This is a genomic window from Cupriavidus sp. CER-90, from assembly GCF_057652055.1.
The window spans coordinates 1,363,170-1,418,962 of the sequence record NZ_JBYGYM010000001.1; the positions used below are offsets into that span (position 1 = coordinate 1,363,170).

Below are 55,793 nucleotides of genomic sequence, written 5' to 3' on the forward strand. Positions count from 1 at the left end.
CACCGTGGCCAGCACGCCCGGCGTCATGCCGGAATCCAGCGCCAGCAGGTAGCAGATCGAATAGCCGCCGATCATCAGCGCGCCCGCCAGCGCGACGCGGCCACGGGTACCGGCGGCCGGCAGCAGGCGGCGGCGCAGCAGCCCGATCGACGCGAGCACGCCAAGCGCGATCACGAAGCGCAGCGTCAGGAAGGCAAAGGGCGAGGCGTGCGCCAGGCCCCAGCGGCTGAAGATCGCGCCGCCGCTCCACAGCAGCACGAACAACGGGGTGGCGCCATGTGCGGCCAGCAGGCGCGCACGCGTTTGCGTGGCAGCCCCTGCCGCCACGGCATCTTTCTGGAAAGTCATGATGGGGTCCTGTCGAAACCACGCAGGCCCCGGCGCGTGCTGACGCGGCAGGCGTCGGCACGTGATCCATCAGGAAAGCCGGGGACAAAAAGCGGCGGAAATCAGCCGCGAGGGGGCGCCGTCGGAGGCGCCATGGGCGGCGCGAACGGGGGAGGCGCGACAGGTCCGGCACCAAGCAGCCCGCGCTCGCGCGCTGGCAGGCCGCACGGTTCGGCGGCAGCGGCAGCAACAGCGATGGTGGCGATGGCTCGGGGCGTCATGGGATGATCGGCAGATCGGGGGAGTTCGGGGGGCAGCCTTGCAGCAGCAAGGGCAAGGCAAAGGCGCCGGCAACGGTCAGATGCTAGCCGTGCCGGCGCGCGCGGTCAATCGGCTTCGAGCCCCAGCGTCGCGGCCAGCGCGGCCAGGGCCGGCCCGATCGGGGCGGAAATCTTGCAGGACAGTATCGGATCGGCCCGCGTGGTGCCCAGGTTCAGCGCCGCGATCGGCAGCCCGCGCTCGGCGGCCCACAGGCAGAAGCGGTAGCCCGAGAACACCGTCAGCGACGAACCGATCACCAGCATGCCATCGGCCATATCCAGCGCCTGGCGGCCCGCGTCCACGCGGTCGCGCGGCACCGATTCGCCGAAGAACACCACGTCCGGCTTGAGCACCCCGCCGCAACGCTCGCAGTCCGGCACCGCGAAATTGTCGAACAGCGGCGACTCCAGATGCGCGTCGCCATCGGCCGCCGGCAGCGCCGACACATCGCGGAAATCGGGATTGTGCAGCCACAGCCAGCGTTGGATATCGGCGCGCGAATACCGGGTGGCGCACGACAGGCACACCACGTGGCCAATGCTGCCGTGCAGTTCGGTCACATCGCGGCTGCCCGCGCGCTGGTGCAGGCCGTCCACGTTCTGGGTGACCAGGCCCGCCACGCGCCCGGCATCGCCCAGGCGCGCCACCACCCGGTGGCTGACGTTCGGCTGCGCGGCATCCGCCACGGGCCAGCCCACCATGCTGCGGGCCCAGTAACGCTGGCGCGCCGGGTGCCCGCTCAGGAACGCCGTGATCGTCATCGGCGCCGAACGCTGCCAACGCCCCTGTGCGTCGCGGTAGCCCGGAATGCCCGAATCGGTGCTGATACCGGCGCCCGTCAGCACGAACAGCCGCGGATGGCGTTCGACAAAGTCGCGCAGCGCCGCGCCCCGGTCGCCGCCGTCGCCACCGCCGTCGTCGCGGTCTGCGGCGTGGCTCACCGATCCACCTTGACGCGCCCGACCTGGCGCGCTTCCCAGGCCTTCAGTTCCTGCCGGTAGCGGTCCATCTCATCGTTGTAGAAGTCGAACACGCACGGATCGCAGCCGCTCTGGCAGCACTCGTTGTCGCCGGGGCGTTCGGGCGGCAGCGGCTTGGGATCATCGGGCGGGGGGAAGGAATCGGCGGCAGATTCGGCGGCGGACACGGCAAGACATTGGAAGAACAGAACCGCGCCAGTATATGACGGCCGACCGATCAGGGTCTTTGGTCCAATGCACGCCGAGGCAATCCCTGATATGCAGGAAACCGGGGCGATATTGAATTGTTTCGACAAGGCTGTGCCGGGCTGGGCGCTGCTGATAGTGTGGTGCGCCGAACCGGTACACGGCGGACTGCCTATTGCCATGGTCACTGCCACGCGCGTCACTTCCGCATTGCATCGGTCCGCCGCAGGTCTGGCGGCCATGCTGGCCTGCGCCGCCGCCATCGCGGCCGACGCGGGCCGCGCGCTATTGCCGCCGCCCAATCCGGCCCCCACCGCCCCGCCGGTACTGACACCCGCCACGCCCGGCCAACCTGTCACCCGCCCCGCGCTGCCGCCACATCCGGACGGACGGCCCCGCATCTGCCTGGTGCTGTCCGGCGGCGGCGCACGCGGCGCGGCGCATATCGGGGTGCTGAAGGTGCTGGAGTCGCTACGCGTGCCGGTGGACTGCATCGCCGGTACCAGCATGGGATCGCTGGTCGGCGGCGCTTACGCCACGGGGATGAGCACCGCCGATATGGAAAAGCTCGTCGGCGGCCTGTCGACCGATGCGCTGTTCAAGGAGCGCCCGCCGCGCCAGGACCTGGCCATCCGGCGCAAGATCGAGGATCACACCAACCTGGTGACGCCCGAGATCGGGGTACGGTCGGACGGCCTGCTGCTGCCGAAGGGGGTGGTATCGGGCGTGCAGCTCGAAACCGTGCTGCGCCAGCTGGCCAATGCGCCCGGCTATCGCGATTTCGACTCGCTGCCGATTCCCTACCGCGCCGTGGCCACCGACCTGGTGGCCGGCACGCCGGTGGTCTTCAGCGAGGGCGAACTGGCCAATGTCATGCGCGCCAGCATGTCGGTGCCCGGCGCGGTGGCGCCCACCGAGTACGAGGGCAAGCTGCTGGTCGATGGCGGGCTCACCGACAACCTGCCCGTGGACGTGGCGCGGGCCATGGGCGCCGACATCGTCATCGCCGTGAACCTGGGCACGCCGCTGATGAAGCGCGAGGAACTGACCTCGCTGATCGGCGTGACCGGGCAGATGCTCAATATCCTGACCGAGCAGAACGTGCGCACGTCGCTGGCGTCGCTGAAGCCGACCGACATCCTGATCGAGCCGGCCCTCGGCGATTTCTCGGCGGGCGACTTCAACCACCTGCCCAAGACCATCCCCATTGGCGAAGCGGCCGCCCAGCGCGTGGCCGACCGGCTGTCGGCGCTGGCGCTGCCGGAAGACAAATACGCGGCCCTGCGCGTCGCGCAGCGCGCCCTGCCGCCGCCCGACCTGCGCCCGGTCGACGAGATCCGCTTCGCCCCGCTGGATCGCGTCAACCCGGCCTTTGCGGCCGCCACCATGGAAACCCGGCCCGGCGAGCCGATCACGCAGGCCACGCTGGACCGCGACATGCGGCGCCTGTTCGGCACCGGCGATTTCGAGCATGTGAACTACCGCTTCCTGGAGGAACCGGGCAAGCGGGTGCTGAACGTGGATGCCATCGAAAAGAGCTACGGTCCCGACTACCTGCGCTTCGGGCTGGGCCTGAGTTCGGACTTCCGTGGCAACGCCTTCTTCAACCTGCTGGCCAGCTATCGCCGCACCTGGCTCAATTCGCTCGGCGCCGAATGGCGCAACGACGTGCAGGTGGGGCAGACATCGAGCCTGGTCAGCGAGTTCTACCAGCCGCTCGATACGCGCCAGCTGTTCTTCGTGGCGCCGCGCATCGAACTGGAACGCCGGCCGGTCAACGTGTTCAGCGGCGACAGCAAGATCGCCGAATACGACCTGCGCCGCACCGATTTCGCGTTCGATGTGGGCAGCCAGTTCACCAAGTACGGCGAAGCCCGGCTGGGCGTGGTGATCGGGCATCAGAACGTGTCGCTGTCCACCGGCCCGGAGTCGCTGGCGCCGGCCGCCGGCAGCGACGTGCAGCGGCGCGCCATCACGGGCCGGCTGCTGTTCGATCAGCTGGACAGCATCAACTTTCCGCGTTTTGGCTATGGCGGATCGATCAACGTGTTCTCGTCGCAGGCCAGCATGGGCGCCACCGATACCTACACGAAGGGCGAGCTGACGGCGACCGGCGCGTATTCGTTTGGCAGCAGCACCGTGAACCTGGGCATCCGCGCCGGCAGCAATATCGGCGGTCCGGGGCTGCCCCGCTACGACCTGTTCCAGTGGGGCGGCTTCCTGCAGCAGTCCGGCTACAGCACGGGGCAGCTGATCGGCGGCAATATCCAGTTCGCCCGGCTGGTCTACTACAACAAGCTCGTCAAGCAAACGCTGCTGGAAGGCGTCTACGCCGGGGCGTCCGCGGAAATCGGGCGGGTCGGTGCGCCGCTGGTGGCGGGCAGTCCCACCGGGGCGCTGAAATCGGGGTCGCTGTTCCTGGGCGTGGACAGCCCGATCGGCCCGCTTTACCTCGCCTACGGGCGGGCGGCCGGGGGCCACTACGCGTTCTACCTGTTCCTGGGCAAGCCGTAGCCCGCCTGGAGCGGGGCCTCAAGGGTGGCGACTGCGCCATAGACTGCGCCACAAAGTGCGGCATACCGAACCCCCACCTTAGTTGTATGTAATGTCTCTGCGCGGTTCTCTATACTCGACGATGTCGGTGGGACCCCCGTCCTCTTGACACCCCCTTCCCCGGTCGCCGCCCCAATCGGCGACATTTTTTTGTCCGGAATTCGGCAATCTACGTGCCGGAGCGTTAAGATGCGCGATTATCGAACAGCGCATCGCCCCCGCCATGGACGCCCCCAATCCCATCCATCTCAAGCCAGCCCAGGCCGACACCGTCCGCGCCGCCCATCCGCCGGCCGATATCCTCAACAGCTTTGCCGGCGATCCGAACTTCATGCTGTCGCTGGCGCGCGGCCTGACGGTGCTGGAGGCGTTCTCCGAGCGCAAGCGGCCGCTGACGATCTCGCAGGTGGCCCAGCGCACGCAACTGTCGCGCGCCTCGGTGCGACGCTGTCTCTATACGCTGGAGCAGCTGGGATACGTGAGCCAGCAGGACGGACACTTTGCGCTGCGGCCGCGCGTGCTGCACCTGGGACATGCCTATTTCTCATCGACATCGCTGGTGTCGTCGGCGCAGCCCATCCTCGACACGCTGAGCGCGCGCGTCCACGAGACGTCGGCGCTGGCCATCCTGGACGGCATCGACATCCTGTACCTGGTGCGCTCCGAAGTGCATCGCGTGCTGACCCATGCGCTGGGCATGGGCAGCCGGTTGCCGGCCTATTGCACGTCCACGGGCCGCCTGCTGCTGGCCCACCAGCCCGACGCCGTGCTCGAAGCGTTCTTCGAACATGCCGAGCTGCGCCCGCGCACGCTGCTGACCAAGGTGTCGCGGCCGGAGCTGGAAGCCGCGTTCCAGCGCGCGCGCGAACTGGACTATGTGCTGATCGACGAGGAACTGGAACCGGGCCTGCGGGCGATTGCCGTGCCGGTGCGCGCCCAGACGGGCATGGTGGTGGCGGCCATCAGCGTGAGCGTGAAGGCCAACAAGGTGTCGGAATCCGAAATGATCGCGCGGCTGCTCGGCCCCATGCGCGAGGCGGCAGCCGCGATCGGCAAGCTGGTCGGAAGCTGACGGACCCGCCGGGGCTCAGCCCCGGTGCGCCAGTTCCAGCTGGAACACCAGGCGCTGCAGGAAGTTTTCCATGCGGCCGTCCGGATTCAGGAACGCGCAGCCGTAGTGGTGGACGGTGTTGTCGTCAAACCCGACCAGCCAGTGGCCGACCACCTGCATGTCCAGCTCCAGGCGGCCCAACTCGGCAAAATCGAGGCGGCACTTCTTGATGACCGTGCCCACCGGCAGCTGGTCGGCGCCCACCTGGCGCGAACGCAGGCCCACGCCGGACAGCGAAAGATCGGCGATATCGAGCTGCAGCGTGGACTTGTCGGCCGACGCCGGCAGCACGACCTCGCAGCGATAGCCCTTGGTCAGCAGCGTGCGCGCACGGAAATGGCGGCGGCGCTGGAAGTGGTAGAGCTTTTCGGGGAAGTCGGCGATAAAGGCCGGGCCGCCCTCGAAGCGCGTGGCACCGGGCGTGCCCACCACGAAGTTCACCGGTACACCCCGCAGCAGGCCGGAAAAGGCATTCTGTTCCGACCCCATCAACGCCTGGCGTTCGCCATCGGCGCGGCACCAGTCGAAAATAAACGTCTTGTTGGCCGGATCGACGTGCAGGATCGACGTCACGATCTCGGAGCCATTGCGCGAGCGCACGTTCAGCAGGCATTTCTGCCACGCCATGTCGCGCAGCACCGTGCCGATCTGCGAACTGTGCGTCAGCCGGTAGCGTTCATCCGACTGCGCAGCGTCCCGCTCGTCGGACTCGCCCTCGAACTGAGACAAGGATTGGCCTGCCTGCGGCCCGCGGGGATCTTGAAGACTCATGGAATACGCTACGTCTAATAGTGGTTGCGCCGCGGATCGCCGGGGCGGGCGGGCAATGGATCTGTCAGCGCGCGGCGCGCCAGCCGCCGCATGGTAAGCGCGCCACCCTGGCGGCGCAAGCATATGCCATGGCCTTCGGCAAAATACGACGTAACTTTAGGAACCGACTTCGGTGGGGTAGCTTCCGCTACGCTTTCGGCGCCGCAAACCCACGGCGGGTGCAGCATTGTTCATTGCCGGACCGGCGCGTCCGATTGCCCCACGGGCGCCCGCGCCAGCTCGGCACGCAGCCAGTGCAACAGCGCCTCGCGGCGCGGGTCCCTGGCAAACGGCACGGGAGATATCAGGTGGTACGCGGACCCGTCGGGCACGAATCCCTGGGGCGCGGTCAGCCGGCCATCGGCCAGTTCGTCGGCGGCCATCCATTCCGATGCCACGGCCCATCCCAACCCGGCAGCCGCGGCCTGCAGGCTCAGGTAGAAGTGTTCATACCAGGCGTCGCGCTGGCTGCCGGCCCCGTCGGGCACGCCCGGCAGCGCCACCCCGGCGCTGCGGGCCCATCGCTGCCAGGCATCGGGACGCGTACGGGTATGCAGTCTGACCGCGTCGGCCAGCCCCGACGCTGCCTGATCCGGACGGCAGACCGGACCGACGCGTTCGGGCGCCAGTTCGCGGGTGTGCCAGCGCGGATCGAACGCAAAATCGTTACGCCGCAGTGCAACATCAATGCCTTGCGCGGCAAAGTCCACGGGGCCACCGGCCGTCATCAGGTGTAGCGGAACGCCCGGATGGGCCGCCGAAAAACGGCCAAGCCGGGGGATCAGCCAGCGCATGGCGATGGTGGGCTCGCACGACAGCACCAGCGCCGCGGGCGGCGTCGGCGCACGGATGCGCTCGGCTGCGGCCGCCAGCAGATCCATCGACTGCGTGGCCGCCGCATGCAGCGTCTGGCCGGCCTCGGTCAGGAATACCGCCGGGTTGCGCCGCTCGAACAGGGGCACGCCCAGCGCGTCTTCCAGCTGCCGGATCTGGCGGCTGATCGCGCCGTGCGTCAGGTGCAGCTCTTCGGCCGCGCGGGCGAAATTCTGGTGCCGGGCCGCCGCCTCGAAAAAGCGGACCCAGCCCAGCCAGTGCATCGAAGCCATGCGATCAGTCAGTTTTGCTCACGGAATTGCGCCAGTATAAATCGCTTTGCGTACCCATTTCTGCGAGACAGAATCGTGCCTGCCACGCCTCCCCCGGCCACCGCTTTCCACAACGAAAACTGACCAGAACATGACACCGCTCGCCGAACTTGCCGCCGTCGCCACCATCACCGTCCTTGCCGTGATCAGCCCTGGGCCGGACTTCGCCATGGTCACCCGCAACAGCTATCTTTTCGGCCGGCGCACCGGCCTGCTGTGCGCGCTGGGCATCGCGCTGGGCGTGCAGGTGCATGTGGCCTATACGATGTTCGGCGTGTCGCTGCTGATGGCCCACGCCCATGGCGTGCTGTCGGTCATCAAGCTGCTGGGCGCCGGCTATCTGGTATGGATCGGCATCCAGACGCTGCGCAATCGCAAGGCAATCACGGTGGACACCACGGCCGCGCCAGCCATTTCCGGCGCCGCGGCATGCCGCATGGGCTTCCTGACCAATGCGCTGAACCCGAAGACCACCCTGTTCGTGGTCAGCACCTATACGCAGGTGGTCAGCCCCCATACCCCGCTGGCGGCGCAGTTCGGCTACGGCCTGTTCATGTCGCTGGCGCACCTGGTCTGGTTCGGCATCGTCGCGTGGTGCTTCGGCTCGCCGGCACTGCGCGCGGCCATGCTGCAGCGCCAGCGGCTGCTGGACCGGGTCATCGGCACCACGCTATGCGGGCTGGGGGTGGCGCTGGGCGTCAGCAACCTGGGCTGACCGCCCGATACGTGTCGCGCACGACATGCCGCGCGCCGTCCTTGCCAAGAAAGCTCTCGTAGAGCAGGAATCGATCGACGTGCCACGGCGGCGCCGCGAGGTCGCGGAATGCGCCGAGCCAATCGCGCAGCAGCGGCTCGGGCACGCCCGGACGGCAGCGCGCCAGGGTCAGATGCGGGCGGAAGCGACGCGGATCAGGCGCGATGCCGTGGGCTTCCAGCACCGCACTGATCTGATCGACCAGACCCTGCAATGGCGCCGATTCGGCCAGCCCGGCCCAGAGGATCGACCCCTGCCTGCCCCGAAATCGGCCGACGCCAACGATGTGCAGCACCATGGGCTCGAGGGCCACGCCCCGCAGCCCCTGCGCGATGGCCGTCGTGACCGCTGCGTCGCAGTCGCCCAGAAAGCGCAGCGTCAGATGCAACTGCGCGGCTGGCGTGGGCCGGATATCGCGATGGGCCGGCAGGGTTTGCAGCAGCGCGTGCGCCAGCGCGGCCGGTGTGTCGATCGCGATGAAAAGCCGCGGCACCGTTCAATAGAGCGCCAACACAGCCTGGCCCGCCCGCGCGTGGCCGGCCTCGCCCAGACCATTGCCCACCTCGCCCGCTTGCAGCACGCCCTCCAGGCCCAGCAGCGCGCGTTTGCGATCGACGCCGCCGGCGTAGCCGGTCAGCGCCCCGGATGCGCCCAGCACGCGGTGGCACGGCACGATGACCGACAGCGGATTGCGCCCCACCGCCCCGCCCACCGCACGTGAATGGCTCGGCGGCAGACCAAGGCCGGCAGCCAGTTGTCCGTACGTAGACGTTTCGCCAAATTCGATGTCACACAGCGCTTGCCAGATCCGTTGCTGGAACGCACTGCCGGCAAACCGGATCGGCACGGTAAACGTATGCAGCCGGCCGTCGAAGTAGGCGTCGAGTTCTACCGCCGCCTGCGCCAGCACGCGGGCGTCGGCGTCGGATGCCGGCGCCGTGGCGCTGGCCTGGCCGGGGTGGTACTTCTGCCCCGCGAAGAACACGCCTGTCAGCAGGCCGTCTTGCGCGCGCAGCAGGATATTGCCCAGCGGGCTGTCGATGATCTGATAACTGTTCATGCTGCGGCTTCCTCGCTGTCCTTGATGTTGCGGTCCAGAATGTCGATGCGGTCGGCGCCGGTGCCCGGCGTCTGCGCAGCGTCCTTGATCTGCTCGTAGCGATGCCACAGGTGGATCGCCGCATAGGCGCGCCACGGCGCCCATTGCGCGGTCCTGGCCTGCATCGCCCGCACGGTGCTGACGTCCAGCACCTTGCGCAACGCGTAGTCGGTGCCCGGAAACGCATCGGGCCAGCCCAGCGCCCGCATGGCCACGTACTGCGCCGTCCAGTCGCCGATCCCGTCGATCGCGCACAGCCGCGCCACGGTGTCCTCAGGGGCCGCGTGCGGATCGAGCCGGATTGCCCCGGCCGCCACCTGCCGCGCCAGGGCCCGGATCGCGCGGATCTTCGGCACCGACACGCCGGCCGCCTGGTAATCGGCATCGGGCAGCGTGGCCAGCGCCTGGGGGGTCGGAAAGGCGTGGGTCACGGGCGCCGCCTCGGCGGCATCGGCCGGATTCACCAGGCCGGCCAGCGCCTGCGGCGGCAACGGCTCGCCCGCGATGCGCACCAGCCGCGCCAGGATACGGCGCGCCTGGACCACTGAAATCACCTGTCCGACGATGGCCCGCACCGCAATCTCCAGCCCGTCGAACGTGCCCGGCAGCCGCATGCCCGGCGTGCCGGCCGCCAGCTCGCCCAGGTGCGCGTCAACGATATCGGGCCGGCATCCCAGATCGCAGAGGCGGCGCACCTTGCCCAGCGCCTGCGGAATCACGTGCGCCAGCGAACCGGACAGCGTCACGCGCACCACCGTGCGCTTCGGCACGTGTTCCAGCCGCACCCAGCCAAGGTGCCGGTGGCCGCCCGCGTCGATGGCCATCGAGCGCGTGTAGACGCCGGCGTGGCATTGGTCGATGCCGTCAACGGCCCGCACGGCCAGGAACCGGAGCCATTCGGCCCAGGCCAGCGGCGGACGATAGCCGAGTTCGAAAACCAGGCGATCCGCCATGCCATCGGCCGCGCGCTTGCGCATCGCCAGGGGCGTCAGGCCATACCGTTCCTTGAGCACATCATTGAAGCGGCGCACGCTGCCAAACCCGGCCGCCAGCGCCACTTCGGTCACGGGCAGCACGGTATCGGTCAGCAGGCGCTTGGCCAGCAGCAGCTTCTGCGTCTGCGCATATTCATGCACCGACACGCCGAACTCGGCATCGAACAGCCGGCGCAGATGGCGCTCGGTCACGCCGATGCGCGCGGCCAGCTGGGCCACGCCGGCACCGGCCATGAAGCCCTCGTCGATCAGCGTGGCAGCGGCCTGCGCCAGCCGTCCGGAGATATCGGCGAGCCCATGGCCCGGTGCCAGTTCCGGCCGGCAGCGCAGGCACGGCCGGAAGCCATGCTTTTCCGCGGCCGCCGCGGACTCGTAGAACGTGCAGTTTTCGCGCTTCGGCGTGCGCACCGCGCAGATCGGCCGGCAATACACGCCCGTGGACGACACGCCTACGAAGAAGCGTCCGTCGAAGCGGCGGTCGTGTGATGCAACGGCCTTGTAGCAGGTGTCGGGATCGAGTTCCATGGCATGCATCCTACGCCAGAGCGACGCGTTGAATGCGCTGGAATCGGACATTCCCCTGAAGCCGTTCTGAAGAAAGGACGACGTCACTTTGCGCCCGATTCTGAAAGTGCGGTCGGCCGCGTTGCACGGCACGCCGCTGAGGCTAGAATCTGCTCACCTGCGGCGTTGCATGCCGCCTCTGGAGTCTGCATGAACCGTCGTCGTCCCGCTGCCGGCATGACCCGAATCGCCGGCATTGCCATGGCCATCGTCTGCGGCCTGAGCGTCCCCGTCGTCCACGCGGCGCGGACGGGTCCGCTGCCTGCGCCCCCGGCCGCCGCGCCGGTGGCACGCGCCACGCCCGTCACGACCGTCGAAGGCATCACCGAATACCGGCTGCCCAACGGACTGCGCATCCTGCTGGCGCCCGACGACGCGCAGCCCACCACCACGGTCAACATGACCTATCTGGTCGGCAGCCGCCATGAAAACTACGGCGAAACGGGCATGGCGCACCTGCTCGAACATCTGCTGTTCAAGGGCACGCCGTCACTGCCGGGCAAGACCATTCCGACCGAATTCGCGCGGCGCGGCATGCAGTACAACGGCACCACGAACCAGGACCGTACCAATTTCTTCGAGACCTTCGCGGCCAGCGAGGACAACCTCGACTGGGCCCTGCGCATGGAGGCCGACCGCATGGTCAACAGCTTCGTGGCGCGCAAGGACCTGGACAGCGAGATGACCGTGGTGCGCAATGAAATGGAGATTGGCGAGAACAATCCCATGCGCATGCTGCAGCAGCAGATGTACGCGGCCGCCTACCGCTGGCACAACTACAGCAAGGCGGTGATCGGCGCGCGCAGCGACGTGGAGCGCGTGGGCATCGACAACCTCCAGGCGTTCTATCGCCGCTACTACCAGCCCGACAACGCGGTGCTGGTGGTCACGGGGCAGTTCGACCCGGCGCGCACGCTCGCCCGGATCGAACAGGCCTTTGGCGCGATTCCGCGTCCGACGCGCGTGCTGCCGTCCGAGTACACGGTCGAGCCGGCCCAGGAAGGCGCGCGCGAGCTGACCCTGGTGCGACCGGGCGACAGCAGCATCGTGTCGGCGATGTATCACGTGGCACCGGGCGCGCACCCCGACATCACCGCGCTGGACATGCTGGCGGTCATCCTGGCGGACACGCCGGGCGGCCGGCTCGAACGCAGCCTGGTGGACACCCGCAAGGCCGCGTGGCAGGGGTCGTTCTTCACGTCGATGAAGGACCCGGGGGTGATCCAGTTTGCGGCGGGCACCAGCAAGGACCGTCCGATCGAGCCGGTGCGCGATGCGCTGATCGCCACGGTGGAGGGCGTCGCGACGCATCCCGTCACTGACGAGGAAATCGAGCGCGCCCGGGTGCGGCTGCGCAATGCCTACGAGAAGACGCTGAACGATCCGGCCGCCTACGGCGTGGCGCTGTCCGGCGCCATCGCCAAGGGCGACTGGCGGCTGTTCTTCATCAACCGCGACCGCGTGGAGACCACCACCCGGGCCGACGTGCAGCGCGTGGCCGAAAACTACTTCCGCCCGGCCAACCGCACGGTGGGCGAATTCGTGCCGGGAGACAAGCCACAGCTGGCCGCCATCCCCGCCGCGCCCGACCTGGCCGCGCTGACCCAGCACTACACGGGCAAGCCGGCGGCGCAGGCCGTGGCCGCCTTCGATCCAACCCCGGCCAATATCGACGCCCATACCGTGCGCCAGACGCTGCCCAACGGCATGCAGCTTGCCTTGCTGCCCAAGCCCACGCGGGGCGGCGCAGTCAACGGCACGCTGGTCCTGCACATCGGCAACCTGCAGGCGCTGCAGGGCAAGAACGCGGTAGGGTCCATGACGGGCGCCATGCTGGACCGCGGCGCCGGTGCGTTCACACGGCAGCAGATCGCCGACCGCTTCGAGGCGCTGAAAGCCAACGTGTCGATATCGGGCAGCGACGAACGCGTCACCGTACGCTTCGACACGCGGCGCGAATACCTGCCCGACCTGCTGGCGCTGCTGCGCACCGTGCTGCGCATGCCGACCTTCCCCGGCAATGAACTGGAGACATTGCGGGCCAGCAGCGTCGCGGGCATCGAAAGCCAGCGCAAGCAGCCCAACGCACTGGCGCCGAATGCCCTGGGACGCCACGGCAATCCGTACCCGCCCGGCGACCCGCGCTACACGCCAACGTTTGACGAAAGCGTGGCCGACCTGCGCGCCGTATCGGTCGCGGACCTGCGCGATTTCCATGCGCGCTTTTATGGCGCGGAGCATGCACAGCTGGCGATCGTTGGCGATTTCGATGCCGATGACGCTATCCGGCAAGCTGCATTCCTGTTCGGCGACTGGCGCGCCCAGGTACCGTTCGAGCGGGTGGACCGGCCGTTCGTGGCGATTCCCCCTACCGACTTCACGCTCGACACGCCGGGCAAGGCCAATGCGGTCTACCTGGCCTCGCAGCCGGTGGACCTGGTCAGCGATTCGCCCGACTACCCGCTGATGCTGATCGCGAGCCGTGTGTTCGGCGGCACCGGCATGCGCAGCCGCCTGGCCGACCGCCTGCGCCAGCTTGACGGCATCAGCTATGGCGTATCCAGCTCGCTGACGGTCGGCGCGTTGGACCGCGCGGGCCGGTTCGGGCTGTGGGCGGCCTATGCCCCGCAGAACCTGCCCCGCCTGCGCAAGGCCGTTGACGAAGAAATGGCGCGCTTCGTCCGCGACGGCGTCACGGCCAGCGAAGTGGCCGAGGCCGCCAGCGGCCTGTTGCAGCAGGGCATGGTCAGCCGCACGCGCGACGGCGCACTGGCCGGCGCGCTGGCCAACCAGGCGTACCTGGGCCGGACCATGGCGCACACGGCGGCCATCGAGGAAGGCATCCGCACGGCCACGCCCGCAGCCGTCAACGCCGCGATCCGCCGCTACCTGGGCCCGGCCATGCTGACGCAAGCATTCGCCGGGGATTTCGGCGCGAGTGCGACGGCGCCGACGGCGGTTCCTGCCGAGGCCGGGGCACCGGCGGCCGCCGCGCCGCCCGACGCCAGCAAGCCTTGAACCCCACAAGCCCCCAAGTCCCTTTGGCCGCGGGCTGCGGGGGCCGTGTGAGCCGCTGGCGCCTCACGACCCTTGAGACAAGCGACCGAACACTGTATATTTATACAGTCTTTCTTGAGACTTGAGGTGTGGATGTCAATTGTGCGAGCTGGCAGCAAGGCGGAAGCCCTCAGGCTTCTGGCCTCGGAGCAGGCGCTTGGGCTTGAGCTGGACTATGAGACGGGATGGCAGGACGCCATCGAACTCGGCCGGCTTGGCGAGAAGCGCGGCATCAAGGTGCAATACCGCGGACAGGAAAGTGTCGCCGTCCGCACACCTGAAGCCCTGCAAGCGGGGCTGGGCAGGCCCAAGACCACGTTCCGGCAGCGCAACCTGTACTGCCAGTTCGACCTTGGCCTGCTGGCCGACCGCGACTTGCTGGATCTGGAAGCCAAGGCAACGCGCCTTGGAGACTACATCCTGGCGGGCCATCTGCTACGCGACGTCGACGCGGTCTGGGCCTGAGCCCGGATCTTGCGGGTAGCGTCACCGTCGCGCTCAATGCCGGGACGACCGTCCGGCTAACTGTTGGACTTATTGCCAGCCGCGCCTTATTGCCAGACGCGCGTGGCGCCGGCCCAGCGCGCGGCGGCCGACACGTGCATCAGCGCACAGTCGGCTTCCGTGGCAGGCATGGGAGCCTCGGCAGCAGTCGTCACGTTGGAGCAAAGCACCGCCGTGACCAGCGTCTTGATATGGCCGCGCCCGCTATCGGCCAGTTCGACCAGGCGGTCGTAGCCATCGAGCACGATCAGGCTGTCGCCCGCGCGCGGATCGAGGTCCAGCGAATACAGATGGTCGCATTCGCAGCGCATGGTGCCGCCGGCCACCGCCACGACGATGGCACTGGGCAGCGCCAGCCCGCAATCGCGTACCGCGTGGTGCAGGCGGTCCAGATGCGCCTGGGCGCGATAGTCGCGCGCCGAATGCGCCGGCTCGGGGCCGGTCGACAATGCCATCAACGTGTCCGCCGACACGACCAGCGTGTAGGCCTGCAGCGTGGTGCGATACGTGGCCACCACGGCCCGGAGCCGGTGCACCGCGCCGTGGTCTGCAGCGGCCGTCCCCTGTGGGGCCGCAACCTGGATCTTGCTCATCCTGTCTCCTATCCCCTCGGGTCGGTCCGCTGCTGTCAGCCGGATCAGTCGCGCAGCAGCTGTTTGGCGATGATCAGTTGCTGGATCTGCGTGGTGCCTTCATACAGGCGCAGCAGACGCACGTCGCGGTAGAACCGCTCGGCCTTGTATTCGGCGATGTAACCGGCGCCGCCGTGGATCTGCACGGCGCGATCGGCCACGCGGCCCACCATTTCGGTACAGAACATCTTGGTGCAGGACGCCAGCATGCTGACTTCAGGGTCGCTCTGGCCGGCCGGCTTGGCGTCGTAGCGTTGCGCGCAATCGCGCACCATCGACAGGCCGGCGTACAGTTCGGCCTGGCTGTCGGCCAGCATGGCCTGGATCAGCTGGAAGTCGCCAATCGGCTTGCCGAACTGCTTGCGCTCCTTGGCGTAGGCGACGGCATCGGTAATGAGCCGATGTGCCATGCCGCATGCCAGCGCGGAGATATGCAGGCGGCCACGGTCCAGCACCTTCATGGCCGTCTTGAAGCCGACGCCCGGCACGCCGCCGATGATGTTCGCAGCCGGCACGCGCACGTTTTCCAGCACCACGTCGCACGTCTTGGTGCCGCGCTGGCCCATCTTCTTGTCGGGCTTGCCCAGCGAGATGCCCGGCGTGTCGGCCGGCACGATAAAGGACGAAATGCCCGAGGCACCCTGGCCGCCCGTGCGGGCCATCAGCGTGAAGGCGCCGGCGCGCGGCGCGTTGGTGATGAACCGCTTGGTGCCGTTGATGACGTAGTGGTCGCCGTCGAGCTCGGCACGCGTCTGCAGCGATGCGGCGTCCGAACCGGCGTTCGGCTCGGTCAGCGCGAAGGAGATGACCAGCTCGCCACTGGCGATCCTGGGCAGGTAGGTCTGCTTCTGCTCCTCGGTCCCATCCATCAGGATGCCCTGCGAGCCAATGCCGACGTTGGTGCCGAACACGGAGCGGAACGCGAAGGCCGTATGGCCGAGGTCGTAGACCACATCGCATTCCTGCGACATCGACAGGCCGATGCCACCGTAGTTTTCCGGGATGGAGATGCCGAACAGGCCCATCTCCTTCATGTCGGCCACGATGTCGGCCGGCACGTCATCGATTTCCTCAAGGATATCTTCCGCCGGCTTCAGGCGCTCATCGATGAAACGCTGCACCGAGGTGCGCAGCAGGGAAAAGGATTCGGCGTCGAGGGCCATGACAGTCTCCGGGTGAGTCGGTACGACAACAATGGCCGCCAATGGTACGCCGACCATCGATTTTGACAATCCACGCCAACTTGGACAGAACCGTCAAGATAATTTGACAATCCGCAAACCGGCCCTAATAGTCACATTTCTTCCGGGCCAGCTTTTCCCGGGTGTAGCCATGGCCCACCCGCAGCTGGTGCTCGATCTCGTCGGCCTGGTCGAGGCAGGAAAACACGAGGTCATCCCGGAATTTCTGCGTCACGCCCTTGAGCCGGGGGGCGTCATAGGAAATCTGCCGCGCACGGCAGCGCAGGAACAGCAGCGTCTCCTCGGAAGCCGTCCGCAATTGCGCCTGGTTGATGCGCTGGCACTGCACGAGGTTGGGATCGCCCTCGGCCAGTACGCCCGCGGCGGGCAGCCACAGCAAAGGTGCCAGCAGGAAGGGCAGGAGACGCGGATTGGTCATGGACAAGGGGTCGAAAGGCACGGCGTTCAGAATCGCCCTGCATGATTGCGCAGCCGTGCGGCCCACGCAAGTTAGCCCGGCGGCGACGGTCACCACCAGGATTTTCATGCCGGGAGGGCGCGCTTTGTAAAAACTCTTTCCAGCCCATCGGACAATGCGGCGCAAAACCGCTGGTGGCAAGGCATTTGCAATAGGGCCAGGGCGATTGCGAAAGCCGCCCCCCTTGGGGGGCGGGCCGTTCCGCGCTACGCTAGGCGGGCACACGAGCCCGGACTTGCGACGCCCCCAGGCCGGCTGGCGGTTTTGCCGGTCCACGTCGTACCTCGCTCTCCTGGCCCGTATCCTCCAGCGGCGCCCCCGCCGCCAAGTCAAGAACAGAAGGTCCTATGACAGACATCGCCTCCTCCGCCGTCCACGGCACGGCACCGTCCCCCGAAGAAACCAGAAAGCGCGTCTTTGCCATTGTGGCGGCGTCGTCCGGCAACCTCGTGGAGTGGTTCGACTTCTATATCTACGCCTTCAGCGCGATCTATTTCGCGCCGGCCTTCTTCCCGAAAGGCGACCCCACGGCACAACTGCTGAACACTGCCGGTGTGTTCGCGGCAGGCTTCCTGATGCGACCGATCGGCGGCTGGCTGTTCGGCCGTATCGCCGACCGTAACGGCCGCAAGAATTCGCTGCTGATTTCGGTGGTCATGATGTGCTTCGGCTCGCTGCTGATCGCCTGTCTGCCCACCTACGAGACCATCGGCAACTGGGCGCCGGCGCTGCTGCTGGTGGCACGGCTGCTGCAGGGCCTGTCGGTCGGCGGCGAATACGGCACCACCGCCACGTACATGAGCGAAGTGGCGCTCAAGGGCCGACGCGGCTTCTTCTCGTCATTCCAGTACGTGACGCTGATCGGCGGCCAGCTGCTGGCTGTGCTGGTCATTGTGCTGCTGGAGCAGATGCTGACCGAAGCCCAACTCAAGTCCTATGGCTGGCGCATCCCGTTCGTGGTGGGCGCCATCACCGCCGTGGTGGCCCTGTTGCTGCGCCGCACGCTGCATGAGACCACCACCGCGCAGCAGCGCAACAGCAAGGGCGCCGGCACGGTGAGCGAGATCTTCCGGCACCACAAGGCCGCGTTCTTCACGGTGCTCGGTTATACCGCCGGCGGCTCGCTGATCTTCTACACGTTCACCACGTATATGCAGAAGTTCCTGGTCAACACGGCCCACCTGCCGATCAAGACCACCAGCTACGTGATGACGGTCTGCCTGTTCCTCTACATGTGCATGCAGCCGCTGTTCGGCGCGCTGTCCGACCGCATCGGCCGCCGCCACAACATGATGCTGTTCGGCGCGCTCGGCGCCGTTGCCACGGTACCGATCCTGACCGCGCTGAAGACGGTGTCGAGCCCCGAAATGGCCGGCCTGCTGATCTGCGTGGCCCTGGCCATCGTCAGCTTCTACACGTCGATCAGCGGCATCGTGAAGGCCGAAATGTTCCCGCCCGAAGTGCGCGCCCTGGGCGTGGGCCTGGCCTATGCCATCGCCAATGCGCTGTTCGGCGGTACGGCCGAATACGTGGCGCTGGCCCTGAAAAAGGCGGGCCAGGAGGACACCTTCTACTGGTACGTGACCGCCATGATGGTCATCGCGTTCCTGGTCAGCCTGCGCCTGCCACGCCAGGCAAAGTACCTGCATCACGAGCACTGACGCCCGCGCCGGGACGCGCGCCGTTGCCGCCATGGCAAACTGAGGGGCCTTCGGGTCCCTTTTTCATTCCCGCGCCAGTCTCGCCATGGATCTCAACGCCCTGCGCCTGTTCGTCGATATCGTCGACGCGGGCAATCTCAGCGCCGCCGCGCGCAAGCTCAAGATGACGCGCGCCAATGTCAGCTACCACCTCAAGGCACTGGAGGAGGAACTGGGCGTGCAGCTGCTGCGCCGGACCACGCGCCACGTGGAACCCACGCCGGTCGGCGCCGGGCTCTACGAGCACGGCCGCAACATCCTTGGCGAAGTGGCGGCCGCCAATGCGCTGATCAGCAGCATGGGCAAGAGCCTGCAGGGCCATGTGCGGCTGTCGGTACCCACCGGCCTGGGGCACGCCATGCTGTCGCCGCTGCTGGTGCAGTTCAAGCAACGCTATCCCGACATCACGCTCGACGTGGTGTTCGACAACCGCATCCACAACCTCGTGTCCGAGGATGTCGAGGTGGCACTGCGCATCATCTCGACGCCGCCAGATTCGGTGGTGGCCACCGAGATCGGCACGGTCGACTGGATTGTCTGCGGGGCGCCAACCTATCTGGCGGGCCGGCCGATGCCGGCGGTGCTGGCCGACCTTGGCGCCCATGCCATCGTCTGCGCATCGCCGATTGGCCAGAAACTGAAGGCTTCGGGTATCCGCCACGCCACCGGGGTGCGCGAACAGGTGGTGCTGGCGCCCACGCTGAGCTCGGAGAACTTTGCGTTCCTGAAGGATGCCGTGGTCAGCGGGCTTGGCATTGGCATCTTTCCGCTCTATGCGGTGGGCAAGGACCTGGCGGACGGCACGCTCGTGCCGCTGCTGCCCGACTATCGCATCAGCGTGTTCGGCAGCAAGCTCTACATGCTGACCATGCCCAACCGCTACCAGACCATGGCCACGCGCTACCTGCTAACCTTCCTGAAGACCGAGCTGCAGGCAATCTGGCCTCGCATGCGCGGCGACAGTGCCTATAGTGAGAACACTCAGGACTAAACCGCGCCCCCCCCTGCGCGGGAAGGAAGACGATCATGGCAATGGCAGGCACCCTGGCTGGCCGGCTCAGCCGCATGAACAGCCGGTTCGACATCATTCGTCACCCCTACAGTCTCAGCAGCATGGCCACGGCGCACGCGGCACATGTACCGGGGCATCGTCTGGCCAAGACGCTGCTGCTGGAAGATGAAGGCGGCTACGTGGCCGCCGTGATCCCGTCGAACCACCATCTGCAGCTATCGGCCCTGTGCGACATGACGGGCCGCAAGCTGGTGCTGGCGCACGAGGACGAAATCCGCGAGGTCTTCAAGGATTGCGATCTCGGCGCCATCCCGCCGTGCGCGATGTCGTACGGCATGCAGACCTATGTCGACGAAAGCCTGTTCGCCGAACCCGAAGTCTGGTTCGAGGCGGGCGACCATCTGGAACTGGTTCACATGGACCGCGACCAGTTCATGATGCTGATGGAAGACGCACAGCGCGGCAGGTTCTCGCGCGTGATGATGTCGTAGCCCTTGTAGCCCTCCCGGGCGCATCACGCCCCTGGCAGCGTCGCCGCACTGGCGGCGCTGTCGTCTTTCAGGTCCACCCCGGACCGCCCCAGCGCCACGGCCCCTCGTAGCAAAAACGCCAGACGGTCAGCCGCCTGCGCATAGGGAAGCCCTTCCGGCCGCACGTTCGAGATGCAGTTGCGCTGCGCGTCGGTGCGACCGACACGCGGATCGTAGGTCAGGTAGATGCCCAGACTGTCCGGCGAACTGAGCCCCGGGCGCTCGCCGATCAGCATCACCAACTGACGCGCCTGCAGCCGCTCGCCGATCTCGTCGCCCAGGGCCACGCGTGCCTGCCGGGCCACCACCACCGGGCCGGTCCGCCATGCCGGCAGCCGCGCCAGCACGGCCTGCAGCAGCGGCACCGCGTGGCGTTGCGCCGCCAGCGCGGACAGGCCATCGGCGATCACGAACACCACGTCGAACGGCTGGGCATCGGCCCCGGGATCGGCCCCGGGATCGGCCCGGTTATCGGCCCCGGCATCGGCCGCCAGCGCCGCGCGGCTGTCGTCGTCGAGCCGGCGGCCCAGATCCGGGCGACGCAGGTACTGGTCGCGGTCCTGCGCGGCGCTGTGGACATGCACGGTGTCCAGCCCGGCATCCCGCAGCGCCGCGTCGATGGCCTGGGTATCGAGCGGCAGGTGTACCGCATCGCGTGCCTGCGCGTGGGCCAGGCCGAACGCCAGCACGGTTTCGGTGGTCTGGGCATGGCCGGTGCGGCCGATGGCCACACGGGCGCGCGTGAACTGGCGCAGGCGTTGCCAGGGATCGGCGGGATGCTCCGGGCGTGCTGGACGATTCGGCATCGGATGTCTCCTGATCGGGTCACAGCGATTCGGCCATGCCCAGCAGCGGCTGGCGCGCGGAAGGCGCCAGCAGGCGGCCGGCGCTGTCCAGCATGCCCATGCGCTGCAGCCATGCCTCGAACTCCGGAGCGGGCCGCAGGCCCAGCACCTCGCGCAGGTACAGCGCATCGTGGAACGACGTGCTCTGGTAGTTCAGCATGATGTCGTCGGCGCCCGGCACGCCCATGATGAAGTTGATGCCGGCCACGCCGAACAGCGTCAGCAGCGTGTCCATGTCGTCCTGGTCGGCCTCGGCGTGGTTCGTGTAGCAGACGTCGCAGCCCATCGGCACGCCCAGCAGCTTGCCGCAGAAATGGTCCTCCAGGCCGGCCCGGATGATCTGCTTGCCATCGTAGAGATACTCGGGGCCGATAAAGCCGACCACCGTATTGACCAGCAACGGCTCGAAGCGCCGCGCCACGGCATAGGCGCGGGCCTCCATGGTCTGCTGGTCGATGCCGTGGTGAGCATTGGCCGACAGCGCGCTGCCCTGGCCGGTCTCGAAGTACATCACGTTGTGGCCCACCGTGCCGCGCGCCAGCGACAGCGCCGCCTGGCGCGCCTCGTCCAGCAGCGCCAGCGAGATGCCGAACGCCGCGTTGGCGGCCTGGCTGCCGGCCACCGACTGGAACACCAGGTCAACGGGCGCGCCCTGCTCCATGGCCCGCAGCGTATGGGTGACGTGGGTCAGCACGCACGATTGCGTGGGCACGTCGTAGCGCGTCCGGATATCGTCGATCAGCTTCAGCAGCGTGACGATGGTGCCCAGGTTGTCGCCGGCCGGATTGACGCCAATCGTGGCGTCGCCGCACCCGTAGAGCAGCCCATCGACGATGGACGCCGCAATGCCGCGCGGGTCGTCGGTCGGATGGTTGGGCTGCAGCCGCACGGCCAGGCGGCCGGGCAGGCCGATCGTGCCGCGAAAGCGCGTCACGACCTGGCATTTGCGCGCCACCGCCACCAGGTCCTGGTTGCGCATCAGCTTGCTGACGGCCGCCGCCATCTCCGGGGTGATACCGGGTGCCACCCGTGCCAGCGTGGCCGAATCGGTCTCGTGGCGCAGCAGCCAGTTGCGGAAGTCGCCCACGGTCAGGCTGGCGATCTCGGCAAAGGCCGCCGCATCGTGGCTGTCGACGATCAGCCGCGTGACCTCGTCGTCCTCGTACGGAATCAGCGCCTCGGTCAGGCAGCGGGCCAGCGGCATGTCGGCCAGCGCCATGCGGGCGGCCATCCGCTCTTCCTCGCTGGCGGCGCCGATGCCGGCCAGCGCGTCGCCCGAGCGCGCGGGGCTGGCGCGGGCCAGCAGCGTGCGCAGGTCGGCAAACACATGCCGGCAGACGCCGACGGTCTGGGTAAAGGCCATGGCAGGCGGTCTCCTGGCGCGGCTGCGCCGTCTTCTGCTCCCCAATATAGGCCACGGCGACGACGCAAGTTCCGCGCCCGGCGCGGGCAGGATCGCTTGTCTGCGCAAGCTGTCTTGCCATTGTTACGCGCCACGTCGACAATCCGCCTACTCATTCCAATTCAATCGTGCTCAGCCGAGACATGCCGCAGCTGGAAAACCCGGAAGACCGCGCCAACCATGGCGCCCTGAACGACACCACGTCCTCATCCCCGCCCTCCCCGTCATCGGCCCGCCCGCGCCTGGCGCCGGGAAGCGAGTTCAGCGTCACGGTGGTGTCCTATGTCCTGACCGCCGGCGCGCTGCTGCTGGTCATGCATGCCAACCTGGTGGCGGCGCTGCTGGCGGGGCTGCTGCTGTATTCGCTGGTCGACGTGCTGGCGCCCCGCCTGACCCATTCCCGGCGCGATGCGCTGGCCGTGGCCATCCTGTCCGCCATCATCGTGCTGGCGCTGACCGGCGGCATCTGGGCGCTGGTGCATTTCCTGAACGTGGACAGCGCCACCGTCGAGCGGCTGCTGGACCATGCCGCCGACATCATCGACCAGTCCCGCACCCAGCTGCCCACCTGGCTCAGCGATTACCTGCCCAGCGGCACCGAGGAACTGGTCACCACGCTGCTGGGCGCCATGCGCGAGCATGCCCAGATGGCGCAGCGGCTGGGCACCGATATCCTGCGCACCCTGCTGCATATCCTGCTGGGCCTGATCATCGGCGCCATGGTGGCGCTGTACCGCGCCATTTCACGGCCCAACCGCCGGCCGCTGGCCGGGGCGCTGATCGACCGCGCGCGCACGCTGCAGCAGTCGTTCGCCCAGTTCATCTTCGCCCAGATCCAGATCTCGTCGATCAACACCATCCTGACGTCGATCTACCTGCTGGTGGCGCTGCCGCTGTTCCACCAGCACCTGCCGCTGTCCAAGACGCTGGTGGCCATCACCTTCGTTGCCGGGCTGCTGCCGGTGCTGGGCAACCTGATCTCTAACACGGCCATCGTGATCGCGTCGCTGTCGGTGTCGCTGCCGATCGCCATCGTGTCGCTGTTCTTCCTCGTGGTGATCCACAAGCTCGAATACTTCCTGAACGCCCGCATCATCGGCGCGCGTATACAGGCGGCCGCGTGGGAGCTGCTGACGGTGATGCTGGTGATGGAAACGCTGTACGGCATCCCGGGCGTGATCGCCGGCCCGATCTTCTACGCCTACGCGAAGCGCGAGTTGACGAATTCCGGGCTGGTGTAACCCGCCGCGCCAAGTCCCTGATTCCATTGGGAACGGGTACGCAGCAACTGGTACGACCAATTACGGCCGACGGCGCGGGCAAGCCGCCCGGCCCTGCCCCGGCGGGGCCGCTCAGGCGCTTTCGCCGTCCACCTTGCTGCGCACGAAATCGATATGGGTCTGCATGGCCGTGCGCGCCTCTTCGGGCCGGCGCGCCAGGATGGCTTCGCATAGCGTGCGGTGCTGGCGCAGCAGCAGGTCCGACGATTCCCCGTCGGCCTCGCGCAGCCCGGTGCCGTTGATCGTGATGTGTTCGCGCAACATGCCGATCACGCTCGTATGCAGGTGCAGGAACATGGTGTTGTGCGACGCCTGGGCAATCGCGTCGTGTAGCTTCGCGTCGGCATCGGCCTCGGCGCCCTTGTCGTCGGCCTTGCGCGATCGCTCCAGCTCCTTGAGCAGGGCACGTATACGCTTCAGATCGGCAGCGTCGGCGCGCAGCGCGGCAAAGTAGGCGGTGGCGCCCTCCAGCACCCGGCGGAACTCCAGAATGTCGTCGCGCAGCGCCGGGTGGTCGGCCACCAGCTGGCCCCAGGGCGACGCAATGCCGGTGCGCAGCTGATCGGTGACGTATACGCCGGCGCCGCGCCGGCTCTGCAGCAGCCCGCGCGCCGCCAGCCGCTGGATTGCCTCGCGGATCGTGTTGCGTGCCACGGCGTACTGCTCGGCCAGCACACGTTCGGCGGGCAGGCGGGTGCCCACGGGCCACGTGCCGTCCAGCAACGCGGTCTCCATCCTGCGCATGATGTCTTCCACGCGATTGCGTGCGCTGCCCCCCATCGATCCCCTTCCCAGTCCCCTGTTGCCGGCCCCACTTGCCGGATTGGTCCAACCAATTTGTGCTCCGGCGCGGGAGCGGGAATTATGCGCTCAAAAATGCCGCAAAGCGCGTCACCCGCGCCGGCGCCATACCGGAGGCAGACAATGCAATCCAGGCAATACCCCACGACCGCCCCGCAACAGGTCTATCTGTTCGGCACCTGTCTCGTCGACCTGTTCGTTCCACAAGCCGGCCTCGACGCCGTGCGTCTGCTGGAGCGCGAAGGCCTGACCGTCCACTTTCCACGCGGCCAGAGCTGCTGCGGGCAGCCGGCCTACAGCAGCGGCAATCCCGAGCAGGCCCGCAAGGTGGCGCGCGCCCAGCTGGAACTGTTCCGCGAACCCTGGCCGATCATCGTGCCGTCGGGGTCGTGCGGCGGCATGATGCGCCACCACTGGCCGACGCTGTTCGCCGATGACCCTGACGCGGCACGGCTGGCCAGCGACATCGCCGGGCGGGTCTACGAACTGGCGGAATTCCTGCTCCATGTGCTGCATGTGCGCTTTGACGACGTGCCGGCCGGCGATCACGAACGCGTGGTGCTGCACACCTCGTGCGCCGCACGTCGAGAAATGGGTACGCGGGCCCATGGCGTGGCGCTGGTCGATGCGCTGCCGGGCGTGACTCGCGTCGAGCACGTGCGGGAATCGGAATGCTGTGGCTTTGGCGGCACGTTCTCGCTCAAGCACGCCGATATCTCGGGCGCCATGGTGCGCGACAAGGTGGCTTCCGCCTGCGCCACCGGCTGCGACCGCCTCGTGTCCGCCGACTGCGGCTGCCTGCTCAATATCGGCCACGCCGCGGCCCATGCGGGCGCCCCGCTGCCGGTGGAGCATCTGGCGTCGTTCCTCTGGCGCCGTACCGGAGGTGCCGCATGACCGCCATGACCGCGCGCGAGCGCATGCTGGGCCGTCTGCGCGCCGCCGTGCCCACTTCCGGATCGACCCTGGCCACGGACACCGCCGCGCTGGATCGCCGCATCGACGCCCATTTCGACACCCAGCGCGGCGGGCGCCCGCCGGTTGACGCCATGGTCGCGTCGATGCAGGCCGCGCTGCGCGCGTCGCATGCCGAGGTGTTCCGTACCGACGGTGCCGACTGGCCCGCCTGGGTGGCGACGCGGCTCGCCGCCGAAGGCGTACGCCGGCTGCTGCTGGATACCGCCCGCCCCGAAGGCGCCGCGCTGGCGCAGGCGCTGCCGGCCGGCATCGTCACGCGGGATTTCGACCGCCCGATCGATGCATGGAAGGCCGAGCTGTTCGATACCGTCGATGCCGGCTTCACGGTCGCCCGCTCGGGCCTGGCCGCCACCGGCACGCTGGTGCTGGCCCCCGATGCCGGGTCGCCGCGCACGATGTCGCTGGTGCCGCCGATCCATATCGCGCTGGTCTACGCCTCCACGCTGCATCCGGACCTGCACAGCGCCGTGCGTGCCGAACGCTGGACCGATGGCATGCCCACCAACCTGGTGATGGTGTCGGGCCCGTCCAAGACCTCCGACATCCAGCAGACGCTGGCCTACGGCGCCCATGGCCCGCGCCAGCTCTGGGTGGTCATCGTCAACGATCACGCCGGAGGCGCCGCACAATGAGCCAGCAGACCCTGCATTTCGTTCCCGCCGCCGACTTCCGTGCCCGGGCACGCGAGGCGCTGGACGATCCCAAGCTGCGCCAGAGCTTTCGCGGCGCGATGGATTTCCTGCAGCAGAAGCGCGCCGTGCAGTTTCCCGACGGGGACGAGCTGGAACACCTGCGCGACCTCGGCGAAGCGGTGCGCCAGCACGCGCTGGCCAACCTGCCCGACCTGCTGACGCAGCTCGAAGCCAACCTGACCCGGGCCGGCGTGCAGGTCCATTGGGCTGAGACGGCCGACGAGGCCAACGCGATCATCCATCGCATCGCCCAGACCCACGCCGCGAAGCGCGTGATCAAGGGCAAGTCGATGGCCAGCGAGGAAATGGAGCTGAACCATTACCTGGCCGAACGCGGCATCGACTGCATCGAATCGGACATGGGCGAGTACATCGTCCAGATGGCCGGCGAGAAGCCGTCGCACATCGTCATGCCGGCGATCCACAAGACCAAGGCCGATATCGCCACGCTGTTCGAACAGCACATCCCGGACACGCCCTACACCGAAGACGTGGACGCACTGATCCAGACCGGCCGGCGCGCATTGCGCCAGGCGTTCGTGGAAGCCGACATCGGGCTGTCGGGCGTGAACTTCGCGGCGGCCGACACCGGCACGCTGTGGCTGGTGGAGAACGAAGGCAACGGCCGCCTTTCCACCACCGTGCCCAACGTGCACGTGGCCGTCATGGGCATGGAAAAGGTGGTGGCCAGCCTGGCGCATATCGTGCCGCTGTCGAGCCTGCTGACGCGCTCGGCCACGGGCCAGGCCATCACCACCTACTTCAACCTGATTTCCGGCCCGCGCCAGCCCGGCCAGATGGATGGCCCGCGCGAAGTGCACCTGGTGCTGCTCGACAACGGCCGCAGCCAGGCCTATGCCGACGCGCAGCTGCGCGCCACCTTGCAGTGCATCCGCTGCGGCGCCTGCATGAACCATTGCCCGGTCTATACGCGCATCGGCGGCCACGCCTACGGCACGACCTATCCGGGCCCGATCGGCAAGATCATCTCGCCCCACCTGCTGGGTCTCGACGCCACGGCCGACCTGCCGACCGCATCGAGCCTGTGCGGCGCCTGCGGCGAGGTGTGCCCGGTGCGCATTCCGATTCCGCAACTGCTGGTGCGGCTGCGTACCGAAGCGAACCGCAACCCCGACGAGGCCGTGCCGCATCCGCTGAAGGGCCAGGGCGCCAAGTACAGCAAGCGCGAACACCTGGTATGGCGCTTCTGGAGCGGGGCGTTCGCGCATCCGGCCGCCTACCGCGTGTTCCGCTGGGCCGCCACGCGGCTGCGCGCCTTCACGCCGGCGGCGCAGATGGGGTGGACCCAGCACCGCAAGCCGCTGACGCCCGCGCCCAGGAGCCTGTCGGACCTGCTGGCCGAACGGAACCAGCCCGAGTAGCCGCGCCGGCACGCGCGCCGCCACCACAAGAATTCAAGAACCCAAACACCAACGAGGAGACATCCCGTGCAACCCTGGACCCAGCTCTATACGCCGCTGGGCAGCCTCTGGCTGTCCGCGCTCGCCGCGGCGGTACCCATCCTGTTCTTCTTCGTCGCGCTGGCCGTGCTGCGCATGAAAGGCCACGTGGCGGCCGCCGTTACGCTGGCGCTGGCCTTGGCCGTGGCGATCTTCGCCTACGGCATGCCCGCGCAGCAGGCGTTTGCCGCCGCCGGATTCGGCTTTGCCTACGGGCTGTGGCCCATCGCCTGGATCATCGTCACGGCGGTGTTCCTGTACAAGATCGTCGTGAAGACCGGCCAGTTCGACGTGATCCGCGCGTCGGTGCTGTCGATCACCGACGACCAGCGCCTGCAGATGCTGCTGATCGGCTTTGCGTTCGGCGCGTTCCTGGAAGGCGCGGCCGGCTTTGGCGCGCCGGTGGCCATTACCGCCGCGCTGCTGGTCGGCCTGGGCTTCAACCCGCTGTACGCGGCCGGGCTCTGCCTGATCGCCAACACGGCGCCGGTGGCCTTCGGCGCGATGGGCATCCCCATCATCGTCGCCGGCCAGGTCACGGGCATCGACCCGATGCACATCGGCGCGATGGCCGGCCGCCAGTTGCCGCTGCTGTCGCTTGCCGTGCCGTTCTGGCTGGTGTTCATGATGGACGGCTGGAAGGGCGTGCGCGAGACGTGGCCCGCCGCGTTCGTGGTGGGCGGCAGCTTCGCGGTGACGCAGTACTTCACGTCGAACCACATCGGGCCCGAGCTGCCGGATATCACGTCCGCACTGGTCAGCCTGATCGCGCTGGCGTCGTTCCTGCGCGTGTGGCAGCCGCGTTCGGCCTCGCAGGCGGCACGTGGCGCGTCCGTCGGCACGATGTCGGGCGGCACGGTGGCCATGGCCGGCTTTGGCGGCGGCATGGGCGCGCCGTCGAACCGCAAGCCATCGCCGTACACGTTTGGCCAGACCGTGCGCGCCTGGGCGCCGTTCGGCATCCTGACGGCCATTGTCACGGTGTGGAGCCTGCCGTCGTTCAAGGCGCTGTTTGCCGGCAGCGGGGCGCTGGCCGGTTCGGTGCTGAAGTTCAAGGTGCCGATGCTGGACCAGCTCGTCATCAAGGCCGCGCCAATCGTGGCATCGCCCAAGCCTTACGAGGCAGTGCTGAAGCTCGACCTGCTGTCGGCCGTGGGCACAGCCATCCTGCTGACGGCGGTCATCTCGGTGGCGCTGCTGCGCATGAAGCCGCGCGACGCCATCGCCACGTTCCTCGAAACGCTGCTGGAACTGCGCCGCCCGGTGCTGTCGATCGGCCTGGTGCTGGCCTTTGCCTTCGTGGCCAACTACTCGGGCATGTCGTCCACGCTGGCGCTGCTGCTGGCCGGTACCGGCGCGGCGTTCCCGTTCTTCTCACCGCTGCTGGGCTGGCTGGGCGTGTTCCTGACCGGCTCGGACACGTCGTCGAACGCGCTGTTCTGCTCGCTGCAGCACACCACGGCGCACCAGATCGGCGTGTCGGACACGCTGCTGGTGGCCGCCAACACCACGGGCGGCGTGACGGGCAAGATGATCTCGCCGCAGTCGATCGCCGTGGCCTGCGCGGCAACCGGGCTGGTCGGCAAGGAATCCGAACTGTTCCGCTTCACGGTCAAGCACAGCCTGCTGTTCGCGTTCATCGTGGGCGTGATCACGATGATCCAGGCTTACTGGCTGACGGGGATGATTCCGGGGTGAGCGACACCGCTTGCTATGCGCTCCCCTCTCCCATTGATGGGAGAGGGGTGGGGGAGAGGGCGTTGAGGTTCACATTGCGACGTGTCGCTGTTTGAACTGCCGGCCCTCTCCCCCAACCCCTCTCCCGCCGTGCGGGAGAGGGGAGCAACAGGGCGCAACGGGGCGCAACAGCCACCTCAATCGTTTGCCGCTTCTCTCGGCAGGAACGCATTGCCCTCCGTCAGCGGTGCATACCGGTACGTGGCCGGCGTGCGGCTCAGCTTGACCGGGGCACCCAGGCCCTTGTAGCCGCCGGGCATCTCCACCACCATCTCGCGGTGCGCGGTGTGCGGATGCGTCAGCGCGTCGGGCACCGACAGCACGGGCGCGCATGGCACGCCGGCCGCCGACAGTTCGTCGGCCAGCGCCTTGCCGTCCCACGCGGCCAGCTTCGATTCCAGCGTGCCCTTGAGCTGCGCCCGGTTGACCGAGCGCGCGCCGGCCGTGGCAAAGCGTTCGTCGTCGGCCAGTTCCGCCACGCCGATGTGCTCGCAGAAGATGCGGAACTGCCGGTCGTTGCCCACCGCCAGGAAGATCGGATCGGTCGCCGTGGCCACCGTGTCGTACGGGTAGATGTTGGGATGCGCGTTGCCGGTACGGCCCGGCGTCTTGCCGCTCATGAACCAGTTGGCCGCGTGCGGATGCAGCAGCGACAGGCCGGAGTCATACAGCGCCGCCTCGACGAACTGTCCGCGCCCGCTGCGCTCACGCTCCTGCAGCGCCAGCAGCACGCCCAGCGCCGCGTTCAGGCCCGTCACCATGTCGACCACCGGCAAACCCACGCGCAGCGGGTCGCGGTCGGGTTCGCCGTTGATGCTCATGATGCCGGCCATCGCCTGGATGGCGGCGTCGTAGCCGGGCAGGCCGCCCAGCGGGCCATCGGCACCGAAGCCCGACACGCGGCAATGCACCAGGCGCGGAAAACGCTGCGACAGCGCGTCGTAGCCCAGCCCCCATTTCTCCATCGTGCCGGTCTTGAAATTTTCGACCAGCACATCGGCATCGGCCAGCAGGGCCAGCAGCACCGCGCGGTCGGCGTCGGCGCTCAGATCCAGCTTCATCACGCGCTTGTTGCGGTTCAGGCCGAAGTAGTACGACGCCACGCCGTCGCGGAACGGCGGCCCCCAGGTGCGCGTGTCGTCGCCCTGCGGCGGTTCGATCTTGAGCACGTCGGCGCCGTGATCTCCCAGGATCTGCCCGCAGAACGGGCCACCCAGGATGCGTGACAAATCCACTACGCGGATGCCGGCCAGCGCGCCGCTCGTGCCGCTCGTGCCGGTTTGGGATGGCGTCATGTCTCTTCCTTGTGAGGCTGTTGTCGTGATGTCAGTCCAGCTGTGCGCCGGATTTCTGCACGACGGTACGCCATTTGCCGACCTCGGCCTTGACGAAGTTGCCCAGCTGTTCCGGCGACGTGGACGGCGCCAGTTCCAGCCCCTGCGCCAGCAGCGTCTTGCGGACTTCGGGCTGCTGCAGCGCGTCGGCGAACGCATGGTTCAGCTTGCCGATGACGGCAGGGGGCGTGCCCGCCGGTGCCACCACGCCAAAGAATACCGAAACATCGAACCCGGCAACACCCTGTTCGGCCACGGTCGGCACATCGGGCAGCGCCTGCGAGCGGCCCCTGGTGGTCACGCCCAGCGCGCGCACCTTGCCGCTCTTGATGAATGGCAGCGCGGTCAGCACGTCGGTGAAGGTCATGCTCACCTGCCCGCCCAGCAGATCGTTCAGCGCCGGGCCGGTGCCCTTGTACGGCACGTGCTGGAAATCGGTGCCGGCCAGGTTGTTGAACAGCACGCCGGCCAGGTGCGACGACGCCCCGTTGCCCGACGACGCGTAGCTGAGCTTGCCCGGATGCGCCTTGCCGTAGGCGATCAGCTCCTGCACGTTCCTGGCCGGCACGGCCGGATTCACCACCAGCACATTGGGCAACTGGCCGATCTGGATCACCGGCGCGAAGCTCTTCACCGGGTCGTAGTTGATCTTGCGATACAGGCTAACGTTGATTGCCAGCGGCGCCGACGTGCCGAACATCAGCGTGTAGCCATCGGGTTCGGCCCGCGCCACCACCTCGGCGCCGATGTTGCCGCCCGCACCGGCGCGGTTTTCCACCACCACGGGCTGGCCCAGGCTGTTCTTCAGCGCGGCGGCCAGCGTGCGGGCCATCGCATCGGTGGGGCCGCCCGGCGGGTAGGTCACCACCAGCATGATCGGCTTGCTCGGGAAGTCCTTCTGCGCGAAGGCAGGGCTGGCCGCTGCAAGCAGCGTGCAGGCGGCCATCGAGGCAAATGCGGCCAGGGCCGCGCGGCGGTGCCATTGGGGCATGATGCGTTGTCTCCGGTGAAGCTTTTTATATCGGGCGCGCGATTCGGGTTGGGGGCGCGCGCCCGTTCAAGAACAGCAGACTGCCAAACGTCAGAACACGTTGACCTGATCGACCGGGCCGGCCGCGCGCACCACGCCATCGGCAGGCGGGGCCACGGTATCGGCCAGCCATTCGGGTTCGGTGCCGCCGCCCAGCGGGTCTTGCGGCAGCACGCGATGGACGAGCACCAGTTGCGCCAGGCGCATGCGACGCACCGAGCCGATCCGGCCCGCTTCCCAGGCCATGGCGACGGCACTGGTCACGTGGTACAGCGCCGACGCGGCCTGGCGGGCCAGCACGTCGCCATCGGCACCGGCATCGGCCGCCCGCGCGGCCAGTGCGGCGGCGTTGGCGATGGCCGCGGCAAAGACTTCGCGCGCCTGCGCCTGCAGCGGCGTGTCCTGCAGCAGAGCGGACAGATGCGCCTGCAGCACCGGCAGTGAGCCTTCGCGGCGGATGGCGCGCAGCACGTCGAGTGCGACGATATTGCTGGTGCCCTCCCAGATCGATCCCAGATGGGCGTCGCGCACCAGGCGCGGATCGCTCCATTCCTCGATGTAGCCGCAGCCGCCGCGAATCTCCATCGCATCGCCGGTCACCTTGCGGGCGTCGCGGCAGGCGCGGAACTTGATCAGCGGCGTCAGGATGCGCATCAGCGGATAGGCGTCGGCCTCGCCCGCGTCGGCTCGGCGCAGCGCCTCGGCGGTCTGGAACACCATCGTGCGGGCCTGCTCGGTGGGCAGCGTGAGCTTGAGCAACTGGCGGCGCATCAGCGGCATGTCGGCCAGCCGCTTGCCGAAGGCGCGGCGCTCGCGGGCGATGAACTGGCCCTCGGTCAGCGCGCGGCGCATCAGGCCGGCCGCCCGCACGCCGTTGGACAGCCGCGAGTTGTTGATCATGTCGGCCATCTGCACGAAGCCACGGCCCAGTTCGCCCACCAGGTGCGCGTGCGCGCCTTCCAGGCGGATTTCGCCGCTGGCCATCGAGCGCGTGCCCAGCTTGTCCTTGAGACGGATGATGCGGTAGTGGTTGGCGTTGCCATCGGCCAGCGTGCGCGGCAGCAGGAACAGCGACACGCCCTTGATGCCGTCCACGGCCGTGCCATCGGCCTCTTCGACGCGCGCCAGCACCATGGCCAGTGCGGCGTCGGGGTTGGAGCAGAACCACTTGTCGCCCACCAGGCGCCAGCCGCCTTCGGCGCTGTCGTCGCGGATCGCCCGCGTGGCCGTGGCTGCCACATCGGAGCCGGCGCCCTGTTCGGTCATGAACATCGCGCCCTGGTACAGGTCGTCGAACACCTGCGTGGTCAGGTTCGGCAGGAATCGGTCCACCAGCGCCGGCGCGCCGAACTTGCGCAGCGTGCGCGTCAGCGAATCGGTCATCGACAGCGGGCAGCACAGCCCGAATTCCGCCTGCACGAACAGATAGGTCAGCGCGTACTTGGCTGCCGGCGGCATCGGCTTGTCCCAGCCCAGCACCCCGCCACGATGCGACGCGGCGGCCAGGCCGAATTCCGAGAACGCCACGCGTTCCAGTTCGACATAGGCCGGATGCTTGTGGATGCGCTGGCCGTCCAGCCCCGTGCGCGTCCGGTGCGACAGCGTCGGCGGCTCGTGGTCGGCCACGTTGGCCAGTTCGTCGAGCACGCCGCCGGCCAGCGCGCCCATGCGCTCCAGATGCGGCAGCAGGTGATTGAACAGGTCGGCCGGCAGGTACAGCGGCAGCAGCGCCCGCAGGTCGGGGTCGGCCGTGAACAGGCTCGATCCATGGCGGTCGGGTACCGGATGGGCATCTGGCTGTGCGTCGGGCCGGGCATCTCGCGCGGGCTGCGATGCGGCGGGGCGGGTGGCGCTGGTCGGCATGCGGTGTCTCCGTGGCTCCCTGCCCTGCAGAACGGCGGGCGGGATGGTTTGGGATCCATTATTTGGTGGCCAACGATTCGCGTCCAATTCTAAAATTGGCTTGATCAATACAAAATTTGTATCGCCATGGAATTCCGCCACCTGCGTTACTTCCTCGTGCTGGCCGAGGAACTGCACTTCGGGCGCGCCGCCCGGCGCCTGTCGATTTCACAGCCGCCGCTGTCGCTCAATATCCAGCAGCTCGAGGCATCGGTGGGTGCCCGTCTGTTCGAGCGCGACAGTCGCGGCGTGCGCCTGACCGCCGCCGGCCGGGCATTTCAGGAATCGGCTATTGCCTTGCTGGCGCAGGCCGAATCGGCGCGGCTGCTGGCGCGCGAGATCGAGGCCGGCGCGGTGGGCCGGCTGCGGGTGGGCTTTGTCGGGTCGATGCTGTATCGCGGGTTGCCGCAGCGGCTGCAGGAATTCCAGCGCCGCTATCCGGGCATCCATGTGGCGCTGACCGAACTCAATTCGCAGGAACAGATCGACGCCCTGCTGCATGGCGAGCTCGATGCGGGCTTTGTCCACACCAGCCGGGTGCCCGATGAACTGGCGGCCACGCTGGCGCATGCCGAACCGTTCGTCTGCTGCATGCCGGCCGACCACCGGCTGACCGCCAGCGATACGGTGGCCCTGACCGACCTGCGCGGCGAGCCGTTTGTGCTGTTTTCGCGCAAGGCCTCGCCCGACTATTACAGCCGCATCTTCGACATGTGCGCGGCACATGGCTTCTATCCGCGCATCCGGCACGAGGTGCGCCACTGGTTGTCGGTGGTGTCGTTGGTGTCGCAGGGCATGGGGGTGGCCGTGGTGCCGGCAGCCATGGCGCGATCCGGCATGGCGGGGGCGGCGTTCCGGCCGCTGGCCGACGCCACGGTGCCCTCGGAGGTCTATTGCGTGTGGAAGCAGGCACCCGATCATCCCGCACGCGACCACTTCGTGGCCAACGTCAGGGCGGCTGCGCAGGCCGGCGTCTAGCTGGAGAACGCCGGCCCCCGGGGCAAAAGAAAAAGCCACCGGCCCAGGGGCCAGTGGCTATGAAGTACGCGTGGAACGGGGTGTTCAGCGTGCGTGAAGCTTAGGCCCGGGGCGTGCGCCGCACCAATACCGCAATTGTGTTATTCGAAGGCCAAATGGCGATTACGCCGCGGATTCGGGCACCCTTCGGGGTAATCCCTAGCATTAACCGGCATGGTTCACGTATCGCCCGGCGCCACGGCGCGCTGCACGGGCAGCGCGGCCGGATTGTCGGTCGGACTGACCACCGCATATAGATAGCGGCCATTGCGCCAGTACTGGGCCATCAGGTTGCCCTCAGTGCGCGACCCGTTACGCAGGCGCAGATCGCCTTGCGGCCGCACGTAGTAAACGATCGCCTGCATCTGCGGGTTCCGGTACAGGATCATCGCCGCGGGGCCTTGTTCGGTCGACATCAACCGGCCACCCACGGGATGAAACCCGTAGGCCGAAAAATCGGGCAGCGGGGCCGGCTGCACGAAATGGCGATTCAGCCATGACTGCAGTTCCCGCGCGTCGGCGGCCTTGCCATCGACCTTCACATCGACCTTCACATCGACCATCTGCGGCGTGGCGCTGACGGCGAACAGCCGATAGGCCGACATCGCATCGGCCATCGGCGGATAGCTCTGGCGCAGCGCGATCTCGCGCGACTGCCAGCCGCCCATGCCCCCTACGGCCAGCGCCATGACCAGCGACGCGGCGATGGTCGCGCGGTGCCGCATGCGGTCGCGCAGGCCGCGGCGGATGCGGAACGGATCGAGCCGGGCCGGCGTGTCGGCCGGGGGCGGCTCCATGCTGGCGCGCAGGCGTTGCATGTCGAGCCGGATCTCCTGCACTTCGCTCGCCAGGTCGGGGTGGCTGTCGATCAGTGCGTCGATCTGCTGTCGGCGCGCTTCGTCCAGTTCGCCATCGACGTAGGCGTGCAGTTCCGGTTCGGTGGGCATCAGGGTATTCATTTGAGCACCTGCAGGGGGGAATGGACGACCTTGCCGTCGGTGAGCTCGCGCAACGCCTTGCGCGCTCGCGAGATGCGAGACATCACGGTGCCGATGGGCACATCGAGCGCATCGGCGGCCTCCTGGTAGCTGAGCCCCTCCACCGTGACCAGCATCAGCAGCGCGCGCTGTTCGGCTGACAACTGGTTGAAGTTGTCCAGCGCCGAGCGGGTCAGCACCACATCTTCGGTGGAGGGGGCGCTGTCATCGTCACTGCCCACGCCGAACAGCGTCAGCAGGCCCGCGTACCGCCTGGCGCGGCGCTGGCCGTCGATGAACAGCCGGTAGAGGATCGAAAACAGCCAGGCGCGCAGGTCGCCGCCATCCTGGCGCGTCACACGGCGCGACAGCGCGCGTTCCAGGCACGCCTGCACCAGGTCGTCCGCGCTGGCCTCGTTGCGCGTCAGCGACACCGCAAAGCGGCGCAGCCTCGGGATCACTTCGCGCAGCGCATCGTCTGAGAAATCGTTGTCCATCGGTTGGGGGCGGCGGGGCGGCTGGAGAGAGTCGTTACACGGTAAACGTCCGGCAGGGCCGGATTATTCCGTCCCCATGACATACAGCTGACAACGGTGTGGCTTCAGCGCGCAAATGGCGCGGATGCTATACAATCGAGAACGATTTCTATTTACGTACCCAGCAGGATTTTCCCTGCCGCGCGGCGGCGATCCCGCCCTTGGACTGGAAGCATATGCGGTTGTCTGAACTGCCCCGGCGCACGGTCGCCATCGTGAAATCGGTGGACGATGCCACCCCTGGCGACCCCGTTGCGCGACGCCTGCGCGATCTTGGCTTCGTGCCCGGCGAATCCGTGCAGATTGTCACCTTCGGCCCGTTCGGCAAGGATCCGTTGGTCGCCCAGGTAGGCTACACGCGCTTTGCACTGCGCCGCTCGGAGGCTGACCGGATTGCCGTGGAGGTGGCCACCGCCACCGTGTCGCGCATCGCGCCGGCAGGCCAGGCCGATATGGCCACGACGGCCGGTACGACCGACGCTTCCGATTCCGACGCTCAGCGCATCGCCTGACGGCCCCGCGCGTCGCCTGACCCTATTCCATCATGTCAGTTGCCCAGAACGCCTCCGCCTTGCGCATCGCGCTGGTAGGCAACCCCAATTGCGGCAAGACCGCACTGTTCAACCGCCTCACCGGCAGCCGCCAGAAGGTGGCCAACTACGCCGGCGTGACCGTCGAGCGCAAGGAAGGCCAGTTCGTCTCGCCGGCCGGCCGCACCGTGCGCATCCTGGATCTGCCCGGCGCATACAGCCTGCATTCGGCCAGCCTGGACGAAGCCATCACGCGCGAGGTCTGCATGGGCCAGCGTGCCGGCGAGGTGCGCCCCGACCTGCTGGTGTCGGTGGTCGACGCCACCAACCTGCGCCTGCACCTGCGCTTCGTGCTGGAACTGCGCCGCCTGGGCCTGCCCATGGTGGTGGTGCTCAACATGAGCGATGCGGCGGCACGCCGCGGCATCGTGATCGACCGCGATGCGCTGTCGCGGGCGCTGGGTGTGCCCGTGGTGCAGACCGTGGCCGTCAAGCGCGACGGCGCCGCCGCGCTGGTGAAGCTGTTCGACGAGACGCTGCCCCCGGCGCCGCCCGCGCAGGCACTCGACAGCGTGTCCGAGCTCGATACCCACGCCGAGGTCAAGCGCCTGCTGGACGCCGCCGTGACGATGCCCACGCGCACCGCACGCTTCGACGACGCCGTGGACCGCGTGGTGCTGCACCCGGTGTTCGGCCTGGTGATCCTGGCCGTGCTGCTGTTCTTCATGTTCCAGGCCGTGTTCTCGTGGGCCGAGCCGATGATGGACGGCATCGAGGCCGGCGTGCATGTCTTTGGCGAATGGATTGGCGGCCTGATGCCCGACGGCATGCTGAAAAGCCTGCTGGTGGACGGCCTGATCGCCGGCCTGGGCAGCGTGATCGTGTTCCTGCCGCAGATCCTGATCCTGTTCCTGTTCATCCTGACGCTCGAGGAATCGGGCTACCTGCCGCGTGCCGCGTTCCTGCTGGACCGGCTGATGATGGGCGCGGGCCTGTCGGGCCGGTCGTTCATCCCGCTGCTGTCCAGCTTTGCCTGCGCGATTCCGGGCATCATGGCCACCCGCACGATCCAGGACCCGCGCGACCGGCTGACCACCATCCTGGTGGCGCCGCTGATGACCTGCTCGGCGCGCCTGCCGGTGTATGCGCTGCTGATCGGCGCATTCATTCCGCAACGCACCGTGGCCGGCCTGTTCAACCTGCAGGGCCTGGTGCTGTTCGTGCTGTACGTGGCCGGCATCGTCAGCGCGCTGCTGGTGGCCTACGTGCTGAAATGGTTCCGCCGCGACCGCACCGACCATCCGCTGCTGATGGAACTGCCGTCGTACCGCGTGCCGAATCCGCGCGATATCGGCATCGGCCTGTGGGAGCGCGCGCGCATCTTCCTGTCGCGCGTGGGCAAGGTGATCCTGACGCTGACCGTGCTGCTGTGGTTCCTGGCCACGTTCCCGTCGCCGCCCGAAGGCGCCACCATGCCGCCGATCGACTACAGCTTCGCCGGCATGATCGGCCGCGCGCTGGAGCATGTGTTTGCCCCGATCGGCTTCAACTGGCAGATCTGCATCGCGCTGGTACCGGGCCTGGCCGCGCGTGAAGTGGCCGTGGGTGCGCTGGCCACGGTGTACGCGCTGTCGGGCAGCGACGATGCCGTGGCGGTGCAGCTGGCGCCGATGATCGCGGCGCAATGGTCGCTGGCCACGGCGCTGTCGCTGCTGGCCTGGTATGTCTTCGCGCCACAGTGCATTTCCACGCTGGCGGTGATCCGTCGCGAGACCAACTCATGGAAGGTGATGGCGGCCTCGGCCGCCTACCTGGCCGGGCTGGCCTATCTCGCGTCGTTCATCACGTACCGCGTGGCCCTGGCTCTTACCTGACTGCGAGGAAACTGACGCGCTGCCTTCGAGTCCAACGGCCATGACGCTCTATCACGCCTTCGAAACCCTGATCGTCCCGCTGATCGTGCTGGGCTGCGCCATCCACGTGGCGGGCCGCTATATGCCGCGCACGCGCGAACGCGCGAAGGCAAGGCTGGCGGCGATGCTGGGCGGCGCGGCGGCCAGCGGCTGGCGCGGATGGCTGGCACGACGCCTGGCCCCGACCCAGGCCGCGGGGTGCGCCAGCGGCTGCGATACGAACAGCGGCTGCGGCACGTGCGACGCGAACACGTCCGGCGCCGGTTCCGGCGATACGGGCAGTACCGCTTCCGGCGGCAGCAACGAGCAGGTCATCCGCTTCGTACGCAAATCGTGATTAAGGCACCGGCCCGAGCGGCTCGGCAATGACAACGGCGATCCCTTGGGGTCGCCGTTTTGTTTTGGTGGGACCTGACTGGACCGCACGCAGAAACGGGTACGCTTTGCTGCGAACCCCGCTTGTTTGCTCCCCTCTCCCGCAGCGCGGGAGAGGGGCCGGGGGAGAGGGTCTGGAGGTTCAAATCCCGCCAATCCTTGTTGAAACGCCTGCCCTCTCCCCCACCCCTCTCCCATTCATGGGAGAGGGGAGCGCATAACCGGACGTCGGGGATCGCTACGCAGAAACGGGTACGCCCACCCAACGAAACAACGCGACGCCCCCCCGCCAGCAGGCATGCTTCGCGTCCACCCTGCCCTATTGCGCCACGCCCGGAATCGTCAGCGACACCGGCATGGCCTCGGTCCCGGCGGTACATGAGACGATCACCGTGAAGGGTCCCGAGCCGGTGGGCACCACCGACGCCAGGTTGCCCCCGTGCGGCACGATCGACACCGGACCGCTGCCCACCTGCCAGTTCCACGTACCGTTGCAACCCATGACGCCTTCGTCGATGCCACGGTGCAACAGGTGGGCGGAAACCGGTGCCCCGCCGTTCGGCACGACGAAGGGGCTCGGGCCGCTGTAGATCAGCCCCCACGTCGGCTGCTCGGTCACCAGCAGCTGGGCGCGCGGCTTGGCGGTGAGGGTCAGGCTGCCGGCCATTTCCTCCAGCACGCTTTGCAGCGGGGCGATGCCGGTCGGGCGGCTGGTGCTGACCGTGGTCACGCGCGTGGACGCGTTCGGCACCACCGCCAGCGACGGCGAGGTGGTCATGTACGTCCACAGCCCGGTGAAGTCGGCCGTGGCATCGCTTTCGTCATTGCGCAGCACGCGCGAATCGTAGGTCTGCGGGTAGCCATTCAGCACGTTCAGCGCGTTGATCTGCTTGCCGTACTGCGACAGCACCAGGCGATAGGTCGGCACGCTGGTCTTGAACACCGACACCAGGAAGGCGCCGGTCAGGGTATTGCCGTCGGGCGCGGTGACCTGCACCGTCACCACGGACTGCGCCGTGGTGTCGCTGGTGTTGACGCCGCGCAGTGTGCCCACGTTGGTGGAGCCGGTGGCCTGGACGGCCGTCGTGCTGCTGCGCCACGTCCAGCCGGTGGCGGCGCCCGAGCGGTCCGCGCCGTCGCTGTCGATCAGCGATGCGGTTACCGGCAGCACCTGGCCGTTGGTCATCGACAGCACCGGATACGGCAGCGCCAGGCTGTACGTACGCACGCCCGGTGCCACCACGGTGATCGTGGCGGTCGCCTGCGGGAGCGCGGTGGTGGTGCCATTGGCGCCGGCCACCGTCGCGGCCACGTTGACAGCCGTGGTGCCCACGCCCACACCTGTCACCACGGCGCTGCCGGGGAGGGTGCCGTTGGCTACCGCTGCCACGGAGCCGTTGCCGCTGGTCCAGACGAAGGTCGTGGCGCCCGTGACGTCGTTGCCGAGATCGTCGACGACCGATGCCGTCAGCGAGAGGGTGCTGCCCACGCCTACCTGTCCCGACGTACGGTTCATGACCAGCGTGTACGACTTGGCGACGGCCGTGCTGCCGCTTCCACCGTTGCCCCCCGCGCTGCCACCGGCATCGCCGCCGGTTCCCGCGGGTGCCGTCGCGCCGGTGCCCGAGCTACCGCCGCCACCGCCACAGGCCGCCAGCAGCATGGCGGTCGCCATGCACGCGATCCACCCCGTCCACGTACGTGTACGCATGATTGCCCCCTCTGTCGTTATCGATCCCGTTCCTGCTGCTGTCAGCCTAGGCGGGAAGTGGATGGCGATGTACCGGCCAGAGGACTGAGCGCCAACCCACATATCGGGTGGAATTCATCCGTTCGGGGTAAGGCTTTGACGTGCGGTGCCTCGCATTCCAGGCCGAATCAGACCTGTCAGACAATACGCCGACGGTTGACGCTGCGGCCCGTTTTGCACTACCCTCATCCTGCTCGTCCGCGCCAGAGGGCGCGACGATATCCTTCTCGCACGATGCCAGCCAACACCTTCAACCTCCGCCACGCCGCAGATGCCTCGCGCATCGGTGCCGCCGTGCGCGCGCGTGTTGCGGGTTCGCTGGCCGCCCTGACGTCGTGCCGCGCCCTGCTGGGCGCTTCCTCGCTACTGCTAGGCCTACCGATCGGTTGCCGGGCCTAGCGCCCCGTGGCAGTTCGGCAGCCTTTCGCCACCCTTTTTCCGTTTTCTGTTTTCCCGTTCACACGAAGCCCTCGTACCGCGAGCCGCTTCCTGATACTTCCTTAGCGAGGAAGGAGATACCCATGCCCATGTTGCGCAACCCCGCCGCCAAGTACCGTCCCGCCACCGTTGTCGATTTGCCCGACCGCGCGTGGCCATCGCGCCAGATCACCCGCGCACCGCGCTGGATGAGCACCGATCTGCGCGACGGCAACCAGGCGCTGATCGAGCCGATGAACAGCGCCCGCAAGCTGCGCTTCTTCGAACAGCTGGTGAAGGTCGGTCTCAAGGAAATCGAGGTCGCGTTCCCGTCTGCATCGCAGACCGATTTCGATTTTGTCCGCATGCTGATCGAGGAAGACCGCATTCCGGACGACGTCACCATCGTGGTGCTGACCCAGGCGCGCGATGACCTGATCCGCCGCACCGTGGAATCGGTGCGCGGCGCCAAACGCGCCACCGTGCACCTGTACAACCCGATCGCCCCCGCCTGGCGGCGCATCGTGTTCAATGCGTCGCGCGACGAGATCAAGGAGGTGGCCGTGTCCGGCACGCGCCTGATCCGCGCGCTGACCGATGCCATGCCGGAAACGGCCTGGTCGTACGAATACTCGCCGGAGACCTTCAGCCTGGCCGAGCTCGATTTCTCACTGGAAGTATCTGACGCGGTGTCGGCCGTCTGGCAACCGGATGCCACGCGTCCGATGATCCTGAACCTGCCGACCACGGTGGAATGCAGCACGCCGAACATCTTTGCCGACCAGATCGAATGGATGCACCGGCATCTGGCGCGACGCGAACACATCGTGCTGTCCGTCCATCCGCATAACGACCGCGGCACCGCCGTGGCCGCCGCCGAACTGGCCGTGATGGCCGGCGCCGACCGCGTGGAAGGCTGCCTCTTTGGCAACGGCGAACGCACCGGCAACGTCGATCTGGTCACGCTGGCGCTGAATCTTTACACCCAGGGCGTAGACCCCGAACTCGATTTTTCCGATATCGACGAAGTGCGCCAGTGCGTGGAACACTGCAACCAGCTGCCCGTGCACCCGCGCCATCCGTACGTGGGCGACCTGGTCTTCACGGCCTTTTCCGGCTCTCACCAGGACGCCATCCGCAAGGGCTTTGCGCAGCAGAAGGCTGACGCCATCTGGGAAGTGCCCTACCTGCCAATCGACCCCGCCGACCTGGGCCGCAGCTACGACGCGGTGATCCGCGTGAACAGCCAGTCGGGCAAGGGCGGCATGGCGTACCTGCTGGAGCAGGCCCATGGCATCTTCATGCCGCGCCGCCTGCAGATCGAGTTCAGCCGCGCGGTGCAGGGGATGACCGACGAGACCGGGCTCGAAGCCAGCGCAGAGGACCTCTACGCGCTGTTCCGCCGCGAGTACCTCGACGTAGAGGCGCCGCTGCGCTATGTGTCGCACCGCATGGTGTCGACCCGCGACAACGCCGTGGAAATCGAGATGGAAGTGACACGCGACGGGCAGTCCGTGCGGGTGCGCGGTGCGGGCAACGGGCCCATCGACGCCACCGTCGATGCGTTCTCACGCGGCCTGGGCATTGCCGTGCGGGTGATGGACTATCACGAGCACGCCATGACCACCGGTGCCGATGCCAATGCGGCCTGCTATGTGGAAGTACGAGTTGGCGATTCGCCGACGGGCTTTGGCGCCGGCGTGGACGCCAGCATCGTCACGGCATCGCTGAAGGCCATGGTGTCGGGTGTCAACCGGCATCTGCAGGCCCAGGGTCAGGATCAGGACCAGGCCGAGGCGGCGTGATCCGCGGCTTGCGCTGATCGTCCGATCTGGCTGAAAAACGGTGTGCCCTGCCCCCACAGGGCACACCTGAAAAGACGTCCTGGCGGACGCCCACGACATGCGCGGTGCACAACCACGAGCCCACAGCGTACGGGCCGCAACGCGCGGGCGCCACGAATAAATCCGCATGTCCATAGAAGCATTCACCGCGTGTCGCAAGCCCCTGCAGGGCTGCGCCACCGCCGGTGTCGCGCATTGACGACGCAGTTCCATCCAATTTGCGTGGGCTGCACTTCACTTGTCCTGCATCAAGGTTTGGGGGCCTCGCTCAAGACACACTGGTCGCACTTTTTCGATGTTTTGTGCCTGACCAACATGACCACTGCAACTTCTCCCCGCCGCAAGACCCTTGTTTCCTCGATCTGCCTGGCGCTCGCCGCCACCTTCGGCACCATTTCCGCGCCGGCCATCGCCGCCGACGAAGCGCAGGGCAACTGGATGGTCCGCCTGCGCGGCACCTATCTGGACATGGCCAACAAGTCGGATCCCGTGGGCGGGGTGGGTGCATCGGATCGCATCCACGTCAACAACAAATGGATCCCGGAAGTCGATATCACCTACTTCATCGTCCCGCATATCGCGGCCGAACTGGTACTGACCATTCCGCAGAAGCAGGACGTGAGCCTTGACGGCACGAAGATCGGCACGTTCAAGCACCTGCCGCCGAGCATCCTGCTGCAGTACCACTTCCTGCCGAACGGCACGTTCCGCCCGTACGTCGGGGCCGGCGTGAACGCGACGCGCATCTATGGCGCCGATCTGGCCGGTGGCACGCTGGGTCTGGACAAGTGGAGCGTGGGTCCGGCCCTGCAGATCGGCATGGACTACAGGCTCACCAAGAACTGGTTCCTGAACGTGGACGCCAAGAAGGTCTGGATTTCCAGCAACGTCTACGCCAATGGTGTCAAGGTGTCGACCGTCAGCCTCGACCCGTGGCTGTTCAGCGCCGGCGTGGGCTATCGCTTCTGATGGGTCTACGAAATTAAGGTTTTTCCGAGACTTTCCACTTTGTCTCCTCGAGGGAAGGCCGCCTAACCGACGTCCTTCCCGCCTCACTGCGCGCGGCAACGCCGCGCGCTTTTTTATTTCTGTTTCCCGTCGAAGGGCGTGAGGCGAGCCATGAGCCCCGGACTCCGGACTCCTGGCGTTAGCGGAACGCCGGTTCGTCGAAGCTGCGCAACTTGCGCGAGTGCAGTTCCTCGACGCCGTTCTCGCGCAGGATGCGGATCGCTTCCAGGCCGATCGTCATGTGCTGGCTGACGCGCTGGCGGTAGAACGCGTTGGCCATGCCGCGCAGTTTCAACTCGCCATGCAGGGGCTTGTCGGATACGCACAGCAACGTGCCATAGGGTACGCGCAGGCGGAAGCCATTGGCCGCCACGGCCGCGCTTTCCATGTCGATCGCGATCGCGCGCGACTGGTTGAAGCGCGCGTACAGCGCCTTCGACTTCAGCTCCCAGTTGCGGTCGTCGGTCGATACCACCGTGCCGGTGCGCATGCGCGTCTTCATCTCGGTGCCGGACAAACCCGTCACGCGGGCCACCGCTTCCTGCAGCGCCACCTGGATTTCGGCGATCGGGGGCACCGGCACCCACGGCGGCAGGTCGTGGTCCAGCACATGATCGTCGCGCACGTAGGCGTGCGCCAGCACGTAATCGCCCAGTTGCTGCGAGCGGCGCAGTCCGCCGCAGTGGCCCACCATCAGCCAGCAATGCGGCCGCAACACGGCCAGGTGGTCGGTCATGGTCTTGGCGTTCGACGGCCCCACGCCGATGTTCACCAGCGTCACGCCGAGCCCGTCCTCGCGCACCAGGTGATAGGCCGGCATCTGCGGCAGCGCCTTCGGGCGCGACGCGTCGTCAGGTTCCACGCCGCCCAGGTCCTGCACCACATCGCCCGGCTCGACAAACCGCACATAGCCGTCGCCACCGTCACCAGACATCAGGTTGCGCCCCAATGTCACGAACTCGTCGACATATCGCTGATAGTTCGTGAACAGCACGAACCGCTGGAAGTGATGCGGCGCCGTGCCCGTGTAGTGGTAGAGCCGCTGCAGCGCCAGGTCCACGCGTTCGGCCGGGAACAGCGACAACGGCCAGGCTTCGCCCGGTGTGGGCTCGTAGGTGCCGTTGGCAATCGAATCGTCGATGCGGCTCAGCTCGGGCAGCACGAACGAGGCTTCCAGTTCACGGGCCTGGGTGTAGCTGATGTCGGTGGTCGATGCCTCGATCACGAACGGCAGCGGAATCGGCCGGCGCGACAGGCCCACCACCACCGGCACGCGGTGATAGCGCATCAGCCGTTCGATCTGGTCGCGGTAGTAGTCGCACAGCAGATCCGGCCGCGTGACCGTGGTGCCGTACACCCCGGGGTAGGCCACCGTGCCCCACGACGGGCGGCTGTCGGTGACCATGGTTTCCAGGTTGACGGAGATGCCGAGATACGGGTAGCACGCGTGGGCCGCCGATGGCAGCGGCTTGCCCTTGGCAAACGCGTCGAAGCGCGCACGCACGGCCGCCACGGAGCTGTCGTAGATCTCGCGGATACGCGCCATGGCGCTATCGGCATTGCTGAACTCGGCCAGCTGATCGGCCGGGTGTGCGGAGGAGAAGATGGGGGCGTTCATGGCAGCCATCATACCGCCAGCTTCCGGCGCGCGACAGGCCGTTGCGCGCCGCGCATCGGGACGCGCCCCTGCGTGCGGACGGTCGCATTTTGCGGACAAAGTTGTTTGACGCCGCCGCATCGGCTTCGCTACACTCTGCGCCGAAATGCGCGACAAATTGTCGCGACATATCGCGCGAAAACGCGGCGCAGCCGCTCTGCGCCCCCCACTTCTGGAGGGTCTGCATGCATGCGCTCCGGAATCACGCAGGAGGAATTGTCGATGGAAATCCGTAATCCGTTGCCCGCAGAGGTGGAGGCGGCCCGGCTGCTGCTGGCTGCCAACGGTTGGGAACAACGGGTCGGCAATCCCGAGCGGTTCGCGCAACTGATCGCCAACTCCCAACGCGTGGCGGTGGCGGTGGAAAACGGCGAGGTCATCGGCTTCGCCCGAGCACTCTGCGACGATATCTCCAACGGATACATCTCGGTGGTCGCCGTGGCGCCACAGCATCGCCGCCGCGGCATCGGCCGCGCTTTGCTGCGCCACGTGATGGGCAACGACCCGGACATCACCTGGGTCCTGCGCGCGGCGCGCTCCTCGGAAGCCGCATTCTTCGGCCAGCTGGGCTTCACGCCATCGATGGTCGCCATGGAGTGGCGCCGGCGCTAACGCGCTGCCCGTCGCCCCCCACCCGCGCCGGCCAGCTACGGCCGGTCCAGACTACGGCTGGTCCATCGCACGGCGAAACTCTTCGGCAGTCCCCATCTGGCGGAACAGCTTGCCACCGGGCGCGAACCGGTCGGCGCTGGATAGCCCGCCAACCACCACTGGATCGAACCCCGCGTCGCGCACCAGCCCGGCCGCCACGGACAGCGCCTCGGCGTCGTTGCCGGCCATCGGCACCGCCATCAGCGGCGGCTTGCGGTGGCTTTCGCGCGTGAATTCCGCCGCCCCCGTGAAATTGAACACGCGCACGATGCGCGCACCGGCCAGGTATTTAGCCGTGGTGGCGCCAATGCCGTTGGCCTTGACTTCGTCCACGATGGCGCCGTCGCGCGCCGCCACGGCGTTGGTGGCGTCCAGCACGATCTTGCCCTGCCAACGGTTCTGCTGGCCCACATCCGGCACCGCACCGTAGGGCACGGCCAGCAGGATCACGTCTGCAAATGCCACGGCCTGGGCGACGGTACCGGCCCGGGCCAGCGGCCCGAGCGAATCGGTCAGGGCCTTCAGTTCCTCGGGATGGCGCGACGCGAACATGACCGGGTGTCCCGCCTTCACCAGCAGGCTGCCCACCGCGCTGCCCAGCCGGCCCGAGCCGACCACGCCAATCTTCGATTTCGCCTTGCCCTGCATCGGCTGCGCCAAGGCGCGCCAGGCCGGCGTCGCCAGCAGCAAGGACCACCCGCCGGCGATCACAAGCCTGCGCCGCCCCCGCGACATTCGTTCGAGTCCATGCGCCATCGGCCGCCCTCCGTAGTGTCCCGCTCCGATCACTCTAGGCGAATCCCCAAGAAAAATCCGGGGATGCCGTGACGCCAGGCAGTCAGGGGTACTTTAGCCCTGGTTCATCGTCTGTCGCGCGGATATGTGATGCATACGCCGCACATTTCAAGCTTGCTCCACGCTCGCCTGCCGGCGGGCGCCAAGCTGGCTTAGCAGCTGCGCCATTTGCCGGGCACTCCGAAGCCTAAGGTGAACACCCAGCCCCGGAGACAGGGCTGGGGTGTTTTGCCTGGGGCATCGCCCGGGGGCAATGCGCGACCGATCAGTTGGCCACGATGCCCGACGTTTCGGCCGACAAGGTATCCACGCGCAGCAGCGGCAAGCCGCTCAGCTTGACCGGGCCCAGGCCGGGCGCCAGCCAGACAGTCGCCTCAAGGTTGGGAAAGTCGCTCCCCGGCTCACGGTCGTACCGGATCTTGACCTTGCACGTGTTGGCGTAGGACTTGCCCATCGCGGCCACGTCTTCGCGTCCGATGTATTGCACCGTCAACTGGACCTTCCGATCAACGCCACGGGTAAACGCCGGCTGCGGATCGGTGGCCAACGCGGACTCCCGCTCCTCCGCCATGGTCACGGTGCGCGTCTCGTTGGGCTGCATGCCCAGCAGCGACAGCCTGGCCGGCTTGCCCGCGGCATCCTCATACGTAAAGCGCCGATACTTGACCCACGGCCCATCAGGATAGCCACGGTGCCCGAACTCGGTCACGCCGAGCGGAAACAGCACGGTTTCCGGATCCAGATAGATGCGGAAGTTGGACGATACGGCGTGGAACAGCGTGCCGCTGGCCTGAACGTCGATGGTATCGAGGCGCTTGCCATCGAACGTGGTCTGGCCGATGTGCTTGCCTTCGAACGTCACGACCTCCGTCACCGGACCGGCATTTGCCGAGACAGTCATCTTCTTGCCATTTGTCATCGGCGTCAGGCAAGGCGCGTCGAGCGGCGCCATCGCGTTTGCAGTGGAACCGGCTGTGGCGCCGGTGGTGCCGGCGCTGTTCGTGCTTTCCCCGTCCGAGCCGCCACAGGCGGCGATGACGGCGGCGGATGCCAACAGCGTAAATGCGAGCGTCTTCTTCATGGATATTTGACCCCTTGCGGGCATTGAGAGAGCGGGCAGTCTGTGCTGCCCTGGGTTGGGAAATCGAAGGCTAAGTGAGATGGTCTGTTGGAATGCTGGACGGCGCAGGTCGCCTAATACTGATAAACCACCTGCATTCCTGCCGTCACCCCGGCGGTATTGAATGGCTCCGGCTTGTACACGGGCGTGCCCAGGAACACGTCATACGAGACGCCGCCGAACCGTTGCGCGCCCAGGCCGCCGCGCATGCCGATCACCGCGCCGGCCAGTTGCGTGCCGACCAGTGCCTGGGTCGATGGTCCGTACACGCGGCCATAATCGAGACCGACGTAAAGCGCCTGGCCGCTGGTCCCTAGCGGCGCCTGCAGTTCATTGCGCCAATAGAATCCACGCTCGCCGGCAAGCTGGCTCTCGCCATCCCTTACGGTATATCGGCTGCCAATCGTCAAGTCATCCACGTAATAGAGCCGGTCATTGGTGAATTGCCCCCGGATCGTCGTGACGTAGCGGAATGGCTGTTCTGCGACTTTGAAAGGCACCGAGAGATTGGCGTCGAGCACCATCATCCGGTAACGCCAGGTCGGGCCATCGAACGACGCCAGCGTGTCGTCCTGCGCCCCGAAGGCGCCAATGCCCTGACGGAATGACAGCGTGGCGTCGAGCTGCGACGGACCGAAGTAATGGCGGTCCGTCACCCCGACTTCGAGGATGGTGTTATTTCGGCGTTGCTGCGGAATTTCGGTGTCATCGATATAGCTCGTGCCGAACCGGCGCGTCAGTCGCACCTGCATGCCCAACACATCGTTCTGACTGCGGCGCAGCACCCGATGCAGCTTCAGATCGACGTTCTCCGATTTTCCGCTCGACACGAACGTCGTATTGACGCCAGCAATCTGCTGGAAGTAGTTGCTGCTGTAAGCCGACAGCGTGGCCGTCCAGTAGCCCCACGGCATCGAATAAAAGCCATTCCAGCCGCGCGTGCCGTGTTCCTTGTTGCTGAACAGCAGATCCTGGTTGTAGCCGATGTTGAACATGTCGCTGAGGCCTAGCGGATTGTCGATGCCGACGCTCACATTGCCTTGCCAATTGCCGGTGGAACGCGAGCCCGAATTATCGACGGAGGCTACCAGCGTCCACGGCTTGCCGCGTTTGACGGCGATCACGACATCGCTACGCCCGGGCGTGGAAGTCGGCACAATTTGCATATCGACATCCTGGCTGGCCACACGCTTCATCTGCTCCAGGCCCTGCTCCAGATCACGCAGATTCAACAGTTCGCCGGGGGCGGTGGGGAAAGCCGATTTCCAGGTGCCCCAGAGTTCTGGGTCGCTGAAGCGGATGTCGCCGATCACACCCGGGATCAGGGCCAGCTTCAGCGTGCCCGACGACAAATCCTGCTCTGGCACCAGCACGCGCGTCGTGACATAGCCCCGGGACAGGATCGTTTGCGAAAGCCCCTTGACCAGCGTTTCCACACCCTGCTTGCCAACACATTCGCCTTGATAGTGCGCAAGCCACTGTTGCGCAAAGGCAAACGGGTCCATCGGCAAGGCCGAGGCGCCAGCGGTTTGCAGGTCGGCCGGCAAGTCCTTGGGGACTTCGAGAACGAAGCGTTCCGATATGGAAGCATGGGTCGTCCTTGGGCAACGCTGGAAACTCGGCACGGGCTGTCGCTTCAGCGCGCACGGCTGGCGCTGCGACGACAGCAGCCCGTTCCCGTGCCTCCTGCTGCTGGCGGGTGCGTTGGTCTTGTTCTGCGTTGGTTAGGGCGGCAGCCTGGCCGGAAGGTGGCGGGACCTGCGCCATCACGGACGACGGCAGCCCCGAAAGGCCGACCGCGAGTGACGCGACAGCAACAATGTGCGGCAGTTTGAAAGACATCGGCGTAACAAGGGCCAGACGGGGCTTTCGCGCCCGTCGAAGCACTGCGAATAATCTGGATTGGTGTTACTCGACCGGCGCGGGCGCGGGCTCGGCCGCCGGCTCGGCGGCGGGAGTATGCAGGGGTGCGGTCGCCGGGTCGGCGGCGAGCGTCTCTGCCGACGACGCATCCTTCGGCGGGCCCTCGTCCTTCACGACATAGGACGGGTCACGCACCCACCGGGCCATATCCTTGGCAATCACGATCGCGCTGCGATCCAGGATCGAACAGGTGCCCTTGAATGCGCCCCAGAATCCGCCGATAGACCAGCGATTTACCTTCGTATTCCGGACGACCTTGCCATCCTCGAGCAACTCGGCATTGACGGTGATGGCCTTCGGCCCCGTCCACGCACCGCCGCCAATGCCGAGCACATGGGAAATCTGAAGCCGTAGAACTTGCGACCCGCTGGTATCGGCGCCCACCGCTACCGTGCCGGGGCCGCCTTTGTTGCGCTTGCGGAGGACGTCTCCCACCCGGGTGGCCAGCATGTCTTCGATATGGCATTCGTTTTTGACCTGCTGGACGACCTCGGAGCCGGGAGCGTAGGTTACCGGGGTTTCCAGGACGACGGCTTGCGTGGCCGCCATGGCGGTGGCGCTAGACAGGGATAGGGCTGCAAAAAGGGGGAACTTCATGTTGACGTCAGATGACTGATATGTCCGGCGAATGCATATGTGTGAACGATCAGGTTCGCACCAGAATCCGATTACTTGATCCCAGCGCGCAACCGGTCACTTTGGAAAACACGTTATTAGCGTTTAATCGAGTCCATAGTGGAGCGGCCGCTTAACCGATCGACACCCTAAGAATTTTCTTCGGAGTCCCGATTAGGGGTGACTGAAAACGAGTGCCCGCATACTCTACAACTCTTCGGAGATAAATCAACGTACGGTATCGGATACCCCCGAGGTATCGACTTGCAGAATGGGCAACGATACAGTAAGCCGATCAGCAGCAGCACAACAACGAAGACAACAACATGGACTGCCGCAAGATATTCATACGATTTTGGTAAAAGCTTGAACAACGGAAGACCGAGAAATCCCAAAATCATAATTCCAATTATGGAGTATCTGACTTGCAGTGAATCGGTTTTTTGGAATATTGTTCCCTATCATTCATTTTCTCTTAGAGCCCAAATTCGATTATATTTGCCGCTTCGGCTCCGGCAACTCCTGTATTTTGAGCGAGAGAGCTCTTCGATCCCTCTCGCCAAAAAAGCCATCAATTCCGTCAGATTGAAGTTCCATGCCCCTCCATCGCAAGCGGGATAAATTTCTATTTCATAATCCTTGCCACGCTCCCTTGAAATCTCCGCAACTTGCCGGTCGTCGCTCCAAATCTCAAAAACAATGCTCTCGCGATCGGGGGGGCTTGAGATGATTGCATGTAAATTGCTCATTTTTTCTGAGGCTCCAAAAATGTAATGAATTTTCCAGGGCCGTACCGAATCCCTCGACCGTCGGGAGCTATAAGTCAAAAATCTTACAAACCCGCCCACTATCACTTCCAGTTACCGTCGTTTCCGGGATTTTTTGTGGGCCGGTGTCATCGATAGATACGAGTAACCCGTCATCGAAACTTACCGCACCAAGGTAAGATCGATCATGGTTTTACTCCGGGCATCTTGTTCCCCCACGAGTGTGTACTCGGACCATCAGGGCAACGAATCACTGTACCTTCTGACAGCCTCCGATATAACTCCCTGAAATTCACCACGATTCAGAATAAACTCCTTAACTCCGGAATTACTTTTCTCGTTGCAGAGAATTATCTTCGCCTCCTTATCACACTCAACAAGAAATGCCCTATAACCATCATCCAATAGAGAACCCACTGTTATCAGATGTTTATAGTCACTCTTATTATCCCCGGAATCAATGTCCGGAAACGCCATCTTTACAAGCTTCTCATACGCGCGAGCCACCGGCAATCTATACATATCTGGATCTTCGACATCTTCACTCATGCAATTCATGATGGAAAGCATATGGATGTCAGTATTGAGGGTGCAGTTTAGTGACCAGACCGGATTTCCCCCAATAAAATAAGCGATACATCCGTTATCAAAGCGCTCATTTGACCACAAATCAACCGCATCGAACCATATAGCGAATCTATCTGGATTTCCCACTAGCATGATTTCTTGCTTCCAATAGCCTCATGAAGCTTGCGGTGGCTGCTCTCCTCGCTCTGCGCGATGTAATGCCCGCGACTCCTTGACGAGCTGATAATTGATACTCGTAAAAATCGTCAGCATTACAGGCATTCCCGCAGGTATTGGCTTCCACCCAGCCCCCTTTGCTAATGAGAATGCGAGTATCACTGCAGGCAGCCCCAAGAGAGCGGCCACCGCACGCAACGCCGCTTGTAACCGAATGTAAGCATCCAAAAACGGCTCGCAGGGTAAACCATGAATGAAAGTGATGGATACCCCCCTTCTTGCCTAGGCGCTTTACCTTTCCGATCACAAATCTGTTACGCCTGCAATCCCGCCGCCCGGAATGCCGCGCCGGTCAAGGGAGGGAGAGAGACGATCTCGCAGAATCGCCAGAACCGAGTATCGGAAGTGCCTGATATAAGACTTTTTTAATTCTGATTTCGGTGATGTGCGGGGACAACGGAGTGCAACGGTCCTGCGACAGGCGTACCCGTTTCTGCGGAGGCGGCCACTCGTATCCCGGTGCGGATGGGGTGAGGCAGATGTGAGGGCAGGCTGGCTGGGCTGGCCTGCGTGGCCGTCCCGGCCCCTTCGTCCGCCTGGGCGGCAGGGACGGACGGAGCGCGGGAGGAAGGGGGCTGGGGCTTCGGGCTTATTCGGGCTGGATATTGGCCGCCTTGATGATGCGGCCCCACTTGTCGGATTCCTGGGTCTGGAACTTGGCCAGTTCGGCCGGCGTGCTGGTGAACACTTCGGTGCCGGTCGACTTGTAGAAGTTCGATGCCGTATCGCTCTTCGCGGCCTTGACCAGCATCTGGTTCAGCTTCGTGACCACTGCGGGCGGCGTGCCGGCCGGGGCATAGGCAGCGAACCAGTAGCTCATCTCGTAGCCCTTCACGCCGGCTTCGTCGATGGTGGGCACGTCCGGCGCCAGCGGCGAGCGGGCCTTGCCCGACACGCCCAGTGCGCGGAGCTTGCCGGTCTTGACCTGCGGCAGGCCCGTGGCGGTGTCCGTGATCATCATCTGGATCTGGTTGCCCAGCAGGTCGGTGATGGCCAGCGGATTGCTCTTGTACGGTACGTGCAGCAGCTGCACATGGGCCATCTGCTGGAACAGCTCTCCGGCGATGCGCGACGACGAACTGCCGCTGCCGAAGCTGAGCTTGCCCGGTTCTTTTTTGGCCAGCGCGATGAACTCGCCCACGGTCTTGGCCGGCACCTGCGGGTTGACCACCATGATCTGGCCGCCGCGGCCCAGCGCCGACACCGGCGCGTAGTCCTTCACCGGGTCATAGGGCAGCTTCTTGAACAGGTGTTCGTTGGCGGCGTGGGTCGTGTTCGTGGTGATCAGTACCGTGTAGCCGTCCGGCGCGGCCTTGGCCACGTCGGAGGCGGCAATGAAGCCGTTGGCGCCGGGCTTGTTGTCCACCACCACGGTGGCCTTGCTGTCCACCGTCATGGCCTGTCCGATGGCCCGCGCAAGCTGGTCGGTGGCGCTGCCGGCCGCGAACGGCACGACAAAGCGGATCGGCTTGTCCGGGAAATCCGCCCATGCGCTGCCAGCGGGCAAGGCCAGGCACGCGAACGTGGCGATAGCGGCGGCAACGGCCTGCGGCCTGCGAATTCCGTACATCTGTGTCTCCTCGAATCGTTTTGACATATGGGACGGCTCGGCACTCATGCGGCGCCGCCGGCGAGCCGCGGCGGCAAGGGGATCGGCAAACCCAGCAGCAGAAAGGCCAGCGCCTTGCCGTGGGTATCGAGATTCAGTGCATCGTTGACGCCGCCGTCCAGCACGCCGTCGATCACGAAGTTCATGGCCTGGATGGACGGCACGACGTGTCGCTTCACGGCCCGGGGCTGGCGCGCGGCAAACAGCGTGCGCACGGCGTCTTCGGTGACATGGGCCACCAGGTGGTCAAAATCGCGTGCGTCGTAGGCAATCACGCTGATGTTGGAACGGTCGCCCTTGTCGCCGGTACGGCCATGGGCGAACTGGTAGAGCGGCGCTTGCTGGGTTGCGGTCATGGCGGGCTCCGGTCAGGCAGTCACGAACGAATGGGACGCCGCCACGGCCTGGCGCGGCACAAGGCACGACGTGGCATTCAGGCGCGTCCGTAGCGCGGTGCGGACGCCGCCACCGCCGGCCGGTCCGCAGGTATAGAGCGCGTTGACTTCGCGCAGCAGGGCCTGCGCCACGGCCTTGTCCTCGTGCGCCAGCGCAGCGCGCATGCGCACGTCGCGGGCTTCGGCCTCGCCGGGCTGTGGCGCGGCCAGCATGGTGCCGGCATCGTCGCCAAACACGCTCAGCACGCCGATCAGGTCGAAGCGGATCGGCACATCGAACCCCAGCCCCTGCATGCGCTTGCGCACGATGTCGGCGGCCAGGCGCGCCCGGGCGGCGGCATTGGGGCCCGCGTAGGAAATCTCGCCTTCGGCAAACCAGCCGCCCAGGTGAAACAGATTGGCCTTCAGTTCCGCCGGCCGCGCATGGCCGCGGATATTGCGCACGGCCACGCGGTCGGGGCCGATCTGCTCGACGGTGACCTGGCCGATATCGGCCACCACATCGGGCGTCAGGTAGGCACACGGGTCGTGCACTTCGTACAGCAGTTGTTCCTTGACCGTCCGCAGGTCCACGCAGCCGCCCGTGTTGGCCGCCTTGAAGATCTCGATGCCGCCGTCGGCGTCGAGGCGGGCAATCGGGAAGCCCACGTCGTGGACGTCGGGCACATCCTTCATGCCGGGGTCGGCAAAGTAACCGCCGCTGACCTGCGCGCCGCACTCCAGCAGATGGCCGGCCATGGTGGCGGCGGCCAGGCGGGTCCAGTCGTCCCAGGCCCAGCCGAAATGGGCCATTGCCGGGCCCACGGCCAATGCGGGGTCGGCCACGCGGCCGCATACCACCACCTGTGCGCCGTCGCGCAGCGCGTCGGCAATGCCCTGGGCGCCGATATAGGCGTTGGCGCAAACGAAGCGCGCTTCGGGAAACGCGTCGCCGACGATGCCGCGCAGCATGGCGCGGCCGGCGTCATGCGACAGGTCGTCGCCCTCCACCACCGCCACGCGCGGGGCGGCCAGCCCCAGTTCGGCAGCCAGCGCCAGGATACGGCGGGCGGCGGCGCGCGGATTGGCGGCCCCGAAATTGCCGATGATCGGGATGCGGTTGGCCAGGCAAAGTCCCAGCACAGGCGTCAGCAGGTGGTCCAGCAACGGCTCGTAGCCGTGCTCGGGGTTGTCGCGGCGTGCCAGTTGGGCCAGGGCCAGCGTGCGCTCGGCCAGCGTTTCGAAAATCAGCGCCGCCGGGCCGCCGGCGGCGATCAGCGTACGCACCACCGGCAGGGCGGCGTCGGTACGGTCGCCGGAGAATCCGGCCCCGGACCCGATCAGCAGGGGAGCAGTCATGGGCGTTGGCAACGTCTGGAGGAATGACTCTTCGGCAATGGGTGCTGGCCAGACCGGCCACGGTGGCCGGGTTGGCAGCGGTCTCATTCTAGGGCCGGGTTCTGCCACGCGAAAACGGATTATTTGGATTAATCTATCGACTTCCTGGATGAATCCGCCGCACTATCCCGCCATGCTGTCGAATCTCTCGGTCAAGCACCTGCGCGCCTTCGTGGCGCTGGCCACGCATCGTAATTTCACCCGGGCGGCGCAGGCCTGCCATCTGTCTCAATCTGCCTTCAGCACACTGATCCAGACGCTGGAAGACCAGGCCGGCAGCCGGCTGTTCGAGCGCACCACGCGGCACGTGGAC

At 66.7% G+C, this 55,793-nt stretch carries 50 protein-coding genes and 1 pseudogene (2 of these 51 cut by a window edge); 21 read left to right on the forward strand and 30 right to left on the reverse strand.

What is annotated here, in order from left to right; translation table 11 throughout:
* The 3 genes from AC24R4_RS06180 to AC24R4_RS06190 all read right to left on the reverse strand — a co-directional run.
* Window positions 1-348, reverse strand: the beginning of a protein-coding gene (locus AC24R4_RS06180; RefSeq protein ID WP_487522507.1) for a DMT family transporter. It extends 549 nt beyond the left edge of the window; only the first 348 of its 897 coding nucleotides appear in the window; its start codon is at window positions 346-348; the stop codon falls past the left edge of the window.
* A 365-nt stretch (window positions 349-713) separates the two neighbouring features.
* Complete coding sequence (locus tag AC24R4_RS06185; protein ID WP_400397514.1) at window positions 714-1,589, reverse strand: NAD-dependent protein deacetylase; 876 nt, start codon at window positions 1,587-1,589, stop codon at window positions 714-716.
* Window positions 1,586-1,795, reverse strand: coding sequence for an oxidoreductase-like domain-containing protein (locus AC24R4_RS06190; protein ID WP_249641003.1), 210 nt, complete (start codon window positions 1,793-1,795; stop codon window positions 1,586-1,588). The genes AC24R4_RS06185 and AC24R4_RS06190 overlap by 4 nt, the downstream gene beginning before the upstream one ends.
* A gap of 199 nt (window positions 1,796-1,994) precedes the next feature.
* On the opposite strand from AC24R4_RS06190, the gene AC24R4_RS06195 reads away from it, so the two are divergent.
* Window positions 1,995-4,328, forward strand: coding sequence for a patatin-like phospholipase family protein (locus tag AC24R4_RS06195; protein ID WP_487522508.1), 2,334 nt, complete (start codon window positions 1,995-1,997; stop codon window positions 4,326-4,328).
* Between the two features lie 262 nt (window positions 4,329-4,590).
* Window positions 4,591-5,439, forward strand: a complete 849-nt coding sequence (locus tag AC24R4_RS06200) for an IclR family transcriptional regulator domain-containing protein (protein ID WP_029051034.1) — start codon at window positions 4,591-4,593, stop codon at window positions 5,437-5,439.
* A 15-nt stretch (window positions 5,440-5,454) separates the two neighbouring features.
* On the opposite strand, the gene AC24R4_RS06205 is transcribed toward AC24R4_RS06200, so the two are convergent.
* Both AC24R4_RS06205 and AC24R4_RS06210 read right to left on the reverse strand, forming a co-directional pair.
* Entirely contained in the window at window positions 5,455-6,249 is a 795-nt protein-coding gene (locus tag AC24R4_RS06205; RefSeq protein WP_400396654.1) for a flagellar brake protein, read from the reverse strand.
* A 230-nt stretch (window positions 6,250-6,479) separates the two neighbouring features.
* The gene (locus AC24R4_RS06210) at window positions 6,480-7,385 is read right to left on the reverse strand and encodes a LysR substrate-binding domain-containing protein (RefSeq protein ID WP_487522992.1); all 906 of its coding nucleotides are present in this window, start codon (window positions 7,383-7,385) and stop codon (window positions 6,480-6,482) included.
* Between the two features lie 139 nt (window positions 7,386-7,524).
* Here AC24R4_RS06210 and AC24R4_RS06215 point away from each other — a divergent pair, with 139 nt between their 5' ends.
* Window positions 7,525-8,148, forward strand: coding sequence for a LysE family translocator (locus AC24R4_RS06215; RefSeq protein WP_400397318.1), 624 nt, complete (start codon window positions 7,525-7,527; stop codon window positions 8,146-8,148).
* Here the strand turns inward: AC24R4_RS06215 and thpR are convergent.
* From thpR to AC24R4_RS06230, 3 genes are read right to left on the reverse strand one after another with little or no spacing between them, the layout of a single operon-like run.
* On the reverse strand, window positions 8,132-8,680 hold the full coding sequence (gene thpR, locus AC24R4_RS06220; RefSeq protein ID WP_487522509.1) for an RNA 2',3'-cyclic phosphodiesterase: 549 nt from the start codon (window positions 8,678-8,680) through the stop codon (window positions 8,132-8,134). The genes AC24R4_RS06215 and thpR overlap by 17 nt on opposite strands.
* Window positions 8,681-8,683: 3 nt before the next feature.
* Entirely contained in the window at window positions 8,684-9,247 is a 564-nt protein-coding gene (locus tag AC24R4_RS06225) for a methylated-DNA--[protein]-cysteine S-methyltransferase (RefSeq protein WP_487522510.1), read from the reverse strand.
* A complete protein-coding gene (locus AC24R4_RS06230) occupies window positions 9,244-10,806 on the reverse strand; it encodes a DNA-3-methyladenine glycosylase 2 family protein (RefSeq protein WP_487522511.1) in 1,563 nt (520 codons plus the stop codon). The genes AC24R4_RS06225 and AC24R4_RS06230 overlap by 4 nt, the downstream gene beginning before the upstream one ends.
* A 189-nt stretch (window positions 10,807-10,995) precedes the next feature.
* Between AC24R4_RS06230 and AC24R4_RS06235 the strand changes: the two genes are divergently transcribed.
* Window positions 10,996-13,863, forward strand: coding sequence for a M16 family metallopeptidase (locus AC24R4_RS06235; protein WP_487522512.1), 2,868 nt, complete (start codon window positions 10,996-10,998; stop codon window positions 13,861-13,863).
* A 132-nt stretch (window positions 13,864-13,995) separates the two neighbouring features.
* A complete protein-coding gene (locus AC24R4_RS06240) occupies window positions 13,996-14,367 on the forward strand; it encodes a PHA-granule associated protein 4 (protein WP_153948640.1) in 372 nt (123 codons plus the stop codon).
* Window positions 14,368-14,453: 86 nt separating this feature from the next.
* Here AC24R4_RS06240 and AC24R4_RS06245 read toward each other — a convergent pair whose 3' ends face one another.
* From AC24R4_RS06245 to AC24R4_RS06255, 3 genes are all read right to left on the reverse strand, one after another.
* The gene (locus AC24R4_RS06245; protein WP_153948641.1) at window positions 14,454-14,999 is read right to left on the reverse strand and encodes a hypothetical protein; all 546 of its coding nucleotides are present in this window, start codon (window positions 14,997-14,999) and stop codon (window positions 14,454-14,456) included.
* Window positions 15,000-15,043: 44 nt separating this feature from the next.
* Complete coding sequence (locus AC24R4_RS06250; RefSeq protein ID WP_400397195.1) at window positions 15,044-16,201, reverse strand: acyl-CoA dehydrogenase family protein; 1,158 nt, start codon at window positions 16,199-16,201, stop codon at window positions 15,044-15,046.
* 124 nt (window positions 16,202-16,325) lie between these two features.
* On the reverse strand, window positions 16,326-16,766 hold the full coding sequence (locus tag AC24R4_RS06255; protein WP_487522513.1) for a hypothetical protein: 441 nt from the start codon (window positions 16,764-16,766) through the stop codon (window positions 16,326-16,328).
* 278 nt (window positions 16,767-17,044) lie between these two features.
* Between AC24R4_RS06255 and AC24R4_RS06260 the strand changes: the two genes are divergently transcribed.
* The 3 genes from AC24R4_RS06260 (at window position 17,045) to AC24R4_RS06270 (ending at window position 19,900) form a co-directional block, all read left to right on the forward strand.
* The gene (locus AC24R4_RS06260) at window positions 17,045-18,358 is read left to right on the forward strand and encodes an MFS family transporter (protein ID WP_400396689.1); all 1,314 of its coding nucleotides are present in this window, start codon (window positions 17,045-17,047) and stop codon (window positions 18,356-18,358) included.
* An 85-nt stretch (window positions 18,359-18,443) separates the two neighbouring features.
* The gene (locus AC24R4_RS06265; RefSeq protein ID WP_487522514.1) at window positions 18,444-19,388 is read left to right on the forward strand and encodes a LysR family transcriptional regulator; all 945 of its coding nucleotides are present in this window, start codon (window positions 18,444-18,446) and stop codon (window positions 19,386-19,388) included.
* Window positions 19,389-19,423: 35 nt separating this feature from the next.
* Entirely contained in the window at window positions 19,424-19,900 is a 477-nt protein-coding gene (locus AC24R4_RS06270) for an aminoacyl-tRNA deacylase (RefSeq protein WP_153948646.1), read from the forward strand.
* 23 nt (window positions 19,901-19,923) lie between these two features.
* Here the strand turns inward: AC24R4_RS06270 and eutC are convergent, their stop codons facing one another.
* Both eutC and AC24R4_RS06280 read right to left on the reverse strand, forming a co-directional pair.
* A complete protein-coding gene (eutC, locus tag AC24R4_RS06275; protein WP_400394748.1) occupies window positions 19,924-20,745 on the reverse strand; it encodes an ethanolamine ammonia-lyase subunit EutC in 822 nt (273 codons plus the stop codon).
* Window positions 20,746-20,764: 19 nt separating this feature from the next.
* Window positions 20,765-22,147 carry an ethanolamine ammonia-lyase subunit EutB gene (locus AC24R4_RS06280; RefSeq protein WP_400394745.1) on the reverse strand — a complete coding sequence of 461 codons (1,383 nt, stop codon included), beginning with the start codon at window positions 22,145-22,147 and terminating at the stop codon, window positions 20,765-20,767.
* A 182-nt stretch (window positions 22,148-22,329) separates the two neighbouring features.
* Between AC24R4_RS06280 and AC24R4_RS06285 the strand changes: the two genes are divergently transcribed.
* Entirely contained in the window at window positions 22,330-23,427 is a 1,098-nt protein-coding gene (locus tag AC24R4_RS06285; RefSeq protein ID WP_400394751.1) for an AI-2E family transporter, read from the forward strand.
* Window positions 23,428-23,538: 111 nt separating this feature from the next.
* Here AC24R4_RS06285 and AC24R4_RS06290 read toward each other — a convergent pair whose 3' ends face one another.
* Window positions 23,539-24,210 carry a FadR/GntR family transcriptional regulator gene (locus AC24R4_RS06290; RefSeq protein ID WP_400394743.1) on the reverse strand — a complete coding sequence of 224 codons (672 nt, stop codon included), beginning with the start codon at window positions 24,208-24,210 and terminating at the stop codon, window positions 23,539-23,541.
* A gap of 180 nt (window positions 24,211-24,390) precedes the next feature.
* Between AC24R4_RS06290 and AC24R4_RS06295 the strand changes: the two genes are divergently transcribed.
* The 4 genes from AC24R4_RS06295 to AC24R4_RS06310 all read left to right on the forward strand — a co-directional run bounded on the left by AC24R4_RS06295 (window position 24,391) and on the right by AC24R4_RS06310 (window position 29,095).
* Window positions 24,391-25,164: a (Fe-S)-binding protein gene (locus AC24R4_RS06295; RefSeq protein WP_400394740.1), complete on the forward strand. Its 774-nt coding sequence runs from the start codon at window positions 24,391-24,393 to the stop codon at window positions 25,162-25,164.
* Window positions 25,161-25,877: a LutC/YkgG family protein gene (locus tag AC24R4_RS06300; RefSeq protein ID WP_487522515.1), complete on the forward strand. Its 717-nt coding sequence runs from the start codon at window positions 25,161-25,163 to the stop codon at window positions 25,875-25,877. Before AC24R4_RS06295 ends, AC24R4_RS06300 begins: the two co-directional genes overlap by 4 nt.
* On the forward strand, window positions 25,874-27,319 hold the full coding sequence (locus AC24R4_RS06305) for a LutB/LldF family L-lactate oxidation iron-sulfur protein (RefSeq protein ID WP_400395795.1): 1,446 nt from the start codon (window positions 25,874-25,876) through the stop codon (window positions 27,317-27,319). Before AC24R4_RS06300 ends, AC24R4_RS06305 begins: the two co-directional genes overlap by 4 nt.
* A gap of 66 nt (window positions 27,320-27,385) precedes the next feature.
* Window positions 27,386-29,095: a lactate permease LctP family transporter gene (locus tag AC24R4_RS06310; RefSeq protein ID WP_400395797.1), complete on the forward strand. Its 1,710-nt coding sequence runs from the start codon at window positions 27,386-27,388 to the stop codon at window positions 29,093-29,095.
* A 176-nt stretch (window positions 29,096-29,271) separates the two neighbouring features.
* Here the strand turns inward: AC24R4_RS06310 and AC24R4_RS06315 are convergent, their stop codons facing one another.
* The 3 genes from AC24R4_RS06315 to AC24R4_RS06325 form a co-directional block, all read right to left on the reverse strand.
* Window positions 29,272-30,429, reverse strand: coding sequence for a CaiB/BaiF CoA transferase family protein (locus AC24R4_RS06315; RefSeq protein WP_400395039.1), 1,158 nt, complete (start codon window positions 30,427-30,429; stop codon window positions 29,272-29,274).
* A gap of 31 nt (window positions 30,430-30,460) precedes the next feature.
* Complete coding sequence (locus tag AC24R4_RS06320) at window positions 30,461-31,459, reverse strand: Bug family tripartite tricarboxylate transporter substrate binding protein (RefSeq protein WP_400395038.1); 999 nt, start codon at window positions 31,457-31,459, stop codon at window positions 30,461-30,463.
* 90 nt (window positions 31,460-31,549) lie between these two features.
* Window positions 31,550-33,361, reverse strand: coding sequence for an acyl-CoA dehydrogenase family protein (locus AC24R4_RS06325; protein WP_400395036.1), 1,812 nt, complete (start codon window positions 33,359-33,361; stop codon window positions 31,550-31,552).
* 126 nt (window positions 33,362-33,487) lie between these two features.
* Between AC24R4_RS06325 and AC24R4_RS06330 the strand changes: the two genes are divergently transcribed.
* A complete protein-coding gene (locus tag AC24R4_RS06330) occupies window positions 33,488-34,378 on the forward strand; it encodes a LysR family transcriptional regulator (RefSeq protein ID WP_400395034.1) in 891 nt (296 codons plus the stop codon).
* Window positions 34,379-34,596: 218 nt separating this feature from the next.
* On the opposite strand, the gene AC24R4_RS06335 is transcribed toward AC24R4_RS06330, so the two are convergent.
* Window positions 34,597-35,376: an anti-sigma factor family protein gene (locus AC24R4_RS06335; protein WP_487522517.1), complete on the reverse strand. Its 780-nt coding sequence runs from the start codon at window positions 35,374-35,376 to the stop codon at window positions 34,597-34,599.
* Window positions 35,373-35,891: a sigma-70 family RNA polymerase sigma factor gene (locus AC24R4_RS06340; protein ID WP_487522518.1), complete on the reverse strand. Its 519-nt coding sequence runs from the start codon at window positions 35,889-35,891 to the stop codon at window positions 35,373-35,375. Before AC24R4_RS06340 ends, AC24R4_RS06335 begins: the two co-directional genes overlap by 4 nt.
* A 215-nt stretch (window positions 35,892-36,106) precedes the next feature.
* Between AC24R4_RS06340 and AC24R4_RS06345 the strand changes: the two genes are divergently transcribed.
* The 3 genes from AC24R4_RS06345 to AC24R4_RS06355 are packed head-to-tail and all read left to right on the forward strand — an operon-like array spanning window position 36,107 to window position 38,710.
* Entirely contained in the window at window positions 36,107-36,442 is a 336-nt protein-coding gene (locus tag AC24R4_RS06345; protein WP_400395624.1) for a FeoA family protein, read from the forward strand.
* Between the two features lie 32 nt (window positions 36,443-36,474).
* A complete protein-coding gene (feoB, locus tag AC24R4_RS06350; RefSeq protein ID WP_400395621.1) occupies window positions 36,475-38,334 on the forward strand; it encodes a ferrous iron transporter B in 1,860 nt (619 codons plus the stop codon).
* Between the two features lie 40 nt (window positions 38,335-38,374).
* Window positions 38,375-38,710, forward strand: coding sequence for a DUF6587 family protein (locus tag AC24R4_RS06355; RefSeq protein ID WP_400395622.1), 336 nt, complete (start codon window positions 38,375-38,377; stop codon window positions 38,708-38,710).
* A 357-nt stretch (window positions 38,711-39,067) separates the two neighbouring features.
* Here the strand turns inward: AC24R4_RS06355 and AC24R4_RS06360 are convergent, their stop codons facing one another.
* The gene (locus AC24R4_RS06360; RefSeq protein WP_487522519.1) at window positions 39,068-40,459 is read right to left on the reverse strand and encodes a hypothetical protein; all 1,392 of its coding nucleotides are present in this window, start codon (window positions 40,457-40,459) and stop codon (window positions 39,068-39,070) included.
* A gap of 566 nt (window positions 40,460-41,025) precedes the next feature.
* Between AC24R4_RS06360 and leuA the strand changes: the two genes are divergently transcribed.
* Window positions 41,026-42,720 carry a 2-isopropylmalate synthase gene (leuA, locus tag AC24R4_RS06365; protein ID WP_400394729.1) on the forward strand — a complete coding sequence of 565 codons (1,695 nt, stop codon included), beginning with the start codon at window positions 41,026-41,028 and terminating at the stop codon, window positions 42,718-42,720.
* A 354-nt stretch (window positions 42,721-43,074) separates the two neighbouring features.
* The gene (locus AC24R4_RS06370; RefSeq protein ID WP_400394722.1) at window positions 43,075-43,728 is read left to right on the forward strand and encodes an OmpW/AlkL family protein; all 654 of its coding nucleotides are present in this window, start codon (window positions 43,075-43,077) and stop codon (window positions 43,726-43,728) included.
* Between the two features lie 178 nt (window positions 43,729-43,906).
* Here the strand turns inward: AC24R4_RS06370 and AC24R4_RS06375 are convergent, their stop codons facing one another.
* The gene (locus AC24R4_RS06375; RefSeq protein WP_400394724.1) at window positions 43,907-45,397 is read right to left on the reverse strand and encodes an AMP nucleosidase; all 1,491 of its coding nucleotides are present in this window, start codon (window positions 45,395-45,397) and stop codon (window positions 43,907-43,909) included.
* Window positions 45,398-45,646: 249 nt separating this feature from the next.
* On the opposite strand from AC24R4_RS06375, the gene AC24R4_RS06380 reads away from it, so the two are divergent.
* Entirely contained in the window at window positions 45,647-46,036 is a 390-nt protein-coding gene (locus AC24R4_RS06380) for a GNAT family N-acetyltransferase (RefSeq protein WP_400394726.1), read from the forward strand.
* A 51-nt stretch (window positions 46,037-46,087) separates the two neighbouring features.
* Here the strand turns inward: AC24R4_RS06380 and AC24R4_RS06385 are convergent, their stop codons facing one another.
* The 9 genes and pseudogenes from AC24R4_RS06385 to AC24R4_RS06425 form a co-directional block, all read right to left on the reverse strand.
* The gene (locus AC24R4_RS06385) at window positions 46,088-46,831 is read right to left on the reverse strand and encodes an NADPH-dependent F420 reductase (RefSeq protein WP_487522520.1); all 744 of its coding nucleotides are present in this window, start codon (window positions 46,829-46,831) and stop codon (window positions 46,088-46,090) included.
* 304 nt (window positions 46,832-47,135) lie between these two features.
* Window positions 47,136-47,951, reverse strand: coding sequence for a hypothetical protein (locus AC24R4_RS06390; protein WP_487522521.1), 816 nt, complete (start codon window positions 47,949-47,951; stop codon window positions 47,136-47,138).
* A gap of 113 nt (window positions 47,952-48,064) precedes the next feature.
* Window positions 48,065-49,757: pseudogene (locus tag AC24R4_RS06395) on the reverse strand (ShlB/FhaC/HecB family hemolysin secretion/activation protein).
* A 141-nt stretch (window positions 49,758-49,898) separates the two neighbouring features.
* Window positions 49,899-50,510, reverse strand: a complete 612-nt coding sequence (locus AC24R4_RS06400) for a hypothetical protein (protein WP_487522522.1) — start codon at window positions 50,508-50,510, stop codon at window positions 49,899-49,901.
* Window positions 50,511-50,989: 479 nt separating this feature from the next.
* Window positions 50,990-51,277: a hypothetical protein gene (locus AC24R4_RS06405; protein ID WP_487522523.1), complete on the reverse strand. Its 288-nt coding sequence runs from the start codon at window positions 51,275-51,277 to the stop codon at window positions 50,990-50,992.
* A 255-nt stretch (window positions 51,278-51,532) separates the two neighbouring features.
* Complete coding sequence (locus AC24R4_RS06410; RefSeq protein ID WP_487522524.1) at window positions 51,533-52,015, reverse strand: immunity 42 family protein; 483 nt, start codon at window positions 52,013-52,015, stop codon at window positions 51,533-51,535.
* Between the two features lie 673 nt (window positions 52,016-52,688).
* On the reverse strand, window positions 52,689-53,669 hold the full coding sequence (locus AC24R4_RS06415; protein ID WP_400394791.1) for a Bug family tripartite tricarboxylate transporter substrate binding protein: 981 nt from the start codon (window positions 53,667-53,669) through the stop codon (window positions 52,689-52,691).
* A 44-nt stretch (window positions 53,670-53,713) separates the two neighbouring features.
* A complete protein-coding gene (locus tag AC24R4_RS06420; RefSeq protein WP_400394794.1) occupies window positions 53,714-54,064 on the reverse strand; it encodes an AtuA-related protein in 351 nt (116 codons plus the stop codon).
* Between the two features lie 12 nt (window positions 54,065-54,076).
* Window positions 54,077-55,441, reverse strand: a complete 1,365-nt coding sequence (locus AC24R4_RS06425; RefSeq protein WP_153948670.1) for an acyclic terpene utilization AtuA family protein — start codon at window positions 55,439-55,441, stop codon at window positions 54,077-54,079.
* 172 nt (window positions 55,442-55,613) lie between these two features.
* Here AC24R4_RS06425 and AC24R4_RS06430 point away from each other — a divergent pair, with 172 nt between their 5' ends.
* Window positions 55,614-55,793, forward strand: partial view of a LysR family transcriptional regulator gene (locus AC24R4_RS06430; protein ID WP_400394802.1) — the start only. The gene runs 723 nt beyond the window's last position; the window shows 180 of its 903 coding nt (coding positions 1-180); the start codon lies at window positions 55,614-55,616; its stop codon lies beyond the right edge, outside the window.

What these genes read in the sequence shown, in the direction of transcription:
- AC24R4_RS06195 (WP_487522508.1), top strand. Translation starts at nt 1,995, where the DNA reads ATGGTCACTGCCACGCGCGTCACTTCCGCATTGCATCGGTCCGCCGCA.
- AC24R4_RS06200 (WP_029051034.1), top strand. Translation starts at nt 4,591, where the DNA reads ATGGACGCCCCCAATCCCATCCATCTCAAGCCAGCCCAGGCCGACACC.
- AC24R4_RS06205 (WP_400396654.1), bottom strand. Translation starts at nt 6,249, where the DNA reads ATGAGTCTTCAAGATCCCCGCGGGCCGCAGGCAGGCCAATCCTTGTCT.
- AC24R4_RS06210 (WP_487522992.1), bottom strand. Translation starts at nt 7,385, where the DNA reads ATGCACTGGCTGGGCTGGGTCCGCTTTTTCGAGGCGGCGGCCCGGCAC.
- AC24R4_RS06215 (WP_400397318.1), top strand. Translation starts at nt 7,525, where the DNA reads ATGACACCGCTCGCCGAACTTGCCGCCGTCGCCACCATCACCGTCCTT.
- AC24R4_RS06225 (WP_487522510.1), bottom strand. Translation starts at nt 9,247, where the DNA reads ATGAACAGTTATCAGATCATCGACAGCCCGCTGGGCAATATCCTGCTG.
- AC24R4_RS06230 (WP_487522511.1), bottom strand. Translation starts at nt 10,806, where the DNA reads ATGGAACTCGATCCCGACACCTGCTACAAGGCCGTTGCATCACACGAC.
- AC24R4_RS06235 (WP_487522512.1), top strand. Translation starts at nt 10,996, where the DNA reads ATGAACCGTCGTCGTCCCGCTGCCGGCATGACCCGAATCGCCGGCATT.
- AC24R4_RS06240 (WP_153948640.1), top strand. Translation starts at nt 13,996, where the DNA reads ATGTCAATTGTGCGAGCTGGCAGCAAGGCGGAAGCCCTCAGGCTTCTG.
- AC24R4_RS06245 (WP_153948641.1), bottom strand. Translation starts at nt 14,999, where the DNA reads ATGAGCAAGATCCAGGTTGCGGCCCCACAGGGGACGGCCGCTGCAGAC.
- AC24R4_RS06250 (WP_400397195.1), bottom strand. Translation starts at nt 16,201, where the DNA reads ATGGCCCTCGACGCCGAATCCTTTTCCCTGCTGCGCACCTCGGTGCAG.
- AC24R4_RS06255 (WP_487522513.1), bottom strand. Translation starts at nt 16,766, where the DNA reads ATGAAAATCCTGGTGGTGACCGTCGCCGCCGGGCTAACTTGCGTGGGC.
- AC24R4_RS06260 (WP_400396689.1), top strand. Translation starts at nt 17,045, where the DNA reads ATGACAGACATCGCCTCCTCCGCCGTCCACGGCACGGCACCGTCCCCC.
- AC24R4_RS06265 (WP_487522514.1), top strand. Translation starts at nt 18,444, where the DNA reads ATGGATCTCAACGCCCTGCGCCTGTTCGTCGATATCGTCGACGCGGGC.
- AC24R4_RS06270 (WP_153948646.1), top strand. Translation starts at nt 19,424, where the DNA reads ATGGCAATGGCAGGCACCCTGGCTGGCCGGCTCAGCCGCATGAACAGC.
- eutC (WP_400394748.1), bottom strand. Translation starts at nt 20,745, where the DNA reads ATGCCGAATCGTCCAGCACGCCCGGAGCATCCCGCCGATCCCTGGCAA.
- AC24R4_RS06280 (WP_400394745.1), bottom strand. Translation starts at nt 22,147, where the DNA reads ATGGCCTTTACCCAGACCGTCGGCGTCTGCCGGCATGTGTTTGCCGAC.
- AC24R4_RS06285 (WP_400394751.1), top strand. Translation starts at nt 22,330, where the DNA reads ATGCCGCAGCTGGAAAACCCGGAAGACCGCGCCAACCATGGCGCCCTG.
- AC24R4_RS06290 (WP_400394743.1), bottom strand. Translation starts at nt 24,210, where the DNA reads ATGCGCAGGATGGAGACCGCGTTGCTGGACGGCACGTGGCCCGTGGGC.
- AC24R4_RS06295 (WP_400394740.1), top strand. Translation starts at nt 24,391, where the DNA reads ATGCAATCCAGGCAATACCCCACGACCGCCCCGCAACAGGTCTATCTG.
- AC24R4_RS06300 (WP_487522515.1), top strand. Translation starts at nt 25,161, where the DNA reads ATGACCGCCATGACCGCGCGCGAGCGCATGCTGGGCCGTCTGCGCGCC.
- AC24R4_RS06305 (WP_400395795.1), top strand. Translation starts at nt 25,874, where the DNA reads ATGAGCCAGCAGACCCTGCATTTCGTTCCCGCCGCCGACTTCCGTGCC.
- AC24R4_RS06315 (WP_400395039.1), bottom strand. Translation starts at nt 30,429, where the DNA reads ATGACGCCATCCCAAACCGGCACGAGCGGCACGAGCGGCGCGCTGGCC.
- AC24R4_RS06320 (WP_400395038.1), bottom strand. Translation starts at nt 31,459, where the DNA reads ATGCCCCAATGGCACCGCCGCGCGGCCCTGGCCGCATTTGCCTCGATG.
- AC24R4_RS06325 (WP_400395036.1), bottom strand. Translation starts at nt 33,361, where the DNA reads ATGCCGACCAGCGCCACCCGCCCCGCCGCATCGCAGCCCGCGCGAGAT.
- AC24R4_RS06330 (WP_400395034.1), top strand. Translation starts at nt 33,488, where the DNA reads ATGGAATTCCGCCACCTGCGTTACTTCCTCGTGCTGGCCGAGGAACTG.
- AC24R4_RS06335 (WP_487522517.1), bottom strand. Translation starts at nt 35,376, where the DNA reads ATGAATACCCTGATGCCCACCGAACCGGAACTGCACGCCTACGTCGAT.
- AC24R4_RS06340 (WP_487522518.1), bottom strand. Translation starts at nt 35,891, where the DNA reads ATGGACAACGATTTCTCAGACGATGCGCTGCGCGAAGTGATCCCGAGG.
- AC24R4_RS06345 (WP_400395624.1), top strand. Translation starts at nt 36,107, where the DNA reads ATGCGGTTGTCTGAACTGCCCCGGCGCACGGTCGCCATCGTGAAATCG.
- feoB (WP_400395621.1), top strand. Translation starts at nt 36,475, where the DNA reads ATGTCAGTTGCCCAGAACGCCTCCGCCTTGCGCATCGCGCTGGTAGGC.
- AC24R4_RS06355 (WP_400395622.1), top strand. Translation starts at nt 38,375, where the DNA reads ATGACGCTCTATCACGCCTTCGAAACCCTGATCGTCCCGCTGATCGTG.
- AC24R4_RS06360 (WP_487522519.1), bottom strand. Translation starts at nt 40,459, where the DNA reads ATGCGTACACGTACGTGGACGGGGTGGATCGCGTGCATGGCGACCGCC.
- leuA (WP_400394729.1), top strand. Translation starts at nt 41,026, where the DNA reads ATGTTGCGCAACCCCGCCGCCAAGTACCGTCCCGCCACCGTTGTCGAT.
- AC24R4_RS06370 (WP_400394722.1), top strand. Translation starts at nt 43,075, where the DNA reads ATGACCACTGCAACTTCTCCCCGCCGCAAGACCCTTGTTTCCTCGATC.
- AC24R4_RS06375 (WP_400394724.1), bottom strand. Translation starts at nt 45,397, where the DNA reads ATGATGGCTGCCATGAACGCCCCCATCTTCTCCTCCGCACACCCGGCC.
- AC24R4_RS06380 (WP_400394726.1), top strand. Translation starts at nt 45,647, where the DNA reads ATGGAAATCCGTAATCCGTTGCCCGCAGAGGTGGAGGCGGCCCGGCTG.
- AC24R4_RS06385 (WP_487522520.1), bottom strand. Translation starts at nt 46,831, where the DNA reads ATGGCGCATGGACTCGAACGAATGTCGCGGGGGCGGCGCAGGCTTGTG.
- AC24R4_RS06390 (WP_487522521.1), bottom strand. Translation starts at nt 47,951, where the DNA reads ATGAAGAAGACGCTCGCATTTACGCTGTTGGCATCCGCCGCCGTCATC.
- AC24R4_RS06400 (WP_487522522.1), bottom strand. Translation starts at nt 50,510, where the DNA reads ATGAAGTTCCCCCTTTTTGCAGCCCTATCCCTGTCTAGCGCCACCGCC.
- AC24R4_RS06405 (WP_487522523.1), bottom strand. Translation starts at nt 51,277, where the DNA reads ATGAGCAATTTACATGCAATCATCTCAAGCCCCCCCGATCGCGAGAGC.
- AC24R4_RS06410 (WP_487522524.1), bottom strand. Translation starts at nt 52,015, where the DNA reads ATGCTAGTGGGAAATCCAGATAGATTCGCTATATGGTTCGATGCGGTT.
- AC24R4_RS06415 (WP_400394791.1), bottom strand. Translation starts at nt 53,669, where the DNA reads ATGTACGGAATTCGCAGGCCGCAGGCCGTTGCCGCCGCTATCGCCACG.
- AC24R4_RS06420 (WP_400394794.1), bottom strand. Translation starts at nt 54,064, where the DNA reads ATGACCGCAACCCAGCAAGCGCCGCTCTACCAGTTCGCCCATGGCCGT.
- AC24R4_RS06425 (WP_153948670.1), bottom strand. Translation starts at nt 55,441, where the DNA reads ATGACTGCTCCCCTGCTGATCGGGTCCGGGGCCGGATTCTCCGGCGAC.